The organism is Streptomyces sp. NPDC126510, from assembly GCF_040302345.1.
Taxonomy (GTDB): Bacteria; Actinomycetota; Actinomycetes; order Streptomycetales; family Streptomycetaceae; genus Streptomyces.
Window position 1 is genome coordinate 57,132 of record NZ_JBEORR010000021.1, and the last position, 56,078, is coordinate 113,209.

Annotated in this window: 50 protein-coding genes and 11 pseudogenes (2 of these 61 cut by a window edge); 30 read left to right on the top strand and 31 right to left on the bottom strand. The window is 70.4% G+C overall.

Annotated elements, in window-relative coordinates; translation table 11 throughout:
- Positions 1-171: the beginning of a radical SAM protein gene (locus ABTX60_RS27270; RefSeq protein ID WP_352099656.1), read on the bottom strand. 936 nt of this gene lie to the left of the window's left edge; the window shows 171 of its 1,107 coding nt (coding positions 1-171); the start codon lies at positions 169-171; the stop codon falls past the left edge of the window.
- A 251-nt stretch (positions 172-422) separates the two neighbouring features.
- Between ABTX60_RS27270 and ABTX60_RS27275 the strand changes: the two genes are divergently transcribed.
- Positions 423-1,841, top strand: a complete 1,419-nt coding sequence (locus ABTX60_RS27275; protein WP_352099657.1) for a helix-turn-helix domain-containing protein — start codon at positions 423-425, stop codon at positions 1,839-1,841.
- Positions 1,842-2,019: 178 nt separating this feature from the next.
- Here ABTX60_RS27275 and ABTX60_RS27280 read toward each other — a convergent pair whose 3' ends face one another.
- Positions 2,020-2,142: a hypothetical protein gene (locus tag ABTX60_RS27280; protein WP_352099658.1), complete on the bottom strand. Its 123-nt coding sequence runs from the start codon at positions 2,140-2,142 to the stop codon at positions 2,020-2,022.
- A gap of 354 nt (positions 2,143-2,496) precedes the next feature.
- On the opposite strand from ABTX60_RS27280, the gene ABTX60_RS27285 reads away from it, so the two are divergent.
- The 12 genes from ABTX60_RS27285 (at position 2,497) to ABTX60_RS27340 (ending at position 15,450) form a co-directional block, all read left to right on the top strand.
- Positions 2,497-3,504: an SAM-dependent methyltransferase gene (locus ABTX60_RS27285; protein ID WP_352099659.1), complete on the top strand. Its 1,008-nt coding sequence runs from the start codon at positions 2,497-2,499 to the stop codon at positions 3,502-3,504.
- Positions 3,505-3,509: 5 nt separating this feature from the next.
- Positions 3,510-4,538, top strand: a complete 1,029-nt coding sequence (rfbB, locus tag ABTX60_RS27290) for a dTDP-glucose 4,6-dehydratase (RefSeq protein ID WP_352099660.1) — start codon at positions 3,510-3,512, stop codon at positions 4,536-4,538.
- A 16-nt stretch (positions 4,539-4,554) separates the two neighbouring features.
- Positions 4,555-5,445 carry a sugar nucleotidyltransferase gene (locus ABTX60_RS27295; protein ID WP_352099661.1) on the top strand — a complete coding sequence of 297 codons (891 nt, stop codon included), beginning with the start codon at positions 4,555-4,557 and terminating at the stop codon, positions 5,443-5,445.
- A 17-nt stretch (positions 5,446-5,462) separates the two neighbouring features.
- Positions 5,463-6,767, top strand: coding sequence for a lipopolysaccharide biosynthesis protein RfbH (rfbH, locus tag ABTX60_RS27300; protein ID WP_352099662.1), 1,305 nt, complete (start codon positions 5,463-5,465; stop codon positions 6,765-6,767).
- A 99-nt stretch (positions 6,768-6,866) separates the two neighbouring features.
- Positions 6,867-8,078 carry a nucleotide disphospho-sugar-binding domain-containing protein gene (locus ABTX60_RS27305; RefSeq protein WP_352099663.1) on the top strand — a complete coding sequence of 404 codons (1,212 nt, stop codon included), beginning with the start codon at positions 6,867-6,869 and terminating at the stop codon, positions 8,076-8,078.
- A complete protein-coding gene (locus ABTX60_RS27310; protein ID WP_352099664.1) occupies positions 8,075-9,574 on the top strand; it encodes an NDP-hexose 2,3-dehydratase family protein in 1,500 nt (499 codons plus the stop codon). Before ABTX60_RS27305 ends, ABTX60_RS27310 begins: the two co-directional genes overlap by 4 nt.
- The gene (locus ABTX60_RS27315; protein ID WP_352099665.1) at positions 9,571-10,590 is read left to right on the top strand and encodes a Gfo/Idh/MocA family protein; all 1,020 of its coding nucleotides are present in this window, start codon (positions 9,571-9,573) and stop codon (positions 10,588-10,590) included. The genes ABTX60_RS27310 and ABTX60_RS27315 overlap by 4 nt, the downstream gene beginning before the upstream one ends.
- Complete coding sequence (locus tag ABTX60_RS27320) at positions 10,587-11,846, top strand: DegT/DnrJ/EryC1/StrS family aminotransferase (RefSeq protein WP_352099666.1); 1,260 nt, start codon at positions 10,587-10,589, stop codon at positions 11,844-11,846. The genes ABTX60_RS27315 and ABTX60_RS27320 overlap by 4 nt, the downstream gene beginning before the upstream one ends.
- Positions 11,843-12,589, top strand: coding sequence for a class I SAM-dependent methyltransferase (locus ABTX60_RS27325; protein WP_352099667.1), 747 nt, complete (start codon positions 11,843-11,845; stop codon positions 12,587-12,589). Before ABTX60_RS27320 ends, ABTX60_RS27325 begins: the two co-directional genes overlap by 4 nt.
- Positions 12,586-13,203, top strand: a complete 618-nt coding sequence (locus ABTX60_RS27330) for a dTDP-4-dehydrorhamnose 3,5-epimerase family protein (RefSeq protein ID WP_352099668.1) — start codon at positions 12,586-12,588, stop codon at positions 13,201-13,203. Before ABTX60_RS27325 ends, ABTX60_RS27330 begins: the two co-directional genes overlap by 4 nt.
- Positions 13,200-14,222, top strand: a complete 1,023-nt coding sequence (locus ABTX60_RS27335; RefSeq protein ID WP_352099669.1) for an NAD-dependent epimerase/dehydratase family protein — start codon at positions 13,200-13,202, stop codon at positions 14,220-14,222. Before ABTX60_RS27330 ends, ABTX60_RS27335 begins: the two co-directional genes overlap by 4 nt.
- A 1-nt stretch (position 14,223) precedes the next feature.
- Positions 14,224-15,450, top strand: a complete 1,227-nt coding sequence (locus ABTX60_RS27340; RefSeq protein WP_352099670.1) for a methyltransferase domain-containing protein — start codon at positions 14,224-14,226, stop codon at positions 15,448-15,450.
- A 216-nt stretch (positions 15,451-15,666) separates the two neighbouring features.
- Here ABTX60_RS27340 and ABTX60_RS27345 read toward each other — a convergent pair.
- The 6 genes and pseudogenes from ABTX60_RS27345 to ABTX60_RS27370 form a co-directional block, all read right to left on the bottom strand.
- Positions 15,667-16,825, bottom strand: a pseudogene (locus tag ABTX60_RS27345) (IS1380 family transposase); the annotation flags it as partial.
- Positions 16,826-17,092: 267 nt separating this feature from the next.
- Entirely contained in the window at positions 17,093-17,158 is a 66-nt protein-coding gene (locus ABTX60_RS27350) for a hypothetical protein (RefSeq protein ID WP_352099737.1), read from the bottom strand.
- Positions 17,159-17,249: 91 nt separating this feature from the next.
- Positions 17,250-17,975 (bottom strand): annotated as a pseudogene (locus tag ABTX60_RS27355) (DUF1702 family protein); the annotation flags it as partial.
- A gap of 97 nt (positions 17,976-18,072) precedes the next feature.
- Positions 18,073-18,516, bottom strand: coding sequence for a winged helix-turn-helix transcriptional regulator (locus ABTX60_RS27360; RefSeq protein ID WP_352099671.1), 444 nt, complete (start codon positions 18,514-18,516; stop codon positions 18,073-18,075).
- Positions 18,517-19,586: 1,070 nt separating this feature from the next.
- Entirely contained in the window at positions 19,587-20,759 is a 1,173-nt protein-coding gene (locus ABTX60_RS27365) for an IS701 family transposase (protein WP_352099672.1), read from the bottom strand.
- Positions 20,760-21,250: 491 nt separating this feature from the next.
- Positions 21,251-22,126 (bottom strand): hypothetical protein, encoded by an 876-nt coding sequence (locus ABTX60_RS27370; protein WP_352099673.1) that lies wholly within the window; start codon positions 22,124-22,126, stop codon positions 21,251-21,253.
- Positions 22,127-22,516: 390 nt separating this feature from the next.
- Here ABTX60_RS27370 and ABTX60_RS27375 point away from each other — a divergent pair, with 390 nt between their 5' ends.
- Entirely contained in the window at positions 22,517-23,206 is a 690-nt protein-coding gene (locus ABTX60_RS27375) for a TetR family transcriptional regulator (RefSeq protein ID WP_352099674.1), read from the top strand.
- 31 nt (positions 23,207-23,237) lie between these two features.
- Here the strand turns inward: ABTX60_RS27375 and ABTX60_RS27380 are convergent.
- Positions 23,238-23,837: pseudogene (locus ABTX60_RS27380) on the bottom strand (SDR family oxidoreductase); the annotation flags it as partial.
- Positions 23,762-24,136, bottom strand: a complete 375-nt coding sequence (locus ABTX60_RS27385) for an AfsA-related hotdog domain-containing protein (protein ID WP_352099738.1) — start codon at positions 24,134-24,136, stop codon at positions 23,762-23,764. The gene ABTX60_RS27385 and the pseudogene ABTX60_RS27380, both read right to left, overlap by 76 nt.
- A gap of 259 nt (positions 24,137-24,395) precedes the next feature.
- On the opposite strand from ABTX60_RS27385, the gene ABTX60_RS27390 reads away from it, so the two are divergent.
- Positions 24,396-25,028 (top strand): ScbR family autoregulator-binding transcription factor, encoded by a 633-nt coding sequence (locus ABTX60_RS27390; protein ID WP_352099676.1) that lies wholly within the window; start codon positions 24,396-24,398, stop codon positions 25,026-25,028.
- 413 nt (positions 25,029-25,441) lie between these two features.
- Positions 25,442-25,750 carry a hypothetical protein gene (locus tag ABTX60_RS27395; RefSeq protein WP_352099677.1) on the top strand — a complete coding sequence of 103 codons (309 nt, stop codon included), beginning with the start codon at positions 25,442-25,444 and terminating at the stop codon, positions 25,748-25,750.
- Here ABTX60_RS27395 and ABTX60_RS27400 read toward each other — a convergent pair.
- From ABTX60_RS27400 to ABTX60_RS27415, 5 genes and pseudogenes are all read right to left on the bottom strand, one after another.
- Positions 25,735-26,292: a dihydrofolate reductase family protein gene (locus ABTX60_RS27400; RefSeq protein ID WP_352099678.1), complete on the bottom strand. Its 558-nt coding sequence runs from the start codon at positions 26,290-26,292 to the stop codon at positions 25,735-25,737. The two genes, ABTX60_RS27395 and ABTX60_RS27400, sit on opposite strands and share 16 nt — an antisense overlap.
- 72 nt (positions 26,293-26,364) lie before the next feature.
- Positions 26,365-26,607 (bottom strand): annotated as a pseudogene (locus tag ABTX60_RS43275) (hypothetical protein); the annotation flags it as partial.
- A 416-nt stretch (positions 26,608-27,023) separates the two neighbouring features.
- Complete coding sequence (locus ABTX60_RS27405; protein WP_352099679.1) at positions 27,024-27,233, bottom strand: hypothetical protein; 210 nt, start codon at positions 27,231-27,233, stop codon at positions 27,024-27,026.
- A gap of 235 nt (positions 27,234-27,468) precedes the next feature.
- A complete protein-coding gene (locus ABTX60_RS27410; protein WP_352099680.1) occupies positions 27,469-28,245 on the bottom strand; it encodes a DUF6008 family protein in 777 nt (258 codons plus the stop codon).
- 727 nt (positions 28,246-28,972) lie between these two features.
- Positions 28,973-29,932: a GlxA family transcriptional regulator gene (locus tag ABTX60_RS27415; RefSeq protein WP_352099681.1), complete on the bottom strand. Its 960-nt coding sequence runs from the start codon at positions 29,930-29,932 to the stop codon at positions 28,973-28,975.
- 130 nt (positions 29,933-30,062) lie between these two features.
- Between ABTX60_RS27415 and ABTX60_RS27420 the strand changes: the two genes are divergently transcribed.
- Positions 30,063-30,977: an NAD-dependent epimerase/dehydratase family protein gene (locus ABTX60_RS27420; RefSeq protein ID WP_352099682.1), complete on the top strand. Its 915-nt coding sequence runs from the start codon at positions 30,063-30,065 to the stop codon at positions 30,975-30,977.
- 579 nt (positions 30,978-31,556) lie between these two features.
- Here the strand turns inward: ABTX60_RS27420 and ABTX60_RS43280 are convergent.
- On the bottom strand, positions 31,557-31,874 hold the full coding sequence (locus ABTX60_RS43280) for a hypothetical protein (RefSeq protein WP_502992405.1): 318 nt from the start codon (positions 31,872-31,874) through the stop codon (positions 31,557-31,559).
- A gap of 97 nt (positions 31,875-31,971) precedes the next feature.
- Between ABTX60_RS43280 and ABTX60_RS43285 the strand changes: the two genes are divergently transcribed.
- The 3 genes and pseudogenes from ABTX60_RS43285 to ABTX60_RS43295 all read left to right on the top strand — a co-directional run.
- The gene (locus tag ABTX60_RS43285; RefSeq protein WP_502992406.1) at positions 31,972-32,433 is read left to right on the top strand and encodes a CAP domain-containing protein; all 462 of its coding nucleotides are present in this window, start codon (positions 31,972-31,974) and stop codon (positions 32,431-32,433) included.
- 276 nt (positions 32,434-32,709) lie between these two features.
- Positions 32,710-33,243 carry a transposase family protein gene (locus ABTX60_RS43290; RefSeq protein ID WP_502992410.1) on the top strand — a complete coding sequence of 178 codons (534 nt, stop codon included), beginning with the start codon at positions 32,710-32,712 and terminating at the stop codon, positions 33,241-33,243.
- A pseudogene (locus ABTX60_RS43295) lies at positions 33,158-33,992 on the top strand (transposase); the annotation flags it as partial. The gene ABTX60_RS43290 and the pseudogene ABTX60_RS43295, both read left to right, overlap by 86 nt.
- 47 nt (positions 33,993-34,039) lie before the next feature.
- On the opposite strand, the gene ABTX60_RS27440 reads toward ABTX60_RS43295, so the two are convergent.
- The 6 genes from ABTX60_RS27440 to ABTX60_RS27465 all read right to left on the bottom strand — a co-directional run bounded on the left by ABTX60_RS27440 (position 34,040) and on the right by ABTX60_RS27465 (position 39,837).
- Entirely contained in the window at positions 34,040-34,609 is a 570-nt protein-coding gene (locus ABTX60_RS27440) for a suppressor of fused domain protein (RefSeq protein WP_352099684.1), read from the bottom strand.
- A gap of 309 nt (positions 34,610-34,918) precedes the next feature.
- Positions 34,919-36,247 (bottom strand): sensor histidine kinase, encoded by a 1,329-nt coding sequence (locus ABTX60_RS27445; protein ID WP_352099685.1) that lies wholly within the window; start codon positions 36,245-36,247, stop codon positions 34,919-34,921.
- The gene (locus ABTX60_RS27450; protein WP_352099686.1) at positions 36,244-36,933 is read right to left on the bottom strand and encodes a response regulator transcription factor; all 690 of its coding nucleotides are present in this window, start codon (positions 36,931-36,933) and stop codon (positions 36,244-36,246) included. The genes ABTX60_RS27445 and ABTX60_RS27450 overlap by 4 nt, the downstream gene beginning before the upstream one ends.
- Positions 36,934-38,036: 1,103 nt before the next feature.
- A complete protein-coding gene (locus ABTX60_RS27455; RefSeq protein ID WP_352099687.1) occupies positions 38,037-38,543 on the bottom strand; it encodes a hypothetical protein in 507 nt (168 codons plus the stop codon).
- Positions 38,544-38,816, bottom strand: coding sequence for a hypothetical protein (locus ABTX60_RS27460; RefSeq protein WP_352099688.1), 273 nt, complete (start codon positions 38,814-38,816; stop codon positions 38,544-38,546).
- Positions 38,817-38,838: 22 nt separating this feature from the next.
- A complete protein-coding gene (locus ABTX60_RS27465) occupies positions 38,839-39,837 on the bottom strand; it encodes a YdcF family protein (protein WP_352099689.1) in 999 nt (332 codons plus the stop codon).
- A gap of 1,095 nt (positions 39,838-40,932) precedes the next feature.
- Here ABTX60_RS27465 and ABTX60_RS43300 point away from each other — a divergent pair.
- Positions 40,933-41,133: pseudogene (locus tag ABTX60_RS43300) on the top strand (IS630 family transposase); the annotation flags it as partial.
- A 479-nt stretch (positions 41,134-41,612) separates the two neighbouring features.
- On the opposite strand, the pseudogene ABTX60_RS27470 reads toward ABTX60_RS43300, so the two are convergent.
- Positions 41,613-41,930 (bottom strand): annotated as a pseudogene (locus ABTX60_RS27470) (transposase); the annotation flags it as partial.
- An 86-nt stretch (positions 41,931-42,016) separates the two neighbouring features.
- Here ABTX60_RS27470 and ABTX60_RS27475 point away from each other — a divergent pair.
- Positions 42,017-42,169: pseudogene (locus ABTX60_RS27475) on the top strand (Ku protein); the annotation flags it as partial.
- 37 nt (positions 42,170-42,206) lie between these two features.
- On the opposite strand, the gene ABTX60_RS27480 reads toward ABTX60_RS27475, so the two are convergent.
- Positions 42,207-42,587, bottom strand: coding sequence for an antibiotic biosynthesis monooxygenase family protein (locus ABTX60_RS27480; protein ID WP_352099690.1), 381 nt, complete (start codon positions 42,585-42,587; stop codon positions 42,207-42,209).
- On the bottom strand, positions 42,584-42,988 hold the full coding sequence (locus tag ABTX60_RS27485; protein ID WP_352099691.1) for a RidA family protein: 405 nt from the start codon (positions 42,986-42,988) through the stop codon (positions 42,584-42,586). The genes ABTX60_RS27480 and ABTX60_RS27485 overlap by 4 nt, the downstream gene beginning before the upstream one ends.
- A gap of 72 nt (positions 42,989-43,060) precedes the next feature.
- Between ABTX60_RS27485 and ABTX60_RS27490 the strand changes: the two genes are divergently transcribed.
- Positions 43,061-43,972 carry a LysR family transcriptional regulator gene (locus tag ABTX60_RS27490; protein ID WP_352099692.1) on the top strand — a complete coding sequence of 304 codons (912 nt, stop codon included), beginning with the start codon at positions 43,061-43,063 and terminating at the stop codon, positions 43,970-43,972.
- 338 nt (positions 43,973-44,310) lie between these two features.
- On the opposite strand, the gene ABTX60_RS27495 is transcribed toward ABTX60_RS27490, so the two are convergent.
- Positions 44,311-45,006 (bottom strand): IMP cyclohydrolase, encoded by a 696-nt coding sequence (locus ABTX60_RS27495; RefSeq protein WP_352099693.1) that lies wholly within the window; start codon positions 45,004-45,006, stop codon positions 44,311-44,313.
- A gap of 15 nt (positions 45,007-45,021) precedes the next feature.
- On the opposite strand from ABTX60_RS27495, the pseudogene ABTX60_RS27500 reads away from it, so the two are divergent.
- From ABTX60_RS27500 to ABTX60_RS27515, 4 genes and pseudogenes are all read left to right on the top strand, one after another.
- Positions 45,022-45,539: pseudogene (locus ABTX60_RS27500) on the top strand (hypothetical protein); the annotation flags it as partial.
- A gap of 202 nt (positions 45,540-45,741) precedes the next feature.
- Positions 45,742-45,918, top strand: a complete 177-nt coding sequence (locus tag ABTX60_RS27505) for a hypothetical protein (RefSeq protein WP_352099694.1) — start codon at positions 45,742-45,744, stop codon at positions 45,916-45,918.
- A gap of 13 nt (positions 45,919-45,931) precedes the next feature.
- Entirely contained in the window at positions 45,932-46,411 is a 480-nt protein-coding gene (locus tag ABTX60_RS27510) for a hypothetical protein (protein WP_352099695.1), read from the top strand.
- 99 nt (positions 46,412-46,510) lie between these two features.
- Positions 46,511-46,813 (top strand): hypothetical protein, encoded by a 303-nt coding sequence (locus ABTX60_RS27515; protein ID WP_352099696.1) that lies wholly within the window; start codon positions 46,511-46,513, stop codon positions 46,811-46,813.
- Between the two features lie 101 nt (positions 46,814-46,914).
- Here the strand turns inward: ABTX60_RS27515 and ABTX60_RS27520 are convergent, their stop codons facing one another.
- Positions 46,915-47,121 (bottom strand): hypothetical protein, encoded by a 207-nt coding sequence (locus ABTX60_RS27520; protein ID WP_352099697.1) that lies wholly within the window; start codon positions 47,119-47,121, stop codon positions 46,915-46,917.
- 998 nt (positions 47,122-48,119) lie between these two features.
- Positions 48,120-48,452: pseudogene (locus tag ABTX60_RS27525) on the bottom strand (NAD(P)-binding protein); the annotation flags it as partial.
- A 96-nt stretch (positions 48,453-48,548) separates the two neighbouring features.
- Between ABTX60_RS27525 and ABTX60_RS27530 the strand changes: the two are divergent.
- The gene (locus tag ABTX60_RS27530; protein WP_352099698.1) at positions 48,549-49,418 is read left to right on the top strand and encodes an NUDIX hydrolase; all 870 of its coding nucleotides are present in this window, start codon (positions 48,549-48,551) and stop codon (positions 49,416-49,418) included.
- Positions 49,419-50,057: 639 nt separating this feature from the next.
- Here ABTX60_RS27530 and ABTX60_RS27535 read toward each other — a convergent pair.
- Positions 50,058-52,353, bottom strand: a pseudogene (locus ABTX60_RS27535) (FdhF/YdeP family oxidoreductase).
- Positions 52,354-52,356: 3 nt separating this feature from the next.
- Complete coding sequence (locus ABTX60_RS27540; RefSeq protein ID WP_352099699.1) at positions 52,357-53,499, bottom strand: aromatic ring-hydroxylating oxygenase subunit alpha; 1,143 nt, start codon at positions 53,497-53,499, stop codon at positions 52,357-52,359.
- A 193-nt stretch (positions 53,500-53,692) separates the two neighbouring features.
- Between ABTX60_RS27540 and purU the strand changes: the two genes are divergently transcribed.
- Together purU and ABTX60_RS27550 are read left to right on the top strand one after the other, a co-directional pair.
- Positions 53,693-54,565 (top strand): formyltetrahydrofolate deformylase, encoded by an 873-nt coding sequence (gene purU, locus ABTX60_RS27545; RefSeq protein ID WP_352099700.1) that lies wholly within the window; start codon positions 53,693-53,695, stop codon positions 54,563-54,565.
- Positions 54,566-54,620: 55 nt separating this feature from the next.
- The gene (locus ABTX60_RS27550) at positions 54,621-55,412 is read left to right on the top strand and encodes an IclR family transcriptional regulator (protein WP_352099701.1); all 792 of its coding nucleotides are present in this window, start codon (positions 54,621-54,623) and stop codon (positions 55,410-55,412) included.
- Between the two features lie 96 nt (positions 55,413-55,508).
- Here ABTX60_RS27550 and ABTX60_RS27555 read toward each other — a convergent pair whose 3' ends face one another.
- Positions 55,509-56,078, bottom strand: partial view of a sarcosine oxidase subunit gamma gene (locus ABTX60_RS27555; RefSeq protein ID WP_352099702.1) — the 3' portion only. It continues 36 nt past the right edge of the window; only the last 570 of its 606 coding nucleotides appear in the window; the start codon falls outside the window, past its right edge; its stop codon occupies positions 55,509-55,511.

Here is a 56,078-nt window from a genome sequence, read left to right on the forward strand (position 1 = left end):
CTTGCCGAGCAGGCTGTCCGGTTCGTACCGGTCCCGGGTCGGTGGCCGGAAGATCAACTGCTCGGAGTGTGCCTCCTTCAGATTGCTCTGACCGGTGAGGCAGTACGTGCAGCTCAGGTTGCACGAGTCCTCGTTGACCACGAGGTCGTTGCCGATGAGCCCGCCAATCATGTCCCGCCCCTTCGGTCGAGTCTGACGCAGCACCCGACTTTGACAGTTGTCATTGACTAAAGTCAATATCTACCGGGAATCCCCACTCGGTGACCACGGAATATTGACCAACACATGGGGGAAGGGAGCTTGTAGCAGCAACTACAGTTATCCTCCGAGGGAAGCGGAACCGGCTGCGCCGGAACCTCCCGGGCCCCTGAGCAGCGGCCCGGCCGACAGCCTGCGCACATCAGGTGAACGAGGAGCGGACAGTGAGGAATCAACACCCGGACTTCGGCGAGCGCATCCGGACGCGGAGACGAGAACTGGGCTTCTCGCAGCAGCAGTTGGCCGGAGACGTCGTGACCTCCAGCTACATCTCGCTGCTCGAGTCGGGCAAGCGCGCACCCACCCTGGACGTCATCATCCACCTCGCCGAGCGCCTGATGATGCCGGTCGACGAGCTGGTCGGACAGGGCATGGCCGGAACGCTCGGCACGGAAGCCGCCGGCTCCCCGGCCGCCGCGGGTACCGCGAGTGCCGCTCCCGGTGGTGCCGTACGGAACGCCAGGTCCGAGCCGCGGGCAGCGGACGCCCCCACCGGCGGGACGACGGCCGTCCCGCAGTCGGTGGCCCGGCCCACGCCCACGCAGGCACCGGTTCCCGAGACCTTCCGCGAGCCGTCCCAGCCGCTGCAGATCCTCGCGGTCAACGCCCTGCAGAGCAACGACTACGCGCGCGCGATCGAACTGCTGCGCCGCCTCTACGACCACGCACTCGTCGAGGGTGACCGGACGAAGAGCGTCGAGGTCGGCTTCCAACTGCAGCGGCTGCTCCAGACCCAGGGCGACCACGAGCAGCGGCTCGCGCTCCTGGAGGAGCTGATGACCACGTCCGCCGAGCAGTCCTCGCAGGCCGTGCAGGTCGCCGTGCTCACCGAACTGGGCAGCGCCCTGCGCGACACGGGCCATCTCGCACGCGCCAGAACTCCCCTGGAGCGCGCCCTCGCCCTGCTCAGGCCCGCCGGACTGCACGGCACATCGGAGCATGTGCGCCTGCTCGGCACGCTCGTCTCCGTGCTGTGCGAGCTGAGCGACACGGACCCGGTACCGGCCCTGGTCACCGAGATGCTGGAGCTGGCCGACGCCGTGGACGCCCCCGGCATCCTCGGCCGTTCCCAGTGGGTGGCCGCGATGGCGTACGACCAACTCGGCCGCGCCGAGGACGCGCACACGTACGTGGTCAAGGCGCGCGAGAACCTGCCGCCGTCCACCATGCCGCTGCGGGACTGGCTGCGGTTCTGCCGGTCCACCACGAGCATTCTGCTGAGCACCGGGCACCTGGACGACGCGCACGAGTGGCTGCTCGGCGCCGAGCACACCACGGCCCTGATGAACGTCCCTGCCGAAACCGCCGCGCTCACCGCGCTGCGGGCGCGCCACGACAGCGCGCTCGGCCGGCACGAGCGCGCTCTCGAGCTCTACGTCGGTCTGACGGCCGAGGATTCGCCGCTCTCCGGGCTGCAGTTGGCCCGGGTCTGCCTCGCCAAGGCCGAGGAGCTGCGCGCCCTGGGCCGGACGGACGAGGCGGTGGAGGCGCTGCGGGGCGCGGCCGCGATCTGCGAGGAGAACGGGGCGTACCAGCTCGCCGTGCAGATGTGGCGCCAGATGGACGAACTCCGTTCCAAGTGAGCCGCCTTCGCCGGGCGAGGAGCAGGCCTCGCCCGGCGCGACGGGGCGGGAACGCCTGAACGCGGGGCAGAACGAGAAGAGGGGGAAGCGGAATCGCTTCTCCCCTCTTGCATGCGTCCGTGCGCGGACCCTCCGTGTGTCCGCGCGCCGGCCACCCCGCCCACCAAGGGCGGTCGGCCTACCAGGGCCAGTCGGTGTTCGACGCCCGGGCCCGCCACGGCCAGTCCGAGTCGGAGCCCGCGGGGCGGTGCTCCGCGCGCCACGGCCAGTCGGTGTTCGGCCCGGTGCTCTTCTGTATCACCCAGGGCCAGTCCTCGCTGCCACCTTGCCCGGTACAGCTCTCGGTCCACTCGCTACAGGGTGCGGCGGACCGGTGCGTGGCACCGGGTTCGGCCCAGGTGGCGCTCGTGGCCCCGACCATGGTTCCGACGGTGAACACGGACACGAGCGCCGCTCGGACAAGGAGCGAGGAAGTGGGCGCAATGGGATTCACGTACTGACGCTCCTTGAGTCGAGGTCGAGTCAAGCTGAAGGTTACTATAGTCATGCGTGAAAGAGACAGACGTTGCCAAGAAACGGTTCGTAGGCCACACTCCATCGTCAGGACTTTGACTATAGTCACGGTCAGAGTCGCCTATCGAGAGCGAGGGCAGTCGTGGCCGACCCGGATCTTCTCTCTCCGCTGCGCTCCGCGCGGAAGGTCCTCGCCGCCGTCGAGGCCGCGGAGGACGTCGGTCTCCTGGATGCCGTGGCCGGCGCCCCGGTCACGGCCGACCGGCTCGCCGAGTCGCTCGGCCTGCGCCCGGAGCCGCTGCACGCGTTGCTCCGTGTCCTCGGCTGGCACGGCGTCCTGCGTGCCCCCGGGGACGACGGCGGGTGGCAGCTCACCGAGCCCTACCGGAACCTGCTGACCGGCCCGCCCGGACGCAACGCCCGTTCCCTCCTGCGGATCGAGCGGTGGGCGGCCGACGACCACCTCAACGCCGTCGGGGTGACGGCGGCCCTGCGCGGCCGCCGCCTGCCCACCGAGATACCGGACGCCGAACTGCCCGCTCTCGCCGACGCCATGCTCACCGGGGCCCGCGCCGGCGCCCCGCACCTGGCCCGGCTCCCCGAACTGCGCGACCGCACGAGCCTCGCCGACATCGCCGGCGGCAGCGGGGGCTACTCGCTCACCCTGTGCCGCATGTTCCGCGGGCTCACCGCCACCGTCTACGACCGGGCGCCGATGCTGGAGCACGCCGAACGGGTCGTCAAGGAGGCCGAACTCGGCGACCGCGTACGCCTGGTGCCCTGGGACCTGCACACCGATCCGCTCACCGATCCGGAAGCCTGTGAGCCCGCGGCCGCCCCGCACGACGCGGCCCTCCTCTCGCACGTACTGCACCTGCTCGACCGGCAGGAGCGCGCACGGCTCCTGACCCGGACGCACCACGTGCTCCCCGAGGGCGGACTGTTGATGATCCACGACTTCCTGTACGAGGCACCGCCCGCCGGTTCGACCCTCGCGGCCTCGGCCGTGGACTGGCTCGCGCTCGGCGCCGCCTACCACCCGGACGCGGAGATGCTGGCCGCCGAACTCGCCGGTGCGGGCTTCACCCTCCGGCGTACGGTCCCGCTGCCTGCGCTCGGCACCGCCGTCGCCGTCGCCACCCGGGACTGACGGCCGTGCACCTACTCGTGACCGGCGGAGCCGGATTCATCGGCAGCACCTTCGTGCGCGCCCTCCTGACCGGGGCGTACCCCGCGTTCGCCGGGGCCGCCGTGACCGTGCTCGACAAACTCACCTACGCGGGCAATCCCGCCAACCTCGCGGCCGTCGCGGACCGTCCGGGCTTCCGCCTGGTGTCCGGCGACATCGCCGACGCCGCACTCGTACGCGAACTGCTCACGCCGGGCTCGCTCGTGGTCAACTTCGCGGCCGAGACCCACGTCGACCGGTCCATCGCCGACGCGGCGTCCTTCGTGCACACCAATGTGACGGGGACCCACGTCCTGCTCGACGCCGCGCTCGAACAGGGCGCCGGCCGGTTCCTGCAGGTGTCGACCGACGAGGTATACGGCTCGATCGACTCCGGCTCCTGGACCGAGAGTTCACCACTGCTGCCCAACTCTCCCTACGCGGCCTCCAAGACGTCCGCAGACCTGCTCGCGCTCTCGTACTTCCGCACCCACGGCCTGGACGTGACGATCACCCGGTGCAGCAACAACTACGGCCCGCACCAGCACCCGGAGAAGCTGATCCCCAGGTTCACCGTGCGTCTGCTCGCCGGCCGGAGCGTGCCGCTGTACGGCGACGGCCGGCACATCCGGGACTGGCTGCACGTGGACGACCACTGCCGCGGCATCCAACTCGCCTTGGAGCGCGGTGAGTCGGGGGCGGTCTACCACATCGGAGGCGGCACCGAACTGAGCAACCGCCTCCTCACCCGCGAACTGCTCGCCACGTGCGGCGCCGACTGGAGCTCGGTCCGGCACGTCGCCGACCGCAAGGGCCACCACCGCCGCTACTCCCTGGACGACAGCAAGCTGCGCGCCCTCGGCTACCGCCCCCGGGTGGAGTTCGCCGAGGGCCTGCGCGCCACGGTCGGCTGGTACCGCGCCCACCCCGACTGGTGGGCGCCCCGGGCGGCGTACGAGACCCCGTACGCGCCGGCCGGAGGCGGGCACCCGGCCTCCGTACACCCCCCGAAGTAGACGAGAGGAGGAACCCGTGCGCGGCATCATCCTCGCGGGAGGCTCGGCCACCCGGCTCCGTCCGCTGACCCTGGTCTCGTCGAAGCAGTTGCTGCCGGTCTACGACAAGCCGATGGTCTACTACCCGCTGTCGCTGCTCATCGAGCTGGGGCTCCGCCAGATCCTGGTGATCTCCACCCCGGAGCACCGCGACCAGTACGAGCGGCTGCTCGGCGACGGCGGGCGGTTCGGCATCCGCCTGGAGTACGCGGTCCAGGACCACCCTCGCGGCCTGGCCCACGCCCTGCTGCTCGCCCGCCCCTTCGTCGGGGACGGGCCGATCTGCCTGGCGCTCGGCGACAACCTGTTCCACGGGCCCGGACTGCCCGGGCGGCTGCGCGGCGCCCTGCGCCGGCACCGGGGCTGCACCCTGTTCAGCCGCAAGGTCGCCGCGCCCGAGCAGTACGGGGTGGCCACGGTGGACGCCCGGGGCCGCATCACCGGCCTGGAGGAGAAGCCCGAGCGGCCCCGCTCCAGCCTCGCGGTCACCGGCCTCTACCTCTACGACAACGACGCCCTGCACAAGGCCGCGGCCCTCACCCCCTCGCCCCGGGGCGAGCTGGAGATCACCGACCTGAACCGGAGTTACGTCGGCGAAGGGCGGGCCACGCTCGTGGAGTTGGGCGACGACACCGTCTGGTTCGACACCGGAACCCCGGACAGCCTCCTGGACGCCGCCCAGTACATCCGGTTACAGCAGCAGATGCAGTCCGAGCCGATCGGCAGCCCCGCCGATTCGGCCTACCGCGCCGGTCTCATCGACCGGGACGCACTGGAGCGACAGGCACCCGTCCTGCCGCTGCACGCCCGCGCGCCCGCGGACCCCGCCGGTCACCGGCACGGTCTGCTGACCGAGCCGCAACCGTGACCCGTAAGGAGACGACCATGGGCGACCGCAAGGAGCGCATCCTCGCGGAGGTACGCCGGTACCACGAGGAGCAGGAGCGGGACGCACGCTTCGAGCCGGGCGTCACGGAGATCTGGCCCTCGGGCGCCGTCCTGGACGACAGCGACCGGGTGGCGCTCGTGGAGGCGGCACTCGGACTGCGCATCGCAGCGGGCACCGACTGCCGCAGGTTCGAGTCGGCGTTCGCCCGCCGCCTCGGCCGACGCAAGGCGCACCTGACGAACTCCGGCTCCTCGGCGAACCTCCTGGCCCTGACCGCCCTCACCTCGCCCGCGCTCGGCGAGCACCGGCTGCGCCCCGGTGACGAGGTGATCACCGTAGCGGCGGGATTCCCCACCACGGTCAACCCGATCATCCAGAACGGTCTGGTGCCGGTCTTCGTCGACATCGACCTCGGCACGTACAACGCGAGCTCCGAGACGGTCGCCCGCGCGATCGGGCCGCGGACCCGAGCCATCTCCATGGCGCACTCGCTCGGCAACCCCTTCCAGGCGGCCGAGATCGCCGAACTGGCCGCCGCCCACGGCCTCTTCCTGATCGAGGACAACTGCGACGCGGTGGGCTCCACCTACCGCGGGCAGCTGACCGGCACGTTCGGCGATCTGTCGACCGTCAGCTTCTACCCGGCGCACCATCTGACGATGGGCGAGGGCGGCTGCGTACTGACCTCGAATCTCGCGCTCGCCCGGGTGGTGGAGTCGTTGCGCGACTGGGGCCGGGACTGCTGGTGCGAGCCGGGCGAGAACGACCGGTGCCTGAAGCGGTTCTCGTACCAGATGGGCAGTCTGCCCGAGGGGTACGACCACAAGTACATCTTCTCGCACGTGGGGTACAACCTGAAGGCGACAGACCTCCAAGCCGCCCTGGGGCTCAGCCAGTTGAAACGGCTCGACGAGTTCTGTGCGGCCCGCAGGTACAACTGGCGGCGGCTGCGTGAAGGGCTCGACGGGCTGCCGCATCTGTTGCTGCCGGAGGCCACCGCGGGCAGCGATCCGAGCTGGTTCGGCTTCGTGATGACGATCGGGCCCGAGGCACCGTTCACGACAGCGGAGCTGGTGGCGTTCCTGGAGGACCGCAGGATCGGCACGCGGCGGCTCTTCGCCGGAAACCTCACCCGGCACCCGGCCTATCAAGGGGTGCGGCACCGGGTATCCGGCGAGCTGACCAACAGCGACGTCGTCACCGACCGGACCCTGTGGACGGGCGTCTATCCGGCGCTCACCGACGAGATGGTCGATTACGTCGTCGCCTCGATCAAGGAGTTCGTCGCCTCCCGCGGCTGACCCACCCGCACGCCTCGGCCGGTCACCGCATCGTCTGCCCTCTCCTGATGGGAGCGCCCCGTGCGCGTTCTGTTCTGCGTCTTTCCGCACACCTCTCATATGCACTCCGTCGTCCCGCTGGCCTGGGCGCTGCAGAACGCCGGTCACCAGGTCCGGGTCGCCCTGCACCGGGATGCCCTCGACCTGGCGACCGGGGCCGGCCTGAACGCCGTGCCCATCGGCACCCGCGAGCACCTCTCCGAGATCGTCGCGGCGAATCCGGACCCGGCCAGGCTGCCGAGGCTGACCGGCTCCATGGCACTCGACCCCGCGGCGGGCCCGGCCCGCCTGCAGGCCCAGTGGCTGCACTACACCGCGATGCTGGCCCAGTACCGCCCGGTCCTCGACGACCTGGTCGGCCTGACCAGGCGGTGGCGGCCCGACCTCGTGCTGTGGGACCCGCTGTGCGTACCGGCCGCCGTCGCCGCCGAGGTGACCGGCGCCGCGCACGCGCGCTTCCTGTGGGGGCAGGACAACATCGCCTGGCTGCGGGGGAAGCAGCTCGAGACGGCCGGCGAGGCCTCGGCGACCCGGCCGCGCCGCGATCCGGTGCGGTCCCTGATGGCCCCGATGCTCGCACCGTACGGCCTCGACTTCCGCGAGGAACTGCTGCTCGGCCAGTGGACCGTGGACCCCTCGCCGGAGGCGATGCGCCTGCCGGCCGCGCCGCACTACGTACCGATGCGCTGGGTCCCGTACAACGGCGGTGCCCCGGCTCCCGCCTGGCTGGACGAACCACCTGGCCGCCCCCGGGTCGCCCTGACGCTGGGCGCGGGCGGGCGCGGGCGGCAGCTCTTCGAGGAGACGGGGGTGACGTTCGCCGAGGTCGTCTCCGCGATCACGGCCCTCGGCGCGGAGGTCGTCGCGACGGGGCATCCGGGCCTGCCGGCGGGCGAGGTTCCGGACGGGGTGCGCCTGGTCGACTATCTGCCGCTCAACCAACTGCTCCCCTCCTGCTCGGCGGTGATCCACCACGGGGGCGCGGGCAGCTTCGCCGCCGCGGTGGCGCACCAGGTGCCGCAGCTGGTGACACCGGTGCCGTTCTGGTCCGAGAGCGAGACGGCCCGGTACGTCGAGGAGCAGGGAGCCGGACTCGCCCTCGAGGTGGGCGAGTTCAGCCGGGACACCTTCGCGTCCCGGCTGCGCCGGCTGCTCACGGAGGACTCCTTCCGGGACGGGGCGCGGCTGCTCGCCAAGGAGGCCGCCGGGGCGCCCGGGCCGGCCGACCTGGTGCCGGTCCTGGAGGAACTCACGCTGCGGCACCGCCGATGAACGCCGCGGCGTGGACCGGCGTACGGGCCGGGGCGGGCGTGAGCGGGGGGACGGCCACCGACGGGGGCGCACCCACGACGACCCTGCCCGGGCCGAAGGTGTCCCAGTCCGAGGCGTCCGAGCTCGTCCGACCGCGGCACGACGGGTCCGTCGCCGTACGGCTCGCCCGCTCGGCCGCCGCCCGCGAGGGAGCCGGGATCCGCACGGCGGACGTGGCGGGCTGGCTGGCCGAGCGGGCACGGGCGCATCCCTTCGCGGTGACGCGGATCCCGTTCGACGCGCTGCAGAACTGGTCGTTCGACGAGGCCACCGGGAACCTGGTGCACCACAGCGGACGGTTCTTCACCGTCGAGGGGCTCGACGTCTCGACCGGCTCCCCGGAGCGCGGCGCCGACGGGCCGGAACGGCGGTGGCAGCAGCCGGTCATCGTCCAGCCGGAGGTGGGCATCCTGGGCCTGCTCTGCCGGCAGATCGACGGGGTGCCGCACTTCCTGCTCCAGGCCAAGATGGAACCGGGGAACGTCGACCTGCTCCAGCTCTCCCCCACGGTCCAGGCCACCTACAGCAACTACACGCGGGTCCACCGGGGCACCGGTGTGCGGTACTTGGAGTACTTCACCGATCCGGGCCGGGGCCGGGTGATCACCGATGTGCTGCAGTCCGAGCACGGCTCGTGGTTCCACCGCAAGGTCAACCGGAACATGGTGGTGGAGGTCCGCGACGACGTGCCGGCGCACGACGACTTCCGCTGGCTGACGCTGGGTCAGATCCATCGGCTCCTGGGCCTGGACCACCTGGTGAACATGGACACCCGTACGGTCCTGTCCTGCCTGCCGTTCGCAGATCCGCACGCCTCGGCCCTGCACCACGACGCGGAGCAACGCTCCTGGATCACCGGGCAGCGTACCGCGCACCGGCTGCGGGCGCGGCGGATTCCGCTGGACTCGGTGGGTGACTGGCAGCGGTCCGCCGACCGGATCGAGCACAGTGGGGGGCGGCACTTCCAGGTCGCCGCCGTCGAGGTGCGGGCGGGCAACCGCGAGGTCGGGCAGTGGAGTCAGCCGCTGTTCGCGCCCCTCGGCACCGGTGTCACGGCGCTTGTGCTGCGCCGGTTCGGCGGAGTGGTGCACGTCCTGATGCGGGTGCGGCCGGAGGCCGGGCACGGCGACGTCCTGGAGCTCGGCCCCACCGTGCAGTGCATCCCCGGCAGCCACGACACCCCGCCGCCCTTCCTCGACCTGGTCCTGGGCGCAGGCCCGGAACGTGTCCGCTACGACACGGAGCACGGGGAGGAGGGCGGCCGGTTCCTCGAGGCCCGTACCCGCTGTCTGATCGTCGAGGCCGGCGCGGACGAGGCGCCGACGCAGGCCCCGCCCGGCTTCCGGTGGTTCACGCCGGGCCAGCTCACCGCCCTGGTGCAGCACGGCCGTTACGTGAACGTGCAGGCCCGCACGCTCCTAGCGTGCCTCAACTCGATACGGGAGGAGCTGGGGTGAGCGACCGTCCGCTGCGTTTCGGGGTCCTCGGATGTGCCGAGATCGCCCGGCGCCGGATGCTGCCGGCGATGCGGGCCGAGCCCGGGATCAGGGTCACCGCCCTGGCGTCCCGGCGCCCGGAGACCGCCGACGCCTGGGCCGTGGAGTACGGCTGCGACGCGGAGGACGACTACGCGGCGCTGCTCGCGCGCACCGATGTCGACGCGGTGTACGTGCCCGTGCCGGCGGCCCTGCACGGCCGCTGGGCCGAGGCCGCACTGCGCGCCGGCAAGCACGTGCTGGTCGAGAAGCCGCTGACCACGGACGTCCGCAGTACGTCCGCGCTGCTCGCACTGGCCGCCGAGCGAGGCCTTGTCCTCGCGGAGAACGTGATGTTCGTCCACCATCCGCAGCACGAGACGGTCCGGCGGCTGCTCGCCGAGGGCGCGATCGGTGAACTGCGCTCCCTGCAGGCCGCGTTCGAGGTTCCCGCGCTGCCGGACGACGACATCCGCCACCGTCCGCAGCTCGGCGGTGGGGCGCTGTTCGACGTGGGGCTCTATCCGGTCAGGGCGGCCCTGCACCTGTTGCCGGGCCCGCTGTCCGTGGTCGAGGCGACGCTGTCGTACCGGCCGGACCGTGCGGTGGACATGGGCGGGCGGGCGGTGCTGCGCACTCCGCAGGGGGTCACGGCCCGGCTGTCGTTCGGCCTGAACCACCCGTACCGCTCCCGCTACGAACTGCGCGGCAGCCAGGGGCGGATCACCGTGGACCGGGCCTTCACGCCGCCCGCCGACCACCGGCCACTGGTGCGTCTCACGGACGGCTCCACCGGCCCGGACGGGCGGGTCCTTCAGCTCGAGGCGTACGACCAGGTGGCGCGCACTCTGACCGCGTTCACCGGCGCCGTCCGCGCGGGCGGCGGCGGTGCCCTCGGCTCCGATCCCGTACTGCTCGACGAGGCGGTGCTGCTCCGGGACATCCGAGAGGCGGCGACCGCCGCGTCCGTACCCACACCCGCCAGGAGTCCCCTGTGATCAATGTGTTCCAGCCGAGCCTGGGCGACGAGGAACTGCGTGCCTTGGCCGAAGTGTTCGACGACAACTGGCTCGGCCACGGGCCGCGTACGGCGGCGTTCGAGGCGGAGTTCGCCGCGCACCTCGGGGTGCCCGCCGACCGCGTCGTCTTCCTGTCCTCGGCCACGGCGGGGCTCTACCTCGCCGCCGAACTCCTCGGCCTGGGGCCCGGCGACGAGGTGGTGATGCCGAGCATCAGCTTCGTCTCGGCCGCCAACGCGGTCGCATCGACCGGCGCCCGGCCCGTGTTCTGCGACGTGGACCCGCACACCCTCAACCCGTCGGCCGAGCAGGTCGAACGGGCGCTGACCGGCCGGACCCGGGCGGTCCTCGTCCTGCACTACGGCGGCGCCCCGGGCGACATCGCCCGTATCGCGGAGCTGTGCGGGGCGCGGGGCGTCCAGCTGATCGAGGACACCGCCTGCGCGGTCGCCTCGCGCGTGGGTCCGCGCGCGTGCGGCACCTTCGGGTCGCTCTCGGTCTGGAGCTTCGACGCGATGAAGGTGCTGTCCACCGGGGACGGCGGCATGCTGTACGTGGCCGACCCGTCGGTGGCGGAGCGGGCCCGGCGGCTCGCCTACCACGGCCTGGCCGAGACGAGCGGTCTGAGCGCGGCGCGCAACTCCGGTGCGGACCGCACCGGAGCGGGGCAGTCGAGCGCCGGAGTCGGGCAGCCAGGCGCCCGCGTCCCGACCCGCTGGTGGGACCTCGACGTCCGGGACTTCGGCCGACGGGTGATCGGCAACGACCTGACCGCGGCGATCGGCTCCGTACAGCTTCGCCGCCTCGACGCCATCCTGTCTCGGCGCAGGGCGGTGGCCGAGACGTACGACAGGCTGCTGTCCGGTCTCGACGGCGTACGGCTGCCGCCGCCGATCCCACCGGGTCACACCGGCTCGTACTACTTCTACTGGGTGCAACTCGACCCGCGCATCCGGGACGCCGTCGCCGCGGACCTGCTCGCGCGCGGCGTCTACACCACGTTCCGCTATCCGCCGCTGCACCGCGTACCGGCGTACGGCCCGCCCGAACTGCCGCTGCCACACGCGGAGTCGGCGTCCGAGGCGACGCTGCTGCTGCCGCTGCACCAGGGCCTCGACGACCCGGACGTCCGTACGGTCGCGACCGAGTTCCGGGGCGCCGTCGAGGCCCGGTCCGCCGAGGTCCGCACCCACGCACAGCCGGCCCGTCCCCCGCAGGAAGGCGTCCCAGCATGACCACCGCGCCCACGGCCGAGACGGCCCGCACCGCGTACAGCGCCCGGCACGCGGAGATCTACGACCACATCCACGGCGCCCGGGGCCGTGACTGGGACGCCGAGGCCGACGCCGTCGCGCGGCTTGTGCTCGACCGGTGTCCCGGCGCCCGTTCGGTCCTGGACGTCGCGTGCGGCACCGGCGCCCATCTGCGGCGGCTGCGCGATCACTTCCCCGTGGCCGAGGGGCTCGAACTCTCCGACGCCATGCGGGAGATCGCCGCCGCCCGGCTCCCCGGCACCACCGTCCACCGCGGCGACATGCGCGACTTCGACCTCGGTGCGCGCTACGACGCGGTCCTGTGCATGTGCTTCTCCATGGGGTACATGGCCTCGACCGCGGAACTGGCCGACGCGGCCCACCGTCTGGTCCGGCATCTCGCGCCCGGCGGCGTACTGATCGCCGAACCCTGGTGGTTCCCCGAGCAGTTCCTCGACGGGTTCGTCACGGGCAGCGTCGCGGAGTCCGACGAGCTGGTGGTCAGCCGGGTCTCCCGCTCGGTACGGGACGGGCGCCGCTCACTGATGACGGTGCACTACACGGTCGCGGACCGCGACGGACTGCGGGACTTCACCGAACAGGAGACGTACTCCCTGTTCACGCACGAGGAGTACCGGGCCGCCTTCACCGCGGCGGGGCTCGACACCACCCACCTGCCGGGTCCGCCCAACGGGCGGGGCCTCTACGTCGGCGTGCGGGCATGACGCGCGTGGCCCCGGCTCGGATCCCCGGCGTGTTCACCCTCGAACCGCGTCAACTGGCCGACGAACGGGGCGTGTTCTACGAGGCGCTGCGCACGGACGCGCTCGCGGAAGTGACGGGCCACCCGTTCGTCCCGCGCCAGGTCAACTACTCGGTCTCGCGCCGGGGCACCCTGCGGGGTCTGCACGGGGTGACGATCCCGCCGGGCCAGGCGAAGCTGGTCACCTGCGTACGGGGAGCGGTGCGCGACGTGGTGGTGGATCTGCGCCTGGGCTCGCCCGCCTTCGGCACGTACGCGACGACGGAGCTCGACGCACGTTCCGGTCGTGCGGTGTTCGTCCCCGAGGGTGTGGTGCACGGCTTCCTCGCTCTCGCGGACGACAGCTGCGTCAGCTACCTGCTGTCCACGCCGCACGTGCCCGGCACCCAGCTCGACATCGATCCCCTCGACCCGGACCTCGCGCTCCCGTGGACGTCGGGGGACACCGACGGGCTGCTCCTGTCCCCGAAGGACCGGGCCGCGCCGGGCGTACGGGAGGCGGAGGCGGCGGGTCTGCTGCCGCACTGGGACGACGCGGTCGCCGTCTGCGGACAGCCGGCGGGAGCGGACCGGTGACCGGTGCGGGGGTGTGCGCGGGCGCGACGGGCGCGTGGTCCGGCAGGACCGTCCTCGTCACGGGAGCCGCCGGCTTCATCGGCTCCCACTTCGCCGAGGGGCTCCTGGCCCGGGGCGCGCGGGTGCTCGCCCTCCACCGGCGCGACCACCGCGCGGTGCTGCCGCAGCTGCCCGCCGGCGACCGCCTGCGCACCGTCCGCGCCGACCTCCTCGACGAGGCCGCACTCGACCGGATCTTCGCCGAAGCGCCGCACGGCATCGACGCCGTGGTGCACTGCGCCGCGCTCACCGGGAACCTCGTCCACCGGCGCGAGCACCCGGCCACCGTCCTCGACGCCAATGTGCGCACGGTGTCGAACGTGCTCAACTGCAGCCGCAGGCACGCCGTCCGCGACACGGTCCTGCTCAGCTCCGGCGAGGTCTACCTGTCGGCCACCGACCGCCCCACCCGCGAGGAGGACGACTACCGCACGGCCTTCCCGTACGCACGGGACGGCTACTACCTCTCGAAGAACTACGCCGAGATGCTCGCGGACGCCTTCGCCCACGAGCACCGGATGCGGATCTTCCGCCCCCGGCTCACCAGCGTCTACGGCCCGCGGGACGACTTCGGTCCCGACACCGACCGGGTGGTCCCCCGGATGTTCGCCCGGGCGGCGGCGGGCGAGCCCATCGAGATCTGGGGCGACGGCTCGCAGACCCGCACGTACCTGTACGTCACCGATCTGGTCGACGCCACCCTGCGGATGGTCGAGCGGAACACCCACACCGTCCTCAACATGGGCACGCCGGAGGCCGTATCGCCCGTACGCCTCGCGCAGTTGATCTGCGCCGCCCTCGGGCGTCCGGAGCGGATCACCTTCAACCGCGCAGTGTCCGGCGGGCGCGCGCACCGCACGTTCGACCTCACCAAGTTGCACGAAGTGATCGACTTCCGGCCGCGAGCCCTGCAGGACGGCCTGCGCCGCACGGCCGAGTGGTACCGGACGCATCACCTTCCCCGACAGAAAGCTGCCTGACATGACTTCATGCCATCCCTGCCGAATCTGCGGTGGTCCCGTCCGGGAGTTCTTCGACTTCGGACGGCAGCCGGTCTCGGACGTGTTCCCTGCTCCCGCCGACGTCGGTACAGAGCACTTCTACCGCCTTGCCGTCGGGTTCTGCGAGGACTGCACGATGGTGCAGCAGCTCGAGGAGGTGTCCCGGGAGAAGATGTTCCCCGCCGACTACCCCTACCGCTCGTCCGGTTCCTCTCTCATGGGGCAGCACTTCGAGGCCACCGCCGCGCACTTTCTGGCGACGGAGCTCGCGGGCGCGGATCCCTTCTACGTGGAGATCGGCTGCAACGACGGCATCATGCTCAACTCGGTCCGCGCGGCCGGCGTGCGCCACCTCGGCGTCGATCCCGCGGCGCACGCCGCGCAGACGGCGGGAGCCTCGGGCAGCCGGGTCCACATCGGCTTCTTCGAGGAGTCGACGGCGCACCGGATCCGGGAGACCGAGGGCGCCGCGCAGCTCGTGTTCTCAGCCAACACCATCAGCCACATCGCGTACATCGACTCGGTGTTCGCGGGCGTGCACGCCCTGCTCGCCGAGGGCGGCGTCTTCGTCTTCGAGGACCGCTACCTGGGCGACATCGTCACGCACACCTACTTCGACCAGATCTACGACGAGCACTTCTACCTGTTCTCGGCCCGCTCCGTACAGGCCATGGCGCGGCGGTACGGCTTCGATCTGATCGACGTCGAGCACCTCCCCGTGCACGGCGGCACCATGCGCTACACGACGGCCCGCAGCGGCGAGCGCCCCGTGCGGCCCTCGGTGTCCCGCCAACTGTCGTACGAGCACGACCAGAAGCTCGCCGAGTCTGCGACATACGCCTCCTTCGGCGCGCGGATCGAGTCCCACTGCGCCCAACTGCACGTACTGCTCACAGACTTGAAGGCACAGGGCAAGCGAGTGGTCGGCTACGGCGCCACTTGCAAAAGCGCCACGGTCACCAACTACTGCGCCATCGGCCCCGACCTGATCTCCGCGGTCTGCGACTCCACCCCGGACAAACAGCACCGCGTCACCCCAGGCTCCCACATCCCCATCGTCCCGTCCGCCTCCTTCACCGCCCCCTACCCGGACTACGCGGTCCTCTTCGCCTGGAACCACGCGGCGGAGATCATGGCCAAGGAACAGTCCTTCAAGGCCGCGGGCGGCCGATGGATCCTCTACGTCCCGGACATCCACGTCGTCTGAACCTCAATCCACCGCGTGAACTCTGGTCTTCTCTTCGCTGGGGCGTAGCCGTGGACGACTTCTTGCATGACGGTCCGCCGACGGAGTCGGTGGACCGTTTCGCTTTCGGTGGCTGATGGCGGGCATTCCGAAGGCCCGAGTGTCGCTTCGGGCGGGCGCCGGGTTCCACTGCTCCGGGCTGGGTCCTCTTCTCGTAGTGACAGGCGAATCCGCTGGTCAGCCGGGATTCGGCAGGAGCGCAAGCCGTTCAAGAGCGCCGGTGATCTCATGGGTCCAAGGCCAGTGGCGGGCGAGGCGGAGGATGCGGCGCCGACCGGTGGTGACGAGTTGTCCGGCCGCGGAGAACAGGCGGAATCGCAGGCGGCGGGGCTCGAAGAGACGGGCCTGGCCGGTCAGGGCGAGCACGGGCATCCAGGCCAGCAGGTCGAGCCCGATCTGGACGATCTCCAGCCAGATGCGGTTCTGGGCGGTGTGGTGCAGGGGCAGGTTGCGCAGTCCGGTCACGCGGGCGGCCCGGATGCGGTCCTCGGCCCGGGCCCGCAGGCGGTGGCGGAGCTCGAGCCCGGCGATCGGCCGGTCAGGGGTGTTGGTCGCGAAGCAGGTGATCCGCATGCCGTCCGCGTCGGTGATCTTCAACTGGGCACCGGAATACGGTCGTTCCTTGCGGATGATCAGCCTCATGCCCTTGGGCCAGCCGTCCAGGACGTCGCCGATGAGTTCGGCGACCCAGGCACCGTCGCGGATCTCGCCGTCCGTTTCGACGGCCGGGGTCTAGGCCGATGGCGGGATCTTGAGGACGTGGCTGTAGATGGTCTCGGTGATCACCATGCCGACCGAGTAGGACAGCCAGCGTCCTCGCTTCGCGAGCCAGGACACGAAGTCGTGGGTGCCGCCGGCGGAATCGCAGCGGATGAGGGTCTGCCGCCCACGCCGGTACTTCTTCGGCATCTGGGCCAGGGCGAGGCGGGCGGTGGTGATGTGGTCGGCGGCCGTGTTCGAGCCCGCGTTCCCTGGTCTGAACAGGGCGGCGACCGGCTCTCCGGTTCCGCCCGGGGCGTGGTCGACGAAGGCCGTCAGGGGGTGATGGCCGTAGGTCTTCTTCCAGGTCGCGGCAGCGTCCTGTTGTCGGAGTGTGCGATCACCCGGACGCCGTCGAGGTCGACCGTGACCCGTCCGTCGGCGTCCGGGGCGTGTCTGCCGGCCAAGGACCAGACCCGGCTGCGGACTTCGGACCGTGGGACCGGATGGCCTGCAAAGCTTTCTCGCCGGAGGCGGCGAGGGTGTCGATGAGGCGGGAGACGGTCGGGTCGGAGGCGACCGGGCCGAAGAGGGCCGGCTCGCACCGCAGCATCGCGACGTCCGCGAGGCAGTCCCCGGCGCGCAGACAGCCCACTCCCTCGGCCTGCCAGGCCCGTCCCTGACCACAAACCTAGCTACCGCACCACGCAGCCATATAGAAATTCTGCGCCGATCGCTACATTCCGAGACGACCGCTGAACCTGCACTCCAGAGCCTCTTCAGTTTCCAAAGCTGTCCGGAAGCCCCAGCTCAGAACCGCACTACGCCACAGCCGAAAATCCTGTGACGATAACTGGATCCCCAGGCCAGCGCATCATCCATCTGGTGATCGCTAGCAGATTCGTCACAGGGCGGCGTGGGTGTGCTCGGGCACCGCCTGCGCGTGGGCGCGGGCCTTCGCGGCGAACACGGCGCCCTGCGCGAGGTCGGCCCGGTGCTCGCCCGCCCTCGGCGGGCAGCGTCCGCAGGCCGGCCGGGGTGCAGCAGCCGGCGAAGGTGGCCGCGAGCCCGACGCCGCTCCACAGGTCGGGCTGCCGCTGCGCGGCGAAGCGGCGGACCGCGGCGGCGACGTTCGCCGGGTGGGCGCCGTGGATGAACCACAGCGCGCGGCCGATGCCCTGGTCGACGGCGCGGGGGAAGTAGGCGGCGTCGCCCTGCCACGGGTAGGCGTCGGGCACGCGCTGCTCGTCGACGAAGCGACGGGTGTGGAAGTAGGCCTTGTCGAAGCCGTAGCCGTCGACGGCCAGCCAGTGCATCTGCGGGTAGAGGGCCGCGTCGGTGAGTTCGGGCAGCACCTTCTTCCACAGCGGCCGCGGGAGGCGCGCCATGGCGAACCCGATGCCGATGTAGTTGAGGAAGATGTGCCGGGCGCCCTCGCCGGTGAGGAGGTCTTGGGTGCGGCTCGCGCGGCCCGGTCCCATCGCGTCGCGGACGACGCAGGCCATCGTCGCGCCCTCGTAGGCGAATCCCTGCAGTTCCGGGTCGGTCATGGCCAGCCTGCGCTCGGTCTCGTGCAGGCTCGGCGCCTCGATCCCCCACTCGAAACCGCAGACGACCGCCTGGGGAACGCGCTCCAGCCGTCGGGTGGCAGCCGTCGGCTCGACGGGAAATCCACGCCGGACGAACTCCACATCGGCCAGGGACGGGGCCATGAGCATTCTGCGGAGCGTGCCGATCGCCGCCATGTCCGCCTCCTTGTCTCCACTGCGAGTGCAAGAGGGCCTCATCGTCGGGGCGGCGCCGATCCGCGGGCATCTTCAGGCGTGCGCAGGTGTTCGGTGGCCCGGGGCCCCTTGCGTTCCCCCGGAGAAAAGGGGGGGGCTGTCAGCGGGTCCTACGGACGGCGACTTCCTCGGTGTGCACCTCCCGCGCGCATTCGGTGCAGTGCAGCTGGGACTGCACGAGCCCTTCACAGCCGATGTGCTGCGCCTGCCGCGGCGGCCCGCCCTCGTTGGGCAGATTACGGTCCCCCCATTGCATGAGGGCGATCACCGCGCGGGCGAGGTCATTTCCTTTCGGAGTGAGCCGGTACTCGAAGCGGACCGGCTTCTCCTGGTACGGGATCTTCTCCATCAGCCCGTTCTCGACCAGCCTGGCGAGCCTGGTGGCGAGCACATTCCGGGCGATGTCCAGGGTGCTGAGGAATCCGTCGAACCGATTGATGCCGAGGAAAGCGGAGCGGACGATGAGCAACGTCCAGCGCTCCCCCACCACTTCGAGTGACCGCGCAATGTTGCAGTCCTGGCCGTCATAGGTACGTTTCAGCATTCGGTCACGGTAGGCAGCCGAGAAGTCCTGTGAAAAGACCGAAGTGGTGAAGTAGGCACGAGTGAGCGGCCGGCCGCGGAAAGCGGCGTCCGCGCCGCGTCGCAGGTGGCCGTTCTGGCAGCCCCTGCCACCTGCGCGGGTAGTGAGCACTGCGGAAGACGCCGGGGGCGGTCGGGGCCGTCATCTGGACGTGAGCGACGGCCCTTCCCGCCCGCCCGAAGGAGTCCCGCCCATGGCGGTCCGTACCAACCGCCGCCCTGCAGAGGTCCCGTCGGCCCTGGACCGGCTGAACAGCAGCGGGCACACAGCGGCGCTCGGCGTGTATCTCGTCCTCACCGGGTCGTTCCTCCTTGAGCGGACGGCTCCGACCAGCGTCATCGAGCTGTTCTTCCCGCGGGTGGAAGTGCACCCTGTTCTACAACGCGCTGGTCTTCGCGCCGATGGTCCTTGCTGCTGCTCCACCGGCGTGCCGGTGGAGCGGCCGCGCGCTGCGGTTGCGCGGTCGTGGACCGCCGAGTGCCGGCGGGGCAGGCGAAATGATCTCCCGTCCCGGTCCGGCCTCCCGTCCTGCGCCGTGGCGGCCGGTGAGACGTGGTCGTGGTTGTGACGGCGGTGGCGCTGCTGTGCGTCTGGCTGCCCAGCATGGGCACGGCGCCGCGGGCGGCGATGGGGAGGGCCGGCCCGGGGTGTTCAGCGCGGAGCAGCTGGCCTGCGTCCAGTATCCGGGGCACGAGGGCTCCCAGCCGGTCGGGTGTCTTCCTGCCGCGTGGAGGTGGCGACGCCGAGCGTGCCTCCTTCTGCGGTGCCGGCCGCGGCAGCATGCGCAGGGGTGAGTCCCCTCCCGCGGCCGGCATCGGGCTGCCGTCCCCGGCCCACGGCCCGCGGGGCTCGAGGCAGTGGCTGTTCATCGCGGGTCTTCTGGCCGCGGGCCCGGGCATCCTCGTCTTCCTCGCGCGCGGGCACCTCATGCCTGCGCCGCTGCAGACGCCGCAAGCGGCCACCCGTGAGCGGGGCGGTCCTGCCGTGGCTGTCCCCCGCTCACGCACCTCCAAGCGGCACAGGCTCCCGGATCAGTAGGCCAGTGCCGGCTGTCTCTCGGAATGCTCAAGGACGTTGTGCGCATAGGCCGCGCTGGCCAGCGTCATGTGGTGGTGCCAGCCCGGGTAGGACCTGCCTTCGAAGTCCTGGAGCCCGAAGCCGCTGTCCAGGTCCCGCAGCGTCTGCTTGGTGTGGGCCTGCAGCTGGACCGTGGCGATGACGTCCTCGATCCGCCGGTGCACCATGTTGGTCAGCCACAGGGTGGCGGAGCGCGGCTGCCGGTCGCAGCGGACGGACAGCAGGCGGTACGTGCGCTGCGGCAGCTTCTCGAACGGGCCGCTGCGCGGCAGGCCCACCAGGCCCGCCTGGACCGTCAGGGTCCGGCCCTGCGGTGCCGTGCAGATGGTGGTTTCGAGTCTGCCGCCGTAGCCCGGCTCGAAGAACTTCCCGGCCGGCAGGACGACGGGCTGGGACCGGCCGTCGCGCCGTGTGGCTTGGAGGTGGCGGCCGACCACCAGCGGCAGGTTGCCCGGCACGGCCACGCCGAAGTCGCAGCCGAGCTGGCTGAATCCGCGCACCAGCGTGCCCGCTCCGGCGTGGGCGCTGAGGTCGGCGATGACGGGGACGGCCGCCATGCGGGTGCGCTCGCTCATGGCGCGCGCCAGATCGAGGGCGTGGTCCTCGAGACCCTGCGCGGCGACGTCGTGCGGGATGCGGGCGCGCGCCCTGCGGTTGGAGTCCCTGATCCAGGCGCCGGGCAGGAACAGCCGCCAGTCGACGGGGACCGCTCCGTCCCGGTGCACCAGGAACCCGCCGATGCCGACCTGGCAGTTGACCGACCTCCCGGTGTCGGGGACGAAGCGCCGGTGGACGCCGCAGGAGTGCTTGCCGCGCTTGCGCATGACCGCGACGTCGATCTGCCAGGCCACCGGGTTCAGCTGCTGCTCCGCCCAGCGCATGATCTCCTGGTTGGCCGGCTCCCACTCCCAGGGACTGGCGTTGACGAACTGGTGCAGCGACTGCGCGGCCGTCGGCGAGTCCGAGATGGTCGCCGCCAGCCGCCGCATCGACTTCTTGCCCGGGGTGCGCAGCAGGCTCACCAGGTAGGCGTGCGCCCAGCGGCGCTGATCGGCACGGGGCAGGTGGGCGAAGATCTGCTCCGCGAAGTCGAAGGCCGACGCCTGCTGCTGGAGCGGGCTCGTCATCAACACAGCGTGGTCCCCTGTCGGCCGCAGTGACTGGATACCCCAAAGGATAACGGTTGACCTCTTTTTTTGACCCCGCCCGTACCGCCCTGCCCGGAGACTCTGGGAAGTCGCCTCCGCCCGCGCGGCGACGAGGCGGACACGTACGGGCCATCGGCACGGGCCGGGGTGGCGGCCCGGAGGGCGGGACCGGACGCCGCCCTGGGGGTCAACCGCCGTTCGGGGGCGTGAGTCCGGCCTGGTCGCGGGCCGCCTCGATCGCAGGTCACGGGTCACGGGGGGGGTACAGGAGCGCGGGGGTTCGGGGGCCCGGAGTCACCGGGGCACAGGGGCACAGCGACGCAGGGGTTACGGGGTCACAGAGACGCAGGGGCGCAGGGGTACGGGGTCACAGGGGTACGGGGGTCACAGGAGCGCGGGGACCCGGAGTGTCGGAAGCTCAGACCGTCCCAACCGCTCGGTATGCTCCGGGTCCGCGCTCTCGGTGCGCCTCAAGCAGCCCACGGGGCGATCGGGTACCAGGGGATGATCTCCCGGCGGGCGAGCAGCCGGACGTCCCAGTACAGGAACGTGAAGGCGCCGGCGACGATCAGGGCGACGGCGGTGAGGACGGCGGCGCGTCCCGGCTTGGCCATCCACCGCTGCACCCGGGCGCCCGCCACGGCGGACAGCGCCACGAAGACGACCGCCATGATCGCGATGTTGCCCACCGACTGGAGCGTGAACGCCGCGGCGCCGTACAGCGGGTTGCCGCTCTGCGCCGCGTCCCGGAACAGCTGCCGGAACAACGGGTAGGGCCGCCCGATGAGGAAACCGCCGATCAGCACGCCCATGAAGAGGGTCTGCGCGTGCGGAAACCTGCGGCGAAGACGCGCGAAGGGATCACGGACGAACCCGAGCGCGCTCAGCCCCAGATAGAGCATCGACAGGCCGACGACGCCGAATGCGACCATGCTCTGCACGGAGCGGCCGGAGAGCACCCCGGGGACGGACTGGGCCTCGGAGAACTGCGGCATCGACGTCCCCACGAACCCCACCAGCACGCCGTACAGCGCGGACACCGTGACCATCCCGAGCGACAGCGGGCCCAGCGGCTTGAGCGCCTGTGCCGCCCGTCCCCACCGGCTGCCCACCGTGTCGAGCAGCGGTGCGACCGTGGCGAAGGCCGCGATGTTGCAGGCGGTGAACGTACCGGCGAGCCCCGAGGTGAAGGCGAAGACGATGCCCGCCACGACACCGGAGATCGGCGCCTCGGGGTCGTGGCCGAGCAGGGTTCTGGCGATGTTCCCGCCGATCGTCCGGTCCACGAACACCGCGGACCACACCACCGTGAGCAAAAAGCCCGCGGCGACGCTCAGCAGGAGCACGCGCCACCGCCGGAGCACCGGTTGGGTTGCGGGTGTATCGGTCTGTCCCGCACGGTCCCGTGACGAGACCTGCATCTGCTGTGCGTGCGTCATTGAGGCTCTCCAGTCGGCTGGTTCGGGGGTGGGGGGGCGCGAGAGCGCCGCCCCAGCGGGAGAGTAGGGAGAACCCCGGTCCGGGAGCGTCTTCGAGATTGCCGAGCGCGGATTGCGCGCGTACGGCCGCAGAGGACCGGCCACGGCGGTACGTCGGCGCACTTCGGCAAGTCGGGGGGTGGACGAAGAAGCCGGGTCTTAACAGTTGGGCATTTCAGGCAACTTCGCATTGCCGCGCTGGGCCACGGAGGCAACGCTTTCTGTTGATGCGACTGTCAACAGGAAGCCAGGGCGGACATGACCAGGCAAGACCGTGCGGTGCGTACGCGCAGGACGCTGATCGACGCGGCCGCCGTGGAATTCAACCGGGACGGCTACCACGGCACGACGCTGGCTCAGATCGCCGGTGCCGCGAAGATCTCGATGGGAGCGCTGACCTTCCACTTCCCGAACAAGGCCCAGCTCGCCGATGCCGTCGCGGAAGAGGCGTGGGCCACGGCGAGGACGGTGGTCGAGCACATCGCCGGCCAGGCGGCCCCGGCGCTCCAGCGCACGATCGCGTTGACCCTGGAGCTCACCCGGCTGATCGAGGAGGAGGTACTCGTGCGGTGCGCGGTGCGCCTGTCCCGGGAGCGGCACAGCCCCACCGGGTGGGCCGAGGTGTGGCTGCCGCTGGTCACCAGCCTGGCCGGCCAGGCGCATGCGAGCGGTCAGCTGAGCGGTCATACGCTGCCGGACGACCTGACCGGGCTCATCCGCCTGCTGATCGGGGGCTGCGAGGTGAATCTGCGCAACGCCGAGGCGGCGCCTTGCGGCGAGAGTGCCGTCGACCGGCTCCAGCACAGCTGGCGCCTGGTGCTTGAGGGCATCGCACCGTCGGGCGGCGCTGCGACGCTCCCGCTGCCGGGCGCGAGCGGGACGGCGTCTTCGGGGGGAGCCTGCGTCGCCGGGGCCCCGGCCCGGTCCCTGTCCGGCGGGCAGGCGTGAAGGGCGGGGGGTCGCGGGCGGGCTCTGGCTCTCACTGGGCCGTTCGTCCTCCGTCCACGGCGAGCGCCGCTCCGGTGACGAAGGAGGAGCGGTCGCTGCAGAGCCAGAGCGCCGCCTCGGCGATCTCCTCGGGCGATGCCATGCGCTTTTGCGCCGACCGTCCGCCGGGGTCTCCCCCGCCGCCGGGGGTCCTCTGCGTGGCCTGCTCCAGCAGTTCGGTGCGGGTGCTGCCGACCACCAGGGCGTTGACCCGTACGCCCTGCTGCCCGTAGTCGGCCGCCGCCGCCCGGGTCAGGCCGAGCACGGCGTGCTTGGCCGCGACGTACGGCGCCGAGGCGCGGGTCGCCCTGACCCCGGCGACGCTCGCCGTGTTCACGACGACGCCGGCGCCGGTGTCGAGCATGAAGGGCAGCTGGGCGCGCATGCAGTTCCACACGCCCCGCACGTTGACGTCCATGACCTGGTCGTAGACCGCGTCCTCGACCTCGTGCAGCCGCTGGCCCGACGTACCCCATCCGGCGTTGTTGAAGGCGCAGTCCAGCCTGCCGAAGGCGGTCAGGGCGGCCTGCACCGCCCGCCCGGCGTCCTGCGGCCGGACGACGTCGCCCGGTGCGCACACCGCGGCGCCGCCGGCGCGTCCAGATCATCTGGTGGCCGAAGGGGAGGAGATAGGCGGCGTGCATCAGCAGCGCGGGCGCCTGCCGGACCGTTTCGCACAGCAGCAGCGGGGTCGTACCGGGTACGGCTGGTCCGGTAGAAACTGTGGCTGCGCGGCCATTCGGCGGTGACGGTGAAGCCGTCCGCCCCGGTCTGCTGCCAACCGGTTAAGAACACCTCGGACACCGCGGCGCGGTGCACGTATTCCCTGGGGACGGTGGTGGTCAGCACCGCTGGTGGAGCCTCGCCGGCGCGTTCGGCGGATCTGAGCATGATCACTTCAGGAGAGAAGAAACCCAAGAGGGCGGAAAGTACGGGCAAAGAAAAAATAAGGGCGTTCTGTTTCTCTGTCGAGGGTCTTGGCCATGATCCATATGATAGTGCGGCGACCAGGCACGATCTCTGCGAGCGCAGCCTCGGCTCCCCGCGGAATCAAGCCGGTACGCCGGAACGACATTGCGGCCACCCGAGGATTTGGCCGCGCCCCCCACAGGGGAAGATAGTGAATGTCTGGTTTTTTATGGAGGTACCCGTGGCAACACGCAGAGTGAAGCAACCCCGGGCGCTGCGGACCCGGGAGTCCATCGTGCAGGCCGCGGCCCAGGTCTTCGACGAGCTCGGCTACAGCGGATCGAGCATCGCCAAGATCGTGGAGCGGTGCGGGACCACTCCGGGCGCGGTCTACTTCCACTTCAAGTCGAAGGAAGCGCTGGCCGACGCCGTGATGGAGGCCCAGTCGCGCACCATCCTCCCGCGCCTTGACTCACAGCGCCTGCAGCGCGTGGTCGACGCCACCATCGTCTGGGCGCACCAGCTCCAGAGCGACCCCCTGCTGCGCGCCGGGGTCCGTCTCACGAGCGAGCGGGGCACCTATCAGGCCCACGTGGGTTCGCCGTACGAGTCCTGGGTGTCGATCCTCGGCGACGACCTGGAGGAGGCGCAGCGCGCGGGCGAGCTGCAGCCCGGGGTCGAGCCCCGGGAACTGGCGGAGTTCATCCTCGAGGCGTGCACCGGGATACAGATGTACGCCGCCGCCACCACACGCCGCAGCGACCTCCCGGTCCTGGTGGAGCGCATGTGGCGTTACCTGCTTCCGGGTGTGGCGGTGCCGGCCATGATCACGCAGGTGCTCACGCATTCGACGTGGACGCTCGAACTCACCTGACGCCCTGCCGGGCGCCGGCCCCGAGGGCGCACCCGGCCGGTCTGCACCCGGCCGGTCTGCGCCCGGCCCCCACACCCCGGGGCCCTGCCGGGCCGTGACGCGCACGGGCCGGGGCCGCGCCGGCCGGGTGCGCGGGGGTGGTCATCGTGAGGGCCTTGGCCTGGAGGCGTACGCGTACGGCACACTGCAGGCGAGTGCGGCCGGGTTCGTCCTGCCCGCCCTGAAGGACGCGGGGCCCGTTTCGCGGAACCCCTTCGCCGCGGCCAGGCTTTGGAGTCTCCCGCGATGAGTCTCCCCCGGGGGGGAGGGGGGAGACAGCAGGCCGGGGGGATGAACGGCGAGAGGCTCTTTCTTTTCCGGGAGGTGAGCCGGCCCGGCGGACCGGGCCGGACCTGGTGATCACCGCCGGCGGGATGCGCAGCCGGGCCCGCAGGGTGCTCTGCGGGGACGCTCACCGGCCCCGCCGGCTGGGTGTCACCGCCTGGCACGCCACCAAGGGCCCCCACACCGGCACGATGACGCAGACCTGGAGGCGGCGGACCCTCCTCGGTGCCCAGCCGCGCGCGGGCGGCCGTACGAACTGGTTCGTCTGCCGCCCCCGCTGCGCGGCGGCCGGGACGGGAGTCCTCAAGCCCCCACATCGTCCTCAAGCGCCGGGCGGGCTGATCTTTCAGCTGGTCCGGCGCCTGAGGACCGCCGGCACAGCTCAGCGGGTGCGGTAGCGCACGTACATCACGCCACTGCCGAAGGCCCGCTCCTCGACCAGCTCAAGGTCGAGCCGCACCCCGTCGGGGAAGAACCGCTTGCCGCCGCCGACCACGGTCGTGGTGACGAACATGTGGTACTCGTCCACCAGCCCGGCCTCGATCGCCTGCGCAGCCAGCGTCGGGCCGTCGACGGTGAAATCGCGTTCGGCGTCGGCCTTGAGCTTGCGCACCGCCTCCGGGTCGAAACTCCGCTCGAGGCTGGTCTTCGCACTGGACACCGAATCGAGCGTCGTGGAATACACGATCTTCTGCGCGGCCTGCCAGTCCCGCGCGTACTGCAGGATCTGCGGCGGCTGGCCGGGCTCCTCCAACGCGGTCTCCCAGTACAGCATCGTCTCGTACATCCGCCGGCCGTAAAGATACGTGCCGACCGGGCGGAAGAGGTCGTTGATGAAGGTGTGCACCTCCGGGTCGTCGGCCCCGGTGCCGATGCCTCCCTGCGCCGCCGACACGTAGCCGTCGAGCGAGGTGACCATCGAGTAGATGAGCTTTGCCATGCGTCTCCTTCAGGTACGGGCGGCCGGCCCGTGACCGGTTCTGCAGGTGATGACTTGTCCACGACCCGAAACTCATCGGCCCGCCGGCCGGCCGGCGATGCGCCGCGCAGATCCCGCCCCTGCGCGACCGTCAGCCTGCCCCGTAAAGTCGGGAACGCGGCCGGCTGGTGGTTGGCCGTTGAGCGCGGTGTGTGGCGCGGTGGTGAATTGTAGGTGTGCGGCCCGACGGGGTACGCCCCGCCTCACTCGCTCTCGGACCGGCATGCCCTCACATAAGCCCACTCATCCAGCACGGCCCCGGTTGAACCGCTCCACCACACCGTCCGCGTGCACGCCGACGGCCTGCCCATCTTCATACCGTTGGCCCGCGGCCGGCAAGGGACGGGTTCGCCCGCGTGAAATACCCTGCCCGGCACGCGAGTTGCGCCACAAACGAGGACTTGCGGCAGGCGCCGTCGCCGGTCAGGACCCGCTGGACGGTGACGCCGGCGCCAGCGACGCAGGGCGTGGGCCCGCTGCCAGAACCCGACGGCGGTTTCCCGCTTCTCGTCGGTGAGTATCTCGCAGAGGCCAGGCGGGAATGGTCATCGACCGCGCCGCGCAGCAAGCCCAACGCGGCCCTGGCCCGGTTCCCGCGGCCCGCCGGCCGGCCGAGGACCTTGTGGCCGCCGCCGGGCACGTCGCCGAGTCTCCTGATGCCGACGTGGACGAAATCGCCGGGGGCATCGTGCTCACAGCGGCGCCACCCGGCCGGCGGCACGCCCCAGGTGGGCCAAGACAGCCAGCCGGCAGCGGGCCAGGACACCGCGGACGCTCGCCGGACCCAGGCCCAGGAGGCAGGCGATGCGGGCCGGACCCCACCGGCGCAAGACGCCCACCTTGATGATCCGCCGCACGGTGCGGGTCGAGATCCGGCGCGGGCGCGAGGACCCCTCGGCCATACCCGCCTCGCCCGCACCCGGTAGCGACCCGCCCACCGCAGAGCTGTCGCCGGCGAGACCTGAAAGCGCTCCAGCACGCCACCACGGCCCGGAAAAAAAGGGGGAGGCTCTCCCAGCCCCTGCCCCGGGCGTTCCACAAGCGGCCTGACCAACAACACCCGCCTGGCGAGCGACGCGCCCGGCCGCCCGCTCGCCTTCACCCCCACCGGCAGGAACACCAACAACTGCACCCAGTTCACCGCCGCAACGAAGGCGATACAGGTGCCCCGCCCCGGCCCGGGACAGCCCCCGGCACGGCCCGGCCACGCGCCGGGCGCCAAAGGCCCCCGGCGTCTCCTCCCCGGCCCTCCTCGAAACCAGCCCTGACCGCGCGCTTCTCCTTCCACAGGTAACAGAGGGCGACGGCAAGGATCGCGGTACCCACCAGATTGGCGACGAAGTGCCACCACACGCGATACGTCACCAGCGCCGGGCCGGGATCAATCACACCGAACCAGGTCGACAGACCGATCGCCCTAGCGGCACCCAGAGCCACCGAAACCGTCAAAACGATGTGCTCAACACCGTGAATGCCCTGCATCCACACGCCCATCCTGGCCCACTTACGGGACCTGAGGTCCCCGGCGGCCCGGCGGGTGATCTGCACAATGCCGACCAGGCCGGCGAGGAAAATGAAATTCCCCGTCAAATGCAGGATCTCCATGCCCAACGCGGGCCTGGCCGGATCCACCTGACCCATGCCACGCGCCAGAGAGTTCGCCCAAGGAGTCATCCACGCAGGGGCATACGGGTTCGCCACCCAGTATCCGGCCTGGGCCACGTGCTCCTGAAAGTGGCCGATCTGACCGACCACACCCAGACCGATGACGGCGACCGCAGTCCTGTACAGCCAGCGCCGGACAGGCCCACGATGCGCATAAGCCAGCACGGCAACCGCCGCCCACATAGCCACAGCCCAACCGATGAACACAACGGCACCCCACGTGTCCAGCAAAGACACCGCACCGCCCATATCGTGACCGCCCTGACCTGCATGTGCAGAAGGCCCATGGGTCCATCAGTGGACTCCTTGTCCAGGTCGCAGGTTGATACTCCGACTTACAACCCCGCCACCGTAGAAACCCCCCCACCCAACACACCACTCCACACGTGCCCTACTCAACCCACAAACACAACACCCCTCCAGCCAGAACAACCACCATCACAACACCCCACAACCCACAGCACACCCGCCGCCGGTGACGGGAACGGAAAGCCCGCACAACGCGGACGGCCCGCACAGCGCGGACGGCGCGGAAGGCGCACTCGGGTCGTCCTCTCTGTCAGCCTCGGGCGATACATCGCGGTTTGCCGGGTTGGCGTGAGAGGGCACCGACAGGAGTCTCCACCTATGACCAGCACAAAGCCCGCCGGGGCGGATCCGGCCGCCCGCCCGAAGCGCCGGACGTTCAGCACCGCGTACACACTGCCGATCGTCGTTCGAGTGCAACGCCGCCACGCCCGGCGACAACGGCACGGTCCCGCGGCGGGAACGCCTCCACCACTCCCGTCAAGGAGTGGCTGACCGTCCGCGATGCGGGGGGCACTGGAGAACCTCACCGCCAAGCGGACCAGCCCGGTGGGCCGAAGAAGTCAGCCGCCGAGGCGCACAACGAGAGACTGCATGGACCCCACCGGAGCGGAACCCAAGGAACTCGCAGACCACCTTTGAAACGCCAGGTCCGGACAGGATCGCGCGGTCACTGACCAATCTTCACGCTCGGGCGGTGGAAGGCGCCCCGGTAGGTGGCTGGGGTCATGCCGATCTGGCGGCTCAGGTGCTGGCGGAGCGACTCGCCGGAGCCGAGGCCGCTGCGGCCGGCCACCTGTTCGACGGTGAGATCGGTGGTCTCCAGCAGCTCGCGGGCCCGCAGCAGCCGCTGCTGCAGCAGCCACTGGAATGGAGTCACACCAGTCTCGGCTGTGAAACGGCGGGTCAGGGTCCGCACACTGACCTTGGCTTGACCGGCCAGGTCGCGCAGGGAGATCGGCTGGTCCAGGTGCTGCAGTGCCCAGATGCGGGCCGCATCCAATGAGGAGTCGGTCTCGGCCGGGAGCGGGGTCTGCACGAACTGTGCCTGCCCGCCATGGCGGACCGGGGTGACGACGGCAGCGCGGGCCGCCGTGTTGGCCACGGCCGCGCCGTAATCGGAGCTGATCAAGTGCAGGCACAGGTCGATCCCGGCGGCCGAACCCGCACCGGTGATGATCGGCCCCTCCTCGGCGAACAGCCGGTCGGCGTCCACGTGCACCAAGGGGAAGGCACGCTGCATTTCCTCGGCCAGGCCCCAGTGGGTGGTGGCGACGCGGCCGTCGAGGAGTCCGGCCTGGGCGAGGACGAAGGCGCCGCTGCAGATCGAGGCAACGCGCTTGCCCGCGGCCGCAGCCTCCCGCAAGGCGTCCAGTGCGGCGGGCTCGGCGTCGTGCCGGCTGGCAGTCGAGGGAACGATCACCGTGTCCGCCGCCGCGACCGCCTGCAGGCCGTGCCGGACCACCACCTCGATGCCGCCGGAGGCGGCGATCACGCCGGGCGTGGCGGTGCACACCGTCACCTCATAACCGGGGCGTCCGGCGAGTTCGACGGCGCCTAGCAGCGCGGACGGCATGGACAGGTCGAAGGGCTTGACCGCGGGAACGGCCAGGACGGCGACACGATGCATGGCTAGATCCTTGGATGTCATGGCCTTCAGGCCACTAACCTACCCTGCGTCCGCACGGCAGAGTTGGGCGTGCGGGCGGGCCCTCCGCGAACCACGTTTCCCCCTTTGGGGAAGCGGTCCATTTTGAAGGGTGAACGGAGACAAGACCATGGGTGGATCAGTCGTCATCGGGGCAGGTGCGACCGGGGTCGCGACCGCCAGGCAACTGGCCGACAGCGGCAAGCGGGTCCGCCTCATCACCCGCAGCGGCAGTGGTCCTGACCACCCCGCCATCGAACGGGTCTCCCTGGACGCGAGCCACACTGACGAGCTGGCCGCGGCTCTGGCCGGAGCGACCACGGTGTTCAACGCAGCCATGACCGCCTACCAGACCTGGCCGGATACCATGCCGCCGTTTTTCACCTCGATTCTCGCCGCGACCGAACGGGCCGGGGCCGACTACGTGATGCTCGGCAACCACTACGGCTATCAGCAGACCACCGGGCCGGTCACCGAGCGCACCCCGATGACCCCGCACACCCGAAAGGGCCGAGTGAGGGCCCAGCTGTGGCAGCAGGCCAAGAACGCCCACGACGAAGGGCGGCTGCGGGCAACCGAAGTGCGAGCCGGCCAGTACCTGGGCCCAGGCGCAGTCTCAGCGTTCACACTGCTGGTCGCGCCCCGAGTCCGCGACGGCGAACTGGCACTCGTCCACGGCAACCCCGATGCGGCGCATTCGTTTTCCTACACCGAGGACGTCGCAGCGGCGCTGGTGACGGTCAGCAGCGACGAGCGAGCCTGGGGACGGGCGTGGCACGCCCCGGTTATCACCACGACCATACGTCATGCCGCAACTGACCTCGCCGAACTCCACGGAGCGCCCGAACCGCGGTTGGAGCAGCTCACCGAACGGGACATGACACTGCTGTCCTTCACCGATCCACTGTGGCGGGAGTTCGCCGAGATGAGCTACATGTCCGAGCGTCCGTTCATCGTGGACGACAGCGATATCCGCGACACCTTCGGACTCAAGCCTTCAACGCTCCGCGAAGCGCTGGCGGCCTGAGCGGTGGTGGGCGGGCCGGGCTCCTGGCCCGCCCACATCTGGACATGAGGTGCGCGAGGTGCTCGACGATCGCCGCACCACCTCACCCTCCCGGTCAGCCCGGGAAAACCAGGCCGCCCTGGCTGCGGGGCACCCTCGCCGCAATCTGCACCTCGTGACGCGGCAGCAGGACCTCCATGAATTCCCGCAGCGCCTCGATCCCCTCTCCAGTGCGCGCGCAAGCGCCAACCAGCCACGCAGCACCCGTTGCCCTGCGGTACGGCTCGGCCGCCTCCTGGCGCCGGCCAGACGGGCAGATGCGGCAGCTTCGTTGCGTGGGGGCTTGTACAGGCAGGCGGTGCCCCTGGTTGAGCAGGCGGTGAGGAGCAGGGTGGCGCATGGGAGGGCCGGGGCGCTTCCGGCTGTTTCTCAGCGGACTTTGGGGGCTGTCTTAAGGGTTTTTGAAGATGGCCTTCGAACAAGGGTTTGCGCCCAGGCTGGGTTCTAGGCTCTCGAGCACCCCCCACAGGGTCCGGTGGCCGCGATCGCGGCCACCGGGCATAGGGGGCGAATCAGCCGACCGAACAGACCGAGGTGTCCTTACATGGGTTCCCGCCGAGCCGCTCGCCCGTCCCGCTCGAACGCCCGCCCCCGCGGTGGGCCGAAGAGGCGCGGTCCCGCGCTGGCCATGGGAGCCGTCGCGGCGATCGCGGGCGTCGGGATCACCATGGCGGTCGTCAGCGGTGAGGACGGCGACGCCTCGAACAGGGTGGCCGCGGACAGCGCGGACCAGACGCCGGGCGCCCAGGGTGCCTCCGGCGGGGCGGCGCCCGGTGCTTCTGCTTCGGTGAGTGCGAGTGCGACCGCCACGGCGAGCAGCTCGCCGAGCGCGAAGCCGAAGCCGAAGGAGAAGCGCAAGCAGTCGGCAAGTCCTGCTCCCCGTGCACGGAAGACGACCGTTCCCGCGTCGAAGCCACTCGCGGGAACGGCGGCGAAGAGCAGCGGCGGTGGGGCGGTGGCGGGAGGTTCCGGCGGTACACGGCCCGGCGGCACCGGGGCGGGCTCCGGTTCGGGGTCGGGGTCCGGAGTCGGTGGCGGGCCCGAGGCGCAGGTGCTCGCGCTGGTCAACAAGGAGCGGGCCACGGCGGGATGTGCGCCGCTCACGGCGAACGAGCGGCTCACCCGGGCCGCCGACGACTACAGCGACGTCATGGCCAGCAGCGGCGTGATGTCCCACACCGGCCCCGACGGCTCCACGATGACGACCCGCATCGAGGCGGCGGGGTATCGGTGGTCGACTCTGGGCGAGAACATAGCCCGGGGTCAGGCGGACGCGGCCTCGGTGATGAAGTCCTGGATGAACAGCCCCGGACACCGCGCGAACATACTCAACTGCTCCTTCAAGGAACTGGGCGTGGGCGTCCACTTCGGTGACGGCGGCCCCTGGTGGACGCAGGACTTCGGCGCCGGCCGCTGAACCCACTCCCCTGGCCGCCAGCCCGCCAGCGTCGGTCACTTGCCCCGCTCGGCTGTGTACACACGAACGGGCTCTGGCTGCACTTCTGTGACGGGGCCACTCTGAGTGACATTCGGATACCTTCGAGCCGTGCGTGAAGTCGCCCGAAAATAATCCGTGGACGAGACGGTCAGGCCGACAGTTCGAGGCCGTGAAAGAAGTCACGCTCCGGCTGGAGGAGTTGTTGTTCCCGTCGATCGCGGACGTCGCGGTTCGGTGGACGTGAACATCGAAATAGTGCGCGTTGACGCGCACTGCATCGCGAACGGTGCCCCGTGCCCGGCCTGCGGCGTCTGGTCGAACCGAATTCATGGTTCCTACCTGCGGTTTCCCGCTGATGTGCCGAGCGGTGGCCGAAGCGTTGTTCTCCAGCTGAGGGTCCGTCGGTTCACCTGCGGGAACTCGGGCTGCGCACGCCGTACCTTCGTCGAACAGATACCCGGCTTGACACGCCGGTACGGTCAGCGGACCGAGCGGTTGCGCGCCACCCTGGCCGCGGTCGGCCTGGCCCTCGCGGGCCGGGCCGGAGCCCGCATCGCCCGCGTTCTCGGCGTGTCCGTCAGCCGCAGCACGGTGCTCCGGCTGGTCGATGCTGCCCGAGCCCGATGTCCCCGCGCCTCGGGTGGTCGGCGTCGACGAGTACGCCACCCGCAAGGGCCGCCACTACGGCACCGTCCTCGTCGACATCGAGACCCGCCGCCTCGTCGACCTGCTGCCGGACCGGGAGGCGTCCAATCTCGCGGCCTGGCTCGCCGAACGGCCGGGCACTGAGGTCGTCTGCCGAGACCGTGCGCCGTTCTTCGCCGAAGGCGCCTCCGCCGGTGCCCCGCAGGCCGTCCAGGTCGCGGACCGGTGGCACCTCTGGCACAACCTGAGCGAGGCCGCCGAACGGACCGTCGCCCAGCACCGCCGCTGCCCGCGAGCCCTTGCCCCGGCCACCTCCGAACCCGAGCCTGAGTCCGCCCCGGAAGAAGAACCGCCCGGTTCACCATGGCCGACCGGACACCGGTTCGCCGATCGCACGAGGTCCCGGCACGCCGCCGTTCACGCACTCCTGGAGGCAGGACACAGCCGGCGCTCGGTCCAGCGGCAGCTCGGCATGGCCTGGCACACCGCCAAACGGTTCGCCGACGCGGCGGAGCCGGAAGTCCTGTTCACCGGCCAGTGGCAGAACCGGACCTCGATTCTCGACGACTACAAGCCCTACCTGGACAACCGCTGGAACGAGGGCTTCAGCAACGCCTGGAAGCTGTGGGAGGAGATCGTGCCACTCGGCTACAAGGGCAGCTGCCAGCGCGTTCGCGCTTACCTGCACATGAAGCGCACCTCACCGCGACCGGTGACCGCCCGGCCGCCGTCGCCTCGCTGCCGGCATCGACCGCGACATCGAGGCCATCACCGCCGGACTCACCCTGCCCTGGAGCTCGGGCGCGGTCGAAGGACATGTCAACCGGATCAAGATGCTCAAGCGTCAGATGTTCGGGCGTGCTGGCTTCGCCCTTCTGCGGAAGCGAGTCCTGCTCGCCTGATGCTGTCCACCAATGGGTCGTCCACATTCCTCCCCAGATCAGATCGCGGGGCGCCGGAGCACGTCGGTCGGCTCCCAGTTGCTCTTCCAGAAAGTTTCAAGCCCGTGCTCGTTGATGAACTGCCGTTCGACCTCGTGGATGGGGTACAGCCCTTGGATGTTGATCACGTCGTGGCCCTCGTGTCCCGGAATGCCGACGTCGATGCCCAGGTAGTCGTCACTGCCGAGGACCAGCGGCGCGAACACGCAGAATGCCGTCATCTCCGACTCGGGCACGATGCGCTCACCGAAGTTGATGGTGCTGCCGTAACTGAATGGGCAGGTTCCACGGAGCTGCTCGGCGAGGAAGCCCACCGCGTGGGCCCAGATCACGTTGGTCGAGTTCACACTGAGGCAGAGTTCCGGCGAGCCGTGCTGCCAATCCGGATGCTCTGCCAGCGACAAGCCGTAGGTGAGCGCCGTGAGAAGCCCGTCCGGCAGGTTGTCGTACACGATCTCCGTCACACCCCGCAGCCCCTGCTTGGTCGATCCGACAGGGAAGAAGCGGGGCTCGCTTCCTCCGGAAAGCTGATCAAGATGGGCGAGGTACTTCTCAACGCGACTGGCCATGTGTCCAGCCTGCACGATCGCTCACCGGTGCACGCCACCGGGACCGTCACCAGTAACGCTCCGCAACAGATCCACAGAAGTTGAGCCAGAGCCCAGACTCGGCGACAAAGCCACCCGCTCACTGCCTGGGCCGCCGGCGCCGGTTGCTCATCCCCCCTGGCCCTGCCGGTGCTGATCGCTGATCCCGCTCACCACCCCGGCCCCGGCCCCGGCCGCCGACGCGGGCCGCCGGCCCCGGTCACCACCCCCGCCCGGCCGGCCGCGCCCGGTCGCTGGCCCCACTATCGGCCGCCGGTCAGTGCACTCCGGTCACCGCGCCGCGCCGCCGGTTCCGCCCGAGTCGGCCAGTACGAACGACACCCGCACCCGGGCGCCGCCCAACGGCCCCCGCGTGATCGTCAGTTCGCCGTCCGCTGCGCGGGCGGCCCGGGCCACGATGTCCAGACCCAGCCCCGTCGAACCACCGACGCTCACCCCCCGGGTGAGCGCCGCGTCGGGGTCCGCCACGCCCGCTCCCGCGTCATCGACGGTGAGGAACACGTGCTGCTCGACCCGCTCCACGCGCACGGAGAAGGCGGTGCCCTCCAGGGTGTGCCTGAAGACGTTGCCGATCAGCGCGTCGACCACGGCCGCCAGGTCGTCCTCAGGGAAGGCGACGGGCGCAGGGCGCGGAGTGAGGGAGCGCTCACAGGGCCGGTTTTGCTGGGTGGCCAGGACCGACCAGAAGTCCAGGCGCATGGCGACCACCTCGGCGACGTCGCAACGCTTGGCTTGGCCGGCGGCCGCACGGGCCGGCTGCGCCGCGGCCAGCGGTGTGCGGGCCGCGGCGATGATCGCATCCAGTTCGCTCTCCAGCTGCCCGGCCGCCTGGGCGACCCGCCGGGCGCTCGGCGTGGACCCCATCCGGTCGGCCTCCAGGTAGAGAGCGGTCAGCGGGGTGCGCAGCCGGTGTGAGAGGTCGGCGACCAGCTCGCGCTCCACGGCGAGCAGGTCCAGGACGCGGTCGGCCATGGTGTTGAACGCCGCACCGGCCTCCTGCAGTTCAGGCGGGCCATCGGGCTCGACACGCGCGTCCAGGTCGCCGGAGCCCAGAGCCAGTGAGGCACGCTTGAGGCTGCGCGAGGAGCGCACGACGCGGGCACCCAGCCGGTCGGCCACCAGGACCGAACCGCCGACCAGTCCCAGCGCGAGCAGCGCCATGACGCCCCACGAGGCAGCCACACCCCGGGTGAGGTCCGCGGCGGGCACGAACGCTTCCACGACCGCAACCCGCTCGCCCGGCAGGACGACCGGCTGAAGGTAGACCCAGCCGCCAGAGGTGTCCACAGCCAGCGTCTCGCGTCCGCGCACCGCCCGCTCGAGTGCCTCCTTGGGCGCGTGGGGGGCGCCGACGAAGCCGCCGTCGGGCAGCCGTACGGCGAGCTGGTCGGTGGAGCCGAGCTCGGCGACGGCCTGCTGCACATCCGCGCGCCGGGTGGTCAGGGCCAGCACCGGGGACAGGGCAGCGGCCCGCTGCTCGGCAGCCGTGGTGGCCCGGTCCCGTGCCTGTTCGCGTACCAGGAGGGCGAGGGGGATGAGGAAGGACAGGGCCACCATCGAGGTGACAGCCAGAGCGATCCCGGCCAGGGCGCGTCTCATGGCGAGCTGACCAGCTTGATGCCCAGGCCGCGCACGGTGCGCAGATAGCGGGGTTTTCGCGCCTTCTCGCCCATTTTGCGGCGCAGGGCGGACAGGTGCACGTCGACCGTCTGGTCCTCGACGTAGGGCTGCTGCCACACCTCGGCCAGGATGCGCCGCCGGGTGACGACCTCATCGGCGTGCGCGGCCAGATAGGCGAGCAGGTCGAACTCGCGGCGGGTCAGGGGAAGTTCCCGGCCTGCCAGGTGCGCGGTACGCGCCATCGGGTCGATACGCAGGTCCGCCACCTGCACAACCGGCAGCCTTGCCGCCTCGACGTCGGCAGGCACCGACCGGCGCAGCACCGCGGCGAGCCGCGCGGCGAGCTGGCCGCCGGAGAACGGCTTGACCAGGTAGTCGTCGGCCCCCGCGTTCAGCAGCCTGATGATCTCGCCCTCGTCGTCACGGGCGGTGGCGACCAGGACCGGCACCCGGGAAATACCCCGGATCATGCGCAGCACGTCCAGGCCGTCGAGATCGGGCAGCCCCAGATCCAGCACCACAATGTCCGGCGGGCTCTGGGTGATCTCGCGCAGCGCCTCGAAACCCTGGTGGGTGGTCCTGACCGCGTAACCGTGCCCGGACAGCACCTCGATCAACGCAGCCCTGATGACGGGATCGTCCTCAACGACAAGTACACAGGCCATGAGCAGGCACCGTAGCCGGTCCGACACCATAGTGCCGTGCCCCGCCTCCTGCGCTACCTCACCATATGGCTCGCCTGCACCACGGCCAGCGCCACCGCCGTCATCCTCACCATCCACTTCGTCGTCGGCTCAACCCGCCCCACCGCACCCGTCGCACAATCCGCACCCAGCCAACCCCCCAAACCCCCGCGCCCCGGCCCCACCACCGCCACGCCCACCCCCAAACCGTCGGCAAGCCCCCGCACACCCAGCCCGCCACCCCCAAGCAGCAAACCCGCAACCGGCCCCAGCCGCACACCCACACCCACACCCACACCCACCACCCGCACCAGCACCCCCGCGGCACCGACCGGCGCAGACGGCCCCGACTGCCGGGAAGACGGCGCCGGCGTCTACACCGTGCCCTCCCAAGGAGGCAAAGCCACCGTACGATTCAGCGACAACGCCGTATGCCTCATCTCGGCAGTGCCCAACCAAGGCTTCACGGTGAGTACGAGCCGGACCGGAGCGCAGACGCTCACCGTGACCTTCACCGCCAGCCACCACCGCTCCGAAATCACCACGACCACCCAGCCGCAAAACCACGCCAGCATCCGCGAAACCTCCTGGTAACACCCCCTCCCACGAACCCTCTGGTGGCGCTGCGTCCACAGGATCAGGCCATGGGGACTACTGTCCGGCGCTGCGGTGGTCGAACGTGGCGACCTTGTGCACGTGTGCGCGGCCCGGGTGGGCGCAGCCGTGGAGCCCAGGGCGGGTACTGGACGGAGTCTGCTTACGCGACAACGGCCGCCGCGCCCACGACGTCGAAGCGTCGCCCCCTCCCCCGCACAGGCCTCCCCTCAGCCGTCACCCGCGTGCGCGGGCAGCATGCGTCGCACGACGCGACCGAGGAACTGGGGTGGCCGGCGCGGGCCCTGCGCACCGCAGATCGAGCCTGACCGGCCGATGCGCGCTTGTGCGCCGACTCGCAGGGTGCGGGACACCGCGCAGTGAGCGGCGCGGGCCACCTGGGCAGCCGGTCCCGAGGTCGGGCAGACCTCGGAGCCGGCCACGTGGCTGGGGTGAGCCGCACAGATGGTGGCACGGCCCGCCCCGAGGGCTCAGCCCGCCGCGCGCCACCACGCGGGAGACACGCTGAGGCTCCAGACCTCACCCGAGTGCCCCTGGGCATGTTCGTCCGCGCGGACGAAGATCCTCACGCCGGACTCGAGGACCCGGTAGCGGCGCATGTCCCCGGGCGTACCGTCCTCGTCCGGGTCGGGTTCGACCGAGCAGCCGAGCCCGGTGATCGCGGCGGCCATGTCCTCGAAGCGCGTCGAGGGAGCGAAGGTGCCGTAGGCGCCGCGCAGGGCCGCCGGGACGGATGACTCGGTGTCCCACCGCAGACGGTGCACCTGCACGCTCACTCCGAAGCAGGGCCGGGCGCCGTCCTCCTCCTGGAACGACAGCTCCACCAGCCCGTAGTCCCGGCGCAACAGGCTGTCGTCCTCGGTGTCGAGGCAGTCGGCGCCCAGCGCGGCTTCCCATTCGGCGGGCTGCGCGCCGATCCCCGCTCCCAACACGTCGCCGCGGGTGGCGACGTGGGCGTAGAAGTCCAGGTCGGGCATCTACATCCTCTCCATCGCTTCTGTCAGGGCCTGCAGTTCGGCCGTCCGGTCGTTGCTGAGGCGCCACTGCGGATTGCGGCCTTCCTTCATGGCCTTGGCGCTGGGCTGAAGACCTCCTTGACGGCCTTCGTCCCTGATCATGTCAGCGCGCACCTTGGGGTCGGACTTGATCGTCGCCACGACGGCGTCGACCTGCTTCTGCGTTGCGGTGCCGTTCCGCAACCGGACCGCCTCGCCCTGGATGCCGCCCTGGCCATCTGGGCGCAGTGCCACTTGAAGCTCAGCGGCCAATGCTTCAGTGCTCGAAGACCGCCGTCGCCACCGGCACTGCCAGCAGCAGGCTGAGTCCGATCAGGAGGAGGCGGTCCAGCCACAGGATGGCGGCGAATTCGCGCAGTGTCGCGGCCAGCCAGTAGGCGGGGGAGGTCGGCGCGCCCACGACGTGCACGGACACGCCGACGCGGCGGGCCAGCAGCGTCGTGCGGTAGACGTGGAAGCAGCTGGTGACCACCGTGGCACGGTGGCCCGGAGTGGTGCCGTCCACGAGGGCCGCGCTGAAGCGGAGGTTCTGCCCGGTGTTGACGGAGCGGTCTTCCCGCACGATCCGGTCGGCGGGCACTCCGCGTCCGCGGAGATACTCGGCCATTGCGTCCGCCTCGGAGCGGACCTCGTCGTCGCCCTGGCCGCCCGAGACGACGAACATCACACGAGGCGTGTCCGGTGCGCGGGCGGCGTCGATCGCGAGGGCGCGCTCCAGCCTGCGGGTCAGCAGCGGGCCGGGCCGGTCGCCGTTGAGCCCGGCGCCCAGGACGATGACATGGGTGGTTCCCGGCAGGGGGGTGCTACGGCCCCGGACGAACACGTAGCCGGCGAAGACCAGGAAGAGCAGAGTGAGGTATCCCGCGGCCGCATTCACCGCGACCACGAGGGCACCGAACGCCTCGCCGCCGGTCGCGTGGAAGGCCGCATCGAAGCCGAGCACCGCCAGCACCGCGCAGCCGGCGGCCCCGGTCGCCAGCAGGGCTGCCTGCGGTCCGTAGCGCCGGACCAGGAGGACGCCGTCAGCCAGCAGCAGCAGGCCCAGCGCGAGCGCCAGGAGCAGGGCAGCGACGGCGAGGACGGTGGCGATGGTCGGGTGAGCTGCCGCACTGCGACCGGCCACGCCGAGCCCGGCAGAGGTCACCGCGAGGCAGAACAGGACGGCGCTGGAGAACCGGTGCGGTGCCAGCAGTGCGTTGACGACGCCGCCCGCGGCGAACACCACCGCGGCGAGGTACTCCGGGTACTCCGGCATGTGCCGCACCGCTCCGCTCTCCCGCCCGCCGGGCCGCTACCCGAACCCGCCCGCCTCTCGCCGCCCGCAGATTCCCGGACCCGGCACGGACGGCTGCCGGCCATCCTCCCAGACCTGCTGTGGTGCGCCGAACGCGGGCGGGCGGCAGTGCGTTCTGCTCCCGCACGCGGTGCGCCGCCAGTGCTGCAGCAGCTGCGGTCCGCTGCCCGCTCCTGTCCCTGTTGCGCTCCCCCTTGCCCGGCTCGCCTTACCCACCCCGAAGCCCCCTCCGCATCGGCCAGTCGCCGAAGCCGTACCGAGCAGCACGGACACAACACGGCACGATCCAGCCGAGAATGTGCCGCCACCTGACAGCGCACGGCCTCGATGAGCAAGCGAACGCGGGGTATCCGTGAGACGACGACGCTGTCCCGACTTCCCTACGAGGAGGTCTGCGCTGTGCTCTCACTCAAGCGCTTACTCGACCGCAGTCTGACCGCGCAGGCGACCCTGGTCTTCCTGCTTGGCCTGGGCACCACGGCCCTGATCCGCAGGGACGAGCACCCGGCTGTCTGGGTCTTCCAGAGCGCTCTCTGCACCCGGGTCGCCGTCGCGGTCCTGGCCGTCCCGCGCCGTCGGGCCGCCCGAGCCGTGGGCACCGACGCGGGCGGACTCGCCGATCTGAACCGGAAGATCCGCCACCATGAGGTGCCGGAGGACGCCGAGGAGCAGGCGGCCATGCGACGACTGGTCGCCGAGCAGCTCAGCCAGGTGGAGCGGGCGGGAAAGTGGCTGCCGTACTGGCTCGGCGCCATGGCCTCATCGCGGTCGGCATGCTGGTCCTGGGGGCCGTCAGTGGGTCCCTCACCTCGCCTTCCCGCTTCTCTTTGCGGTCGGCATGGTCGCGTTGTGCTCCTGGGTCCTGTGCATGCGCCGCCGCTACCTGAACAGCCTCCGCTGCATGCGCCAGGCCCTGCGACCAGAGTGAGCCAGACAGGGCGGGTACGGTGGGCAAGGGGCTACCAGCTCACTACTGACTTCGGCTCGTCAGGGTGAATCATCGCGAAATCCCTGAAGGTCTTCGGGTGGTGGCTGTATTCCGTGGTGTGTGAGGTGCGCCTGCGGGTGCGCTTGAAGTCGGCCTATCTGTGGCAGCAGTTGACGCGGGACGGCGGCGCGCAGGCTCTGGCCTCCCGTGGCCCGAGCGGATCGCGGTGTCGTCTGTCCCCGCGTTGTCTGGAGAAGCTGGCCGGGTATCTGGAGCAAGGGCCGTCCGCGCATGGCTGGGTGGAGGACCAGGTGTGGACCGCGGCGAGGAGCGTACCGGGCTGGCGGAGTTCTGGCCGGAGAGGTTATGCAGGAGGAAAAATGTACCCACAGGCAGCGGCGATAACAGACAACTGGCCAGCAACCATCGTCATGTTGCTCCTCGGAGGCGCTGTCATCGCATTCTTCCTGATCAAGGGGAAGAAGAGGTAGAAACGCCTCGTACGTTGCGTCTGCCGCAGCTGGTTCCAGCCGCTTGCTGCAGCAGAGGACCGCAGATGTCCTCGCGCTGGCGGACGAAGTCGGCACCAAGGCCGGCACCTAGGCCTGCCGTCCCAGCGGCGTCACCCGCGCGTCGAGGTCGGAGCACACCGGCCTCCACCACTTCGCCGCCACTGCTACGAGGCCAAGAGGCCCACAGATACGGCGCCCGTGCTGAGTGCATTCCAGTCTCCTGCGTCCATGAGGCGAAGCTAGTGCTGTGACCGGGAAGGTTCACCGGGTTGTTCGGCGTTACTGACTTCGGCTCGTCAGCGTGACGCTCGTTCGTCGAGTGCCAGGCCGGTGCCCGCTATGAAGCCATCGAGGGTGTCGGGCCGGTACTGAAGACGCTTGAGTCGGTTGCGGACGAGGGCCTCAAGCCGGTCGAGGGCGGCTACGGCGAGGTTGGCCAGGCTGCGCTTGACGTGCGCCCATATCCCCTCGACGGGGTTGAGGTCGGGCGAGTAGGCGGGCAGCAGGAACACCGTCAGCCATGCACGCTCGGCGATCAACTCACGCATAGCGTGGGAGACGTGGGTATTCAAACGGTCCCACACCAGCACGATCGGCGCTTTGACGAGCTGGTGGACGCGCAGGCGGTGGCACAGCCGGGTGCGGGAGCCGCCGCATCGCGATCAGCCCGGCCACCGACAGCCGCCCCGAGCGTCGCCCGCTGACGGCCAAGCCGTACAAGCTGCCGCGCATGGCTCTGGCCCGGTCGGCGAAGGTAGCCGCGAAGTACGCCCGGTCCGGCCGTGAGCGGCTGGGTCTGGTGCGGGTTCGGGACGACGTGATCGTTCTGCACGCCATCCGCTGGCCCGACGAGGCTGTGGCGGGACGGTCGTCGAGGTGGTCTTGGTTGGTCAGCCTGCTGTCGGGCGCTGCGGGTCCTGCGCTCGCGTGAACCCGTTGCTGCGTTCCACTTTCGCCACATGCAGTGTGTAGCTCTGGTACCACTCGGTTCGCCCGCGCTGTTGCGCCGCGCGGTGCTCGGCGTTGGTCCGCCACTGGGTGAGGGCGTCGGCGTCGCGGAAGTAGCTGACGGTGATGCCGAGCCCGCCGGGAGTCTGCGCGTGGTCCATCCCCAGGTACCCGGGGATGTCCTTCACCAGGTCTTCCAGGCGGGTGTCGGTCTCGCTGTAGCCGCTCTGGTCCTGGGTTCGCACCGTAGTGAAGACAGCCACGTAGTACGGGGGTTCATACGCTTCGACGGGCGCAACGGGCGCTTCCGAGTGATGGCTCATGGCGCCACCGTGAGGGGGAAGCGCCGCCGCGCGGACACCTCTATTTCGATCTTCATCCGCGGGTCGGCGAGACCGCACATGAGCATCGTGGCGGCCGGCCGAACGTCGCCGAAGGAGCGGCGCAGGACCGGCCAGCAGGGTTCGAAGTCCTCGCGGTCGGGCAGTAGGTAGCGCACACGCACCACGTCGGCGAAGGTGCACTCCGCTTCGGCCAGGGCGGCCTCGATAGTGCGCAGGCACTGCTCGGCCTGCTCCACCACGTCGTCGGAGATCGTCATGGTGGCGTAGTCGAACCCGGTCGTCCCGGACACATGCACCCAGTCGCCGTCGACCACAGCACGGGCATAGCCGATCTGCCCCTCAAAGGTCGAGCCGCTGAGGATCGCGCGTCGCTCTGTCATGCGCCGAACGCTAAATGACCAGCACTGATACGTCTAATACGGTCGCATGCACGGTCTGATATCTCTAAGCATATGGAGCGCCCCGAACTCCCCCTACCGCAGCTGCACGCCTTCGTCGTGCTCGCCGAGGAACTCCACTTCGGCCACGCGGCCGCCCGCTTGGGCATCGCCCAGCCACCGCTGAGCCAGCAGATCCGCCGCCTGGAGGACAAGGTCGGCCACGCGTTGTTCACCCGCGCCCCGGGGCGGGTCACCCTCACCCCAGCCGGCAGCGAACTGCTGCCCGCCGCCCGGCGGGCACTCACCGACCTCTCGGCCGGCCTGGCCGCAGCCCGGGCCGTCGGCAGTGGCCGGGCCGGCCGCCTACGGATCGGATTCGCCGCCTCCCTCGCCCTGACGATCCTGCCCGGCCTGCTTCGCACCTTCCGTCACAAGTTTCCTGGAGTGCACCTGGACATCCGCGAGATGACGACCGCTCCGCAGATCGCTGCCCTGCATGACAAGATCATTGACATCGGTCTTCTACGCGAACCCCCCACCGACGAGACAGACCTCGACTTCAGGACGGTACTCAGCGAGCCTTTCGTGGCCGTGCTGCCATCCACCCATCGTCTGGCAGCCCAACGGTCTGTACAAATTGCGCAGTTGGCGGACTCGCCCTTCGTGCTGCTTCCCCGCATGGTCGGCCCGCCACTGCACGACCAGATCATCGGCCTGTGCACCGCAGCAGGGTTCACACCGCAGGTGGTCCAGCACGCGGTGGAGTGGCAAACCGTGTGCGCCCTCGTTGAAACCGGCCTGGGCGTATCCCTGGCCCCGGCGGGCATCCGACGCATCCGCCTCAAAGGCGTCGCCTTCCGCAGGATCGAACCCAACACCGCCCGTACACGAGTGGCCGTCGCCTGGCGCGAGAACGACCCTAATCCCCTGGTTGCACACCTGCTGGCGACGATCAGCCAAGATCCGCTGGACAGGACCTGGTAGTGCTTCGTCAGGTTCTGGGCTGCGGCTTCTGCGAGGACTGGGCAGGTGGCGTCCGCAGGTGGTGCAGGTACCGGTCCGGCCACTGCTCCGTCCGCTATCGAGCTGCATATCGACCATGCGGCCCCGACGTTCCTCGACCTGGCCGAAGAATTCATCGCCGAACACGGCAGGGTGGATGATTTCCGGGTTTTGCCCGACTCAGGCGCCGGGGTCAGCTACATCGCGCTGAGGACAAAGCTCTTGAGGGCCGCTGGCAGAACCACCATCAGGAGCATGCCGCGTCGCAGGCCGGTGCCGTCGCCGACATCGAAGCCCAGCTCGCCTCTCCCGGCGGCTGATCACACCCGAGCAGACACCTCGTGGCGGATGGCGGCGTCGGCCAGCCGTCCCGGCTCGAAGACGGCCACCGCCACGCGGAGTTCCGGGTCCAGCGCACCCCACAGCTCCTCAAGAAGTTCGTCCTGGTCGGCAGCACCGGTCCTGACTTCGAAGAACGGCTCGCCGGTCGCGACCACGTGGCCGTCGGAGCGATACGTCGTCATCAGCACTGCATCCCCCGGCTCCAGATCCCGAACCGCGAGCGTCAGCACGTCCGCCGCAGTCCTGCCGCCGCGGCTCCGTCGCGCGGCACCGAACCACGCCTCCCGCGCCGAGCGAAGATCCGCCACCACGGTGATACGGGGCGTGAAGATCGGCGGGTCAGGCTCGTACTCCAACCCGCCCAGAGCATCGACGGGGCTTTGAGCTTCCTGCAGGCGGTCAGACACCACGGCTACCTGCTCGCCATTGCCGAAGACCAGCCACCCGCCCCGCTCGCGAGCCGCGACATAGTGCCGAAGCGGATCGTGCTCCGATTCACCGGTCGGCGAGACGATCAGCTCTCCCTCGCCGCGGAGAACGGCGCGGGCTTTGGAAGCCGCGCTGCGTCCAGTCAGGAAGTACCCACCGCACAGTGCGCCGCTGAGCGTCCTCGCCCACAGCACACCCCGCCCCGGATAGCGGTTCCCCGTCACAACCTCGTGCACCTGATCCACGGGCCGCACACTCCTCTGTCTGCTCGAACGCGAAGAGCGGTTCTCCGCAACATCATCCAACCGCACCGGCGTCGGTCTCGGCTGGGCAGCTCTACCGCCCTATGGCCGGGCCCTCATCAATCCCTGTGCAGCCAAGCCGGAGAGGCGTCCCGACGACGCCCTCTGCGAGTCCGGCTCACCCCAGAGACGGACGAATCCTGCTCCAGCTTGGCTTCGAGCTGTGCCGGGCCACCACATGGCTGGACGACGCCAACTGGTGGATCGCACCGGTCCTCGGCCTTTCAAAACTTTCCCTCGTAGGCTTCGGTGACGCCCTGCTCCAATAGCGCCCTGATGTAGTCCGCTCGAAGACCGGACCGCTGGTGGACTACGCAGGCGGCCGTCCTTTCGCCTGAGTGGACGGTGAGCAGAGCGAGCTGGATCAGACTTACGTGACCGCACACCACCAAGGGCCCGGGCTCCTCCAACCACGTCAACCCGAGGATCGGCCTACGGGGAAACGACTTCACACGCTCGCAGACTTCGCCAGTTCCCCGAAGGTCCGCGAGACGAGCTACGTGGTCGTCGGCCAGATCACTGGCTCTCTGCCCCCTTCCGCACGCTACTGCTCGGCAGGTACGACGACCATGAACGGTTTCAGTACGTCGGCCGCACCACCTCTCTCGCTCAGGCGGCAGGTGCGGCGATCGCCGGTCTGCTCACTGCGGGGCGGCGCGGTCATGCGTGAGTAGCTCGGTGAGAACCAATCCGCTGTCAAGGAGGGCGACATCGTCTTCTTCGACTGGCCACGGCAGGGCCTACGTCACCGCCCACAACAAGAACCGGCTCGACAAGCCGCTCGACGAGTACCTGACGGGCTCCAACAAGGGAACCGATCACCCGATCATCCGCGTCAAGCCAAACTGGTACTGAGGGGGAGATGCGTATGAAGAAGCGGGTCATCCAGCTGTGCGGTGGCGTACTCGTCGTGGCCGGAATCGCCGCCGCGGTGTGGTGGAACTGGTTGCGGGCACCCTATGCCCTGGCCAATTCACCGAAGGTCGACGTGACGGTGCGTGCGGAGAAGTCCGCGTACCCCGACGTACAGGAGACGGCCGAGGATGTCGACACCCTCATCCGGATCTATGTGCAACGGCTCAAAGACGGCGACGCCAAGGGACTCGCCGAGCTCGCCGGGCCGGCCTACAAACAGCCCGGACCGGCCGCAGCCAAGTATGTGCGCGAGTACGGCGAAGCAGCGAGCGGGCAGGTCGAGGTCACTGTGCTGGAGGGGTCCGTCGACTACTTCAACCCGGTGACGGTGGCGTACGAGGAGACCGGCCAGCGGCAGAACTTGCTGTTGGTCAAGGATGACGGACACTGGTGGATCGGCCTCGGCGACGGCGATCCGGCAGCCGGCAAGTAACGACAGTCGCGGAAGGTGCCCGGAGGTTGCTTCACCCGAACCTCCGCACCCCTTCGCCGTCCTCCGGCCCCGCCGGGCGGGGTAAAACCATCTCGGCCGGTGCGGCTCGTGCTGCCCGCCGATCCTCTCGCGCTCGGCGTCGTCATCCGGCACACCGTCTCCACCATGGTCACTTCGGTGGTGGTCCTCCTCGTGCTGGCCCTGTTCCTGACCGACGGCCGCCGCTGGTCGGCGGTGGCCGGGCACGCCCTTCCCTACCGTGCGTGTTTCCGGCTCGTCGATGTCGACTACTCCCCCGTGGCGTTCCCATGGACCGTCGGCGGAGCCTGGACCGTGCACGCGGTGTGGGCATGCGCCGCGTGTGCAGTCGCCGTCACCAGCGTCCGCCTGCGCGACCAGTGAGCCCCTTTTCGTCGGGCCTTTGGCCTGGAACCACTGCTTCGGGGGCCGGGAGCGGGTGGCCGGCTGCTTGTCCACGCCGTTGGCCACCAGCTGCGCGAGCGCTACAGCGGCCAGGCCCTCGGCGGCAGCTTGCGGCCCCGCCGGCAGCCTGGTGCGGCCATCACCGCGGCCGCACCGCACCACAGCTTGGTCTCCTCCGCTGCCTCCTCCGCCAGCGACGGCACCCGGTTCAGGGCGGGCGAGGCGCCGGCAGCCGGCCGCTTGGCCAGCCGCCGGTCCGCCTCACGCATCACGGTCGGCACGTTCATGGCCGGCGCCTACGACTCGCCCCGAGCGGGGGCCGCTGCGCCTACGGTCAAGTGCCGTCGATGTGCTCGAGCAGCGTTCGGGCTTCGACGGTGCGGCGGTGGTCCGGGCCGAAGGAGGCCAGGGAGGCATCATGAGCGGCTGCAGCCTGGCGACGGGCATCGGGAACGCGTCGCAACCCCAACAGGGCAGTAGCAAGGACCACTTCGACGGCCCCCGTGTCTGGATGGCGCTGGTCATCGGGCAGAGCGCGGTATAGCTTGCCGGCTGCCTGCGCCTCCGTGAGGGCCTCTTCGTGGCGGGCTTGGCCGTTGAGGCTGCGAGCCAGGCCGAGTCGCAGGACGAGGGACACCCGGTCACGTACGCGATGGGCGGCCAGGGCCTCGCGGGCGAGTGCTTCCGCCTCCTGGTGGCGCCCCTGCGCATTGAGGGCGAAGACCTGCCCGTTGCGGGCTGCCGCTGCCAGGAATGACATTTCCGGGCCGGTACCGCGGCCCGCGGCCTCGGCGACCGCCGCACATTCCGCCTCGCACTCGGCGTGCTGCCCGAGCGAGATCATCTGCTGGGCGCGGTCCGAGCGCAGCTTCATGGTCAGCCAGTGATCGGCTCCAAATATCCTGCTGAAGGCAGGCAGCGCTTCGTCGTAGGTGGCGAGTGCCTCGGCGTGGCGGCCTTGGGCGCCCGTCGCGAGCGCGGCGATGTTCAGCGCCACAGCTGCGTACGCGTCGTCGCGTGGCCGCGATCGGGCCACGGCACGGGCTTCGGCCTCCGCCTCCGCGTAACGCCCGGCTTCGTAAAGGGCTTTGGCCTCCGCCACAGGCGTTCCGGTCATTCGTTGGGCGTCGCTTCGGCCACGCCGCCGTAAAAATCTCATGACCGGGAGCATACGGACGCCGCGCAGGCTGCTCGGCGCAGTACGGGCGAAGCGCGATGTCGGCACGGACGATACGGGGAGGGAAGCCCCGGTCGGTGAGCGTTTGGTCGACGGCGCCGCCGCCCACAGGGGTCCGGTGGGCGGGCCCGCGCGCTCGACGCGTGTGTACGAGGAGATCGTCCGGCCGCGGACACGGACGTCCATATCCAGGTCCCGCACGATCTTCTCCGGCAGCAGGCCGACCGGGTAGGAGTACCGCGACAGCCGGGTGTCCACGCCGACGAAGGGGCGGGTGGAGACGGCGGCGCCCCTGGTGTGGTCGAGTCGCTCAAGCACCGGCACGGCCTTCCGGAGCGGGCCAGGTAGGCGGCGGCGACCAAGCGGTTGTGGCCGCCGCCCACGGTGGCGGCGTCGTAGGCGCGGTGTCCCTCGAGTGCGGGCTTGGGTTCTTGGCAACACGCGGTGATCACGCCTCGGCCAGAGACAGGCCCGGCCGACCGGGGGCCTATCCGGCGTTCCGGCCCGCACGCCGGCCGCGCCGTGTTGACTGTCCCGGTGACGAGTGAACTCCCCGACCCCACCCAGACCGCCGCGCTGCTGGTCAACCGGCAGGGGCAGTATCTGCTCCATCTGCGCGACGCCCACAAGCCCATCTCCGACCCGGGGACCTGGTCCCTGCCGGGAGGCGCCCGGGAGGGGGCGGAGACCCCCGAGGAGGCGATCGCCCGCGAGTTGTTGGAGGAGACCGGGCTGCGGATCGACGGTCTCGTCCCCTACACGGTCTTCCAGAACCACATCACGGTGTTCCTGGGCCGCTGGGACGGCGACCCCTCGCGGCTGCCGGTGACCGAGGGCATCATGTTCGCCTTCTTCGACGCCGCGACCACCGCGCAGCTGACGATGGCGCCCTGGGCGGCGGACGTCATCGCAAGGCACCAGGCGGACGGTACGGTGCCCGCTCCCGCCGCTGCGACGGTCAGTGGTGAGCAGGCCGTGCCGAACGTCCTGGGCGTCCACCTGTACCTGGAGCGCGACGGCCACGTGCTGCTCGGGCTGCGCCACCCCGACTCGGCGTTCGCACCGCTGCAGCACCACTTCCTGGCCGGTCACTGCGAGCAGGAGTCCGCCGTCGCCTGTCTGATCCGGGAGGCGAAGGAGGAGACGGGGCTGGTCCTGGACGCCCAGGACATCGAGTTCGCGCACGCCGTCCACATGTCCCACGGCCCGGGCAGGCGACCGCGGATCCAGCTCGTCTTCCGGGCTCGGCGCTGGCAGGGCGAGCCGGAGGTGAGGGAGCCCGACAAGTGCGTCGCCTGGGGCTGGTGGCCCGTGGACGCGCTGCCGGAGCCGACGGTGGCGTACACACGGACGGCGATCGAGGGGATCCGGAGCGGGCGGCTGTACACCGAGATGGGGTGGAGCTGAGCGCCAGCCTGATCTCGCCTCTCACGCCTACGGCGCACCCGGGATCGGCATGTGCAGCTGGTGGCGTCGTTCGGGGGCTGGCTCGAGAGGCAACGGTGCATGGTGACACCTGTGACTCGGATTCCGCTGCCGGACGGCGGCTGATTCCTGGTCGAGCAGCCGACCGCCCTGGGGGACGGGCCGGCGAGGCCGGCCGTGTAGGCGATGCCGTACGCGAGTTGCCGGTCACCCTGGAAGCCGCCAGCCGGTCACGGCGGCGGTGCGGACCACACTCGGCCGGCTGCGCAAGCTCCCCTCCCCCGTGAGATCACCGTTGAGTTCGGCGTTGACCTTGCGGTGCGTGGCCGCTTCCGCTCGGCTCCGCAACGGACTGCCGGGGCCACACTGTCCGCTCGTGAGGGTTCTCGGCCCAAGCGCCGCACGAAGGACAATCACGGACAGCCGCGGTGCGCTTCTGCGGCTCACAGCTGCCGACGACCTCAGGGTGAGGTCGGCGCCGCCTGCTCGATGGCCGACGGGCGGCCTGGCCGAGGTCCTCGGCGGCTTGCCGGAGCGGGTGGAAAGCCAATCCGGGCCGCGGCGCCCACGGCGGTGGGTGTACCGCGGCGCTGGGCGAGCGGGAGGTGGCCGGCAGGCCGGTCAGTGCGCCGGTTCCAGCCGGACCACGATCGACTTGGACGTCGGCGTGTTGCTGATGTCCGCGGTGGAGTCCAGCGGAACGAGCACGTTGGTCTCGGGGAAGTAGGCGGCACAGCAGCCGTGCGGCGTGGGGTAGGCGACCGTCCGGAAGGACGGTGCCCGGCGCTCGACCCCGTCGGAGAACTCGCTGACGATGTCGATCGGTTCGCCTTCGGTCAGGCCCTGGGCGGCGAGGTCGTCCGGGTGGACGAAGAGCACTCTGCGGCCCTGCTGGATACCGCGGTAGCGGTCGTCCAGGCCGTAGATGGTGGTGTTGTACTGGTCGTGTGAGCGGATGGTCTGGAGGAGGAGCCGCCCCGGCGGGACGCGCAGAACGTCCAGCTGGTTGATGGTGAAGTTGGCCAGTCCCGTCCTGGTGGGGAAGCGCCGCTCGTCGCGGGCCGGGTGCGGCAGGGCGAAGCCGCCCGGTGTCCGCACGCGCGTGTTGAAGTCCTCGAAGCCGGGGATCACCCGGGCGATTCTCGCCCGGATGCGGTCGTAGTCCGCCTCGAAGTCCGTCCAGGGCACGTGCGGACCGTCGCCTTCGAGGGCCGCGTCCGCCATCCGGCAGATGATCGCGACCTCGCTCAGCAAGGCGTCGGAGGCGGGTGTCAGGCGGCCGCGTGAGAGGTGCACCATGCCCATGGAGTCCTCCACGGTCACCTGTTGCTCTCCGGCGGGCCTCAGGTCGGCTTCGGTGCGGCCCAGGCAGGGCAGGATGAGGGCCTGGCGGCCGGCAACCGCGTGGGACCGGTTGAGCTTGGTTGAGATCTGCACGGTGAGCTCGCAGTTGCGCAGTGCGCGCTCGGTGAGCTCGGTGTCCGGGGCGGCGGAGACGAAGTTGCCGCCGAGGGCGACGAAGACCCGTACCTGTCCGTCCCGCATGGCCCGGATGGTCTCCACCGCGTCGTGGCCGTGGGGGCGCGGCGGCTCGAAACCGAACTCCGCGCCGAGCGCGTCGAGGAAGGCGGCGTCCGGCTTCTCGTGGATGCCCATGGTCCGGTCGCCCTGGACGTTGGAGTGGCCGCGCACCGGGCAGAGTCCGGCGCCGGGGCGTCCGATGTTGCCGCGCAGCAGCAGGAAGTTGACGACCTCGCGGATGGTCGGCACCGAGTGGCGGGTGCTGGGTGAGGCCCATCGCCCAGCAGACGATGATCTTCTCGGCGGCCAGGACCTCCTCGAACGCCTCCCGGATCTGCTGCGCCGACAGGCCGGTGGCCTCCAGGATGTCGTCCCAGGACGCTTCGCGCGCCTGGTCGGCGAAGTCCGTGAAGCCGTGGGTGTGCGCGGTGATGAAGTCATGGTCGAGGACCGTGCCGGGGGCGTCGTCCTCCGCCTCCAGGAGCATGCGGTTGAAGGCCTGGAAGAGGGCCTGGTCGCCGCCGAGCCTGATCTGCAGGAACAGGTCGGTGAGTTGGGTGCCGCCACCCAGGACGCCGGAGGGCCGCTGGGGGTTCTTGAAGCGCAGCAGGCCCGCTTCGGGGAGGGGATTGACCGAGATGATGCGGGCTCCGCGGTCCTTGGCGGTTTCGAGTGCCGAGAGCATCCGGGGGTGGTTGGTGCCCGGGTTCTGTCCGACGACGAGGATCAGGTCGGCCTCGTACAGGTCCTCCAGCCGGACGCTGCCGATGCCGATGCCGATGGTCTCGGTCAGGGCCGAACCGCTCGACTCGTGGCACATGTTGGAGCAATCCGGCAGGTTGTTGGTGCCGAGGAGCCGGACGAAGAGCTGGTAGACGAATGCGGCCTCGTTGCTCGCCCGGCCGGAGGTGTAGAAGGCGGCCCGGTGGGGTGAGTCGAGTGCGCGCAATTCCCGGGCGATGACGGCGAACGCCTCGTCCCAGGAGACCGGCCGGTAGTGGTCGCTGTCGGCGGGGCGGTACATGGGGTGCGTGAGGCGGCCCTGCCGGCCGAGCCAGTAGTCACTGCGCGCGGCCAGGTCCGTCAAGGTGTGATCGGCGAAGAAGCCGGGGCCGACCCGGCGCAGGGTGGCCTCCTCGGCCACCGCCTTGGCGCCGTTCTCGCAGAACTCGGCGCGGTGGCGGTGCTCGGGCTCGGGCCAGGCGCAGCCGGGGCAGTCGAAGCCGGACTTCTGGTTGACGCTCAGCAGGGTGAGCAGACTGCGGCGGACGCCCATCTGGGCATGGGCGTGGCGCAGGGAGGAGGTGACGGCGGGGACGCCCGCGGCGTGGTCCTGGGGTGGGCCCACGCGCAGGCGGGAGTCGCCGGGGTCCTCGGCGGGTGCCTTGCGGGCCATCGGCTAGTGCTCCGCGAGGTTCGCGCGGGTGCCGATGCGGTCCTGGACCCAGTCGTGGAACTCGCCTATGTGGTGCTCGCTGGGCACTAGTACGCCGCCCTTGGCGTACAGCCGGGAGCTCATGGCCGGCTGGCAGCGCTCGCAGGCGTCAAAGTCCTGCCGGTTGACCCGGTCGAACAGTTCCACGGACCGGCTGACGTCCCGGCCGCTGTCCACCACGCCCTTCAGGTACAGCCAGTCGCACTCGACGATCGTGCGGTCGACCGCGACCGGGAACATCCGGTGGAAGATCACATGGTCGGGGACGAGGTTGATGAACACCTGCGGGCGCACCGTGATGGCGTAGTAGCGGCGGTCCTGGTCCTCGGTGACGCCCGGGATCCGGTCCAGGCCCTCCGAGCCGTCGACGGTGAAGCCCTGGACGTCCGCGCCGAACTCGGCGCCGTGCCCCACGTAGAACTGCGCGGCGTAGCCGTCTGCGAACTCCGGGAGTACCTCGGTCAGCTCCGGGTGGATGGTCGCGCAGTGGTAGCACTCCATGAAGTTCTCGATGATGAGCTTCCAGTTGGCCTTGACGTCGTAGACGATCCGCCGGCCGACTTCCAGGCTCGCGACGTCGTACCGCTCGATGGACTCGATGTCGCCCAGGCGCGCGACCACGTCGGCGATCACGGACTCCTCGAACGGCGGCGGGTTCTCGGCGAGGCACACCCACACGTAGCCGAGCCACTCTCGCACCACCACGCTCGCCAAGCCGTACTCGGTGCGGCCGATGTCGGGCATTTTGGTCAGGTTGGGGGCCGCGACGAGTTTGCCGTTCAGGTCGTACGTCCAGGCGTGGTACGGGCATTGGAAGGCCCGCTTCACCTCGCCGGAGTCCTGCGTGCACAGCTTGGCGCCCCGGTGCCGGCACACGTTGAAGAAGGCTTTGACGGAGCCGTCCCGCGAGCGGGTCAGCAGGACGCTCTCCCGCCCGACGTCCACGGTCCGGAACGCACCCGGCTTCGCCAGTTCCGACGCGCGTACCGCGCAGAACCACATGGACTCGAAGATGTGCTCCTGCTCCAGGCGGAAGATCTCCGGGGCCGTGTAGTGGTCGCCGGGAAGGGTGGCGATCAGACTGTCCGGCAGGCCGGTCGTGGTCATGGTTCACCTCGGAGTGAAGCGCCCCGGTCGGGCGAGTGGTTGCCTCATGCGCAACGAGCCTCTTGCTACGCAACTCACAGTGCAGTCCACCCGAAACACTGTCAAGACCTTGACCACGGGCTGTCGCAGCCGGGACCATGTTGCGTATCAGTCCCACTGTTGCGCAATACGCACTTCCCTCAGGGAGGGCTCAGTGTCTCTCGGACTCACCACCGGCCGCGAGTTCGTCCTCACGTTGTCGTGCCCCGACCGCTCGGGCCTCGTCCACGCCGTCACCGGCTTCCTCGTCCGGCACTCCGGGAACATCCAGGAGAGCCAGCAGTTCGACGACCGGCTCAAGGACCGCTTCTTCATGCGGGTGCACTTCGACGTCACGGACCCGGGCATGTCGCTGGAGGATTTGAAGTCCGGCTTCGCCCCGGTGGCGGAGGCGTACCGGATCTCCTGGCAGCTGTACGAGGCGTCGACCCCGACGCGCACGCTGATCATGGTGTCGAAGTTCGGGCACTGCCTGAACGACCTGCTCTTCCGCTGCCGTACCGGCGCGCTGAACATCGAGGTGCCGGCGATCGTCTCCAACCACCGGGACTTCGAGCCGCTCGCCGAGAGTTACGGGATTCCGTTCCACCACGTGCCCGTGACCAGGGAGACGAAGCCCGAGGCGGAGGCGCGGCTGCTGGAGCTCGTCGAGGAGCTGGACATCGACCTGGTGGTCCTCGCCCGTTACATGCAGATCCTGTCGAACGACCTGTGCAAGCAGCTCGAAGGCCGGGCGATCAACATCCACCACTCCTTCCTGCCGAGCTTCAAGGGCGCCCGGCCCTACGTCCAGGCGCATGAGCGCGGCGTCAAGCTCGTCGGAGCGACGGCCCACTACGTCACCCCGGACCTGGACGAGGGGCCCATCATCGAGCAGGACGTCGTCCGTGTGAGCCACTCACAGGGACCGGACAGCCTGGTCGCCCTGGGGCGCGACGTGGAAGCGCAGGTCCTGGCACGGGCGGTGGAATGGCACAGTCAGAGCCGCATCATGGTCAACGACAACCGTACGGTCGTCTTCCGCTGAGGAAAACGACCTCCGCCCCCTCACACCCGTTGACCATTTCACCTAGGGTTTCGCCATGAGCAACCACGGTGCCGAGTCCGCAGGCGCTCCGAGTGGCGGAGTGCAGTCCGTTGACCGCGCTGTCGCCGTGCTGGAGATCCTCGCCCAGCACGGCGAGGCGGGCGTGAGTGAAGTGGCCGCGGCGATCGACGTCCACAAGTCCACCGCTTTCCGTCTGCTCGGCGCGCTGGAAGCGCACGGGATGGTCGAGCAGGAGAGCGAGCGCGGAAAGTACCGTCTCGGCTTCGGAGTCGTGCGCCTCGCCGGAGCCGTGACGGGCCGTATCGCCGTCACCCGCCACGGACGGGACATCTGCGAGCGTCTCGTCGACGAAGTGGGCGAGACGCTGAACATCGCCGTGCTCGAGTCCCACCACGCGATCAACCTCTACCAGGTGCGCAGCACCTCGGCCATCGCCGCGCAGAACTGGGTGGGACGGCAGACGCCGCTGCACTGCACGTCGAGCGGCAAGATCCTCCTCGCCCACCTCGATCGCGAGGACCGCGACGAGCTCCTCGCCGAGACCGGCCTGCCCCGTATGACACCGCGCACAGTGACCTCGAGGAAGAAGCTGGAGGCGGACCTCGCCGACGCCCGTGAGCAGGGCTACGCCATCACGATGGAGGAGTACGAGGAGGGCCTCAACGCCCTCTCCGCGCCCGTGCGTTCGGAGGAGGGTGAGGTCATCGCCGCCCTCAGTGCGTCGGGGCCGGCCTTCCGGATGACCGAGGGGCGGATGCACGAACTGGCAGAGGTGCTCGTCGCGGGAGCGGACGAACTCAGCCGCCGGCTCGGCTACACGGGCTGAGGCTTGGCCGGGTCACCGCCCAGGACAGAACCACACCAAGTGGCGGTAGGAGAACCAGGTACCGGTTCTCCTACCGCCGCTTTCGTGGTGTCCCGGTCAGCCCGTCCATTCCACGGCGGCGTCCAGGAGCCAGTCCGTCAGATAGCCGGCGAAGGAGGAGCGGACCAGTACCCAGAACCCGGCCCTCGGGTCGTCACGGGCCACCAGGACGACCTGGGTGCGGCCCAGGGTCGTCTGGGCGCAGCGGCCCGGGCCGAAGACGCGCGGGTGCAGGTCGAGCGAGCAGCCGTGGGCCAGCAGGTCGTGGGCACGGGGCCCGGCGACGAGGAGCGTGGTGCGCTGAGCCGAGACGTCGACGACGGACGCGGGCTCGTCACCGGCGGCCTCACGGATCCGGTTCTCCAGTCCGCGCCGGCCGCCCGGCGGTCCGACCACGAGCCACTCGTCGGGGCCGAGCCACAGCGCGGTCAGCTCCCCCGTGCGGACGACGGTACCGGGCTCGACGGGCAGTTGCAGGCCCAGCGCCAGCCCCACGGCGTCCACCGCCGCTCCCTTGGGATCGAGGCGGACGTTGATCTGGGTCAGGAAGGGGAGTTCCGCGAGCCGGACGGCGCCCCGGGAGGTGCGGGTCGCGGCGGCCAGCCGGTCCGCGGCGTGCGACAGGGG

What these genes read in the sequence shown, in the direction of transcription:
- rfbH (WP_352099662.1), top strand. Translation starts at nt 5,463, where the DNA reads ATGGGCGACCGCAAGGAGCGCATCCTCGCGGAGGTACGCCGGTACCAC.
- ABTX60_RS27305 (WP_352099663.1), top strand. Translation starts at nt 6,867, where the DNA reads ATGCACTCCGTCGTCCCGCTGGCCTGGGCGCTGCAGAACGCCGGTCAC.
- ABTX60_RS27310 (WP_352099664.1), top strand. Translation starts at nt 8,075, where the DNA reads ATGAACGCCGCGGCGTGGACCGGCGTACGGGCCGGGGCGGGCGTGAGC.
- ABTX60_RS27325 (WP_352099667.1), top strand. Translation starts at nt 11,843, where the DNA reads ATGACCACCGCGCCCACGGCCGAGACGGCCCGCACCGCGTACAGCGCC.
- ABTX60_RS27330 (WP_352099668.1), top strand. Translation starts at nt 12,586, where the DNA reads ATGACGCGCGTGGCCCCGGCTCGGATCCCCGGCGTGTTCACCCTCGAA.
- ABTX60_RS27340 (WP_352099670.1), top strand. Translation starts at nt 14,224, where the DNA reads ATGACTTCATGCCATCCCTGCCGAATCTGCGGTGGTCCCGTCCGGGAG.
- ABTX60_RS27360 (WP_352099671.1), bottom strand. Translation starts at nt 18,516, where the DNA reads ATGCTGAAACGTACCTATGACGGCCAGGACTGCAACATTGCGCGGTCA.
- ABTX60_RS27365 (WP_352099672.1), bottom strand. Translation starts at nt 20,759, where the DNA reads ATGACGAGCCCGCTCCAGCAGCAGGCGTCGGCCTTCGACTTCGCGGAG.
- ABTX60_RS27375 (WP_352099674.1), top strand. Translation starts at nt 22,517, where the DNA reads ATGACCAGGCAAGACCGTGCGGTGCGTACGCGCAGGACGCTGATCGAC.
- ABTX60_RS27385 (WP_352099738.1), bottom strand. Translation starts at nt 24,136, where the DNA reads ATGCTCAGATCCGCCGAACGCGCCGGCGAGGCTCCACCAGCGGTGCTG.
- ABTX60_RS27395 (WP_352099677.1), top strand. Translation starts at nt 25,442, where the DNA reads ATGCGCAGCCGGGCCCGCAGGGTGCTCTGCGGGGACGCTCACCGGCCC.
- ABTX60_RS27400 (WP_352099678.1), bottom strand. Translation starts at nt 26,292, where the DNA reads ATGGCAAAGCTCATCTACTCGATGGTCACCTCGCTCGACGGCTACGTG.
- ABTX60_RS27405 (WP_352099679.1), bottom strand. Translation starts at nt 27,233, where the DNA reads ATGGCCGAGGGGTCCTCGCGCCCGCGCCGGATCTCGACCCGCACCGTG.
- ABTX60_RS27410 (WP_352099680.1), bottom strand. Translation starts at nt 28,245, where the DNA reads ATGGGCGGTGCGGTGTCTTTGCTGGACACGTGGGGTGCCGTTGTGTTC.
- ABTX60_RS27415 (WP_352099681.1), bottom strand. Translation starts at nt 29,932, where the DNA reads ATGCATCGTGTCGCCGTCCTGGCCGTTCCCGCGGTCAAGCCCTTCGAC.
- ABTX60_RS27440 (WP_352099684.1), bottom strand. Translation starts at nt 34,609, where the DNA reads ATGGCCAGTCGCGTTGAGAAGTACCTCGCCCATCTTGATCAGCTTTCC.
- ABTX60_RS27445 (WP_352099685.1), bottom strand. Translation starts at nt 36,247, where the DNA reads ATGAGACGCGCCCTGGCCGGGATCGCTCTGGCTGTCACCTCGATGGTG.
- ABTX60_RS27450 (WP_352099686.1), bottom strand. Translation starts at nt 36,933, where the DNA reads ATGGCCTGTGTACTTGTCGTTGAGGACGATCCCGTCATCAGGGCTGCG.
- ABTX60_RS27455 (WP_352099687.1), bottom strand. Translation starts at nt 38,543, where the DNA reads ATGCCCGACCTGGACTTCTACGCCCACGTCGCCACCCGCGGCGACGTG.
- ABTX60_RS27465 (WP_352099689.1), bottom strand. Translation starts at nt 39,837, where the DNA reads ATGCCGGAGTACCCGGAGTACCTCGCCGCGGTGGTGTTCGCCGCGGGC.
- ABTX60_RS27480 (WP_352099690.1), bottom strand. Translation starts at nt 42,587, where the DNA reads ATGAGCCATCACTCGGAAGCGCCCGTTGCGCCCGTCGAAGCGTATGAA.
- ABTX60_RS27485 (WP_352099691.1), bottom strand. Translation starts at nt 42,988, where the DNA reads ATGACAGAGCGACGCGCGATCCTCAGCGGCTCGACCTTTGAGGGGCAG.
- ABTX60_RS27490 (WP_352099692.1), top strand. Translation starts at nt 43,061, where the DNA reads ATGGAGCGCCCCGAACTCCCCCTACCGCAGCTGCACGCCTTCGTCGTG.
- ABTX60_RS27510 (WP_352099695.1), top strand. Translation starts at nt 45,932, where the DNA reads ATGAAGAAGCGGGTCATCCAGCTGTGCGGTGGCGTACTCGTCGTGGCC.
- ABTX60_RS27520 (WP_352099697.1), bottom strand. Translation starts at nt 47,121, where the DNA reads ATGAACGTGCCGACCGTGATGCGTGAGGCGGACCGGCGGCTGGCCAAG.
- ABTX60_RS27540 (WP_352099699.1), bottom strand. Translation starts at nt 53,499, where the DNA reads ATGACCACGACCGGCCTGCCGGACAGTCTGATCGCCACCCTTCCCGGC.
- ABTX60_RS27550 (WP_352099701.1), top strand. Translation starts at nt 54,621, where the DNA reads ATGAGCAACCACGGTGCCGAGTCCGCAGGCGCTCCGAGTGGCGGAGTG.